Source organism: Labilibacter marinus, assembly GCF_001659685.2.
Taxonomy (GTDB): Bacteria; Bacteroidota; Bacteroidia; order Bacteroidales; family Marinilabiliaceae; genus Saccharicrinis; species Saccharicrinis marinus.
The window spans coordinates 173,014-230,684 of the sequence record NZ_LXYE02000034.1; the positions used below are offsets into that span (position 1 = coordinate 173,014).

A 57,671-nucleotide genomic window follows, 5' to 3' on the forward strand; every position below is an offset into this window, starting at 1 on the left:
TTGTAGATGAAGTTATATGCTATAAGATCAATAAAATAAAATCGATTGAAATTTTAACTATTATATGATGAAGAATTGCATTCTAATATATGTTTTTGCGCTAGTGCTATTGGCTAGTTGTCAATCAGAGAGTTCAGAAGTAAGAGTTATTGAGGACTTTAATTTTGGATGGAAGTTTAATTTAGGTGATGAAGTTGATGCCTATAAGGTTGACTTTGATGATAAAAGTTGGAGAGAGGTGCAATTGCCACATGATTGGAGTGTAGAGCATAGTTTTACGCAAGAAAAAACAGGAGGAGCAACAGCTTTTTTGCCTGGCGGAATAGGTTGGTATCGTAAAAGTTTCACAATTCCTCAAAGTGCTAAAGATAAAATAGTATGGATTGAGTTCGATGGCGTATATACTAATTCAGAAGTATGGATTAACGGCCAATATCTTGGGGAAAGACCATTTGGTTATGCACCATTTAGTTACGACCTAAGCAAACACTTAAAGTTTGGAGCTGAGAATGTAATTACGGTTAGAGCAGATCGTTCGGCTTATATTGATAGCCGCTGGTATCCAGGTTCAGGAATTTACCGTAATGTAAAACTGATCATGGCCAATAAAGTACATATTCCACAATGGGGAACTTTTGTTACAACACCTGAAGCAAGTACTGAAAAAGCTCAGGTGAATATTAAAACAACCATTCAGAATAGGGTGAGTTACGATCAAAAGGTAGTTGTAAGAAACAGTATTTTTTATCAAGGTGAAAGAATAGAAGTTGGCGAAAATGAAGTTAATATCATCAGTGGGGAACAACAAGAGTTTTCTACGGATGTTAATATTCTTAATCCAAACCTTTGGAGTCCCGAGAGCCCTTCGATGTATAAGTTGGTAACGGAGCTTTTTGTTAATGGTGTAAATATAGACAGATATGAAACTCCCTTTGGTGTTCGTTCCTTTTATTTTGATGCGGAAAAGGGATTCTTTTTAAACGGAAAAAATACCTTGATAAAAGGCGTTTGTTTACATCATGATGGTGGCTTGGTGGGGGCTGCAGTGCCTCGCGGAGTATGGGAACGTAGGTTACAGAAGCTGAAAGACGCAGGTTGTAATGCTATTCGTACTGCCCATAACCCACCATCTGCTGAGTTTTTAGATATCTGTGATGAAATGGGTTTTTTAGTTCAGGACGAGGCTTTTGATGAGTTTCAGAATGCAAAAGATAAAAGACGAAATTATAATCAAGAGTCAGTGGATGATATAACCAAAGGATACGCTGAGCACTTTGATGATTGGTCGGAGAGAGATTTAACCAATATGATATTAAGAGATCGCAATCATCCAAGTATTATTATGTGGAGTATTGGTAACGAGATAGAATGGACCTTTCCTCAGTATGGCAATGCAACTGGTTATTGGGGAGGAAACAAAGTAGGTGATGTAAATTACTATTGGGACGAACCTCCATTCTCTGTTGAAAAAGTAAAAGAATTGTTTTATTCTAATGAGCAGGAGGATATTTGTGCCAAAACAGCAAAACGACTGTCTGCAATTGTTAAAAAGTACGATACTACCAGGCCTGTAACTGCTAACCTTGTTATTCCTACGGTAAGCATGTTTTCTGGCTATGCAGATGCTTTGGATATTGTAGGCTTGAGTTACCGTCGTGCAGTATATGATTATTGCAGAAGAAATTATCCAGATAAGGTTATTCTTGGAACAGAAAATTGGGTCAGATATCAGGAATGGGAACCAGTGCTTGAGCATGATTATATGTCAGGTATTTTTATGTGGACAGGTATTCATTATATGGGCGAATCCAGAAAATGGCCAGTACGAGGCAGCGGTAGTGGAATGCTTGATTTTGCAGGATTCGAGAATCCATCTTACCATATGTTTAAAACACTTTGGAAAGAAGAACCGCATATATATATTACCACACAAGTTGAAGAGAAGTCTCCCTATAAAGCTGGTAAAAACGGAACCGTAAGAGAAAAAGAAGAAGGTTGGGCAGATCATCAGAAATGGGGATGGCAAGATGTTAATAAACATTGGAACTATGCAGAAGGTGATGTAGTGATGGTTGAAGTTTACACCAATCAGCCAGAAGTAGAATTATTCCTAAATAATCAATCCTTAGGCGTCAAAAAGTTAGCTGATGTTCATGATCATATTTTAAAATGGGCAGTGCCATATCAACAAGGAGAACTAAAGGCACTTGCGGTAAATAATAATACAACAGCAGTTATTAAAACAAGCTTAGAGCCTGTATCTTTTTCAGTAAATGTAGATAAGAAAACATTACAAGCGGATGCTTACGATGTGGCACACTTTGAAGTACAATTAAAAGATAAGGATGGTGAGCCCGTTAGAGCAATTGAGAATGAAGTTGTATTTCAAATATCAGGACCTGCTAAGTTATTAGGAGTGGATAATGGTTCGCCAAAGAGTGTGCAAGATTACCAAAATAATAGTGTGGTCACTTCTGAGGGTAAATGTTTGTTAATCATTCAATCAACGCTCGAAAAAGGAGAAATAACAGTTGAGGTTAATTTAAATGATAAATCAGAAAAAGTAATCATAAAATCAATATAGAGCTATGTTAAAAAAAATTCTTAAATGCACAGGAGCAATGGTGTTGGCAATAATACCTTTTACATCATATGCTCAACAACAAATTACAGTTGATGTTTCACCAACTATTTCTAAAAGTATAAAAGGACATAAAGAACTGGATAGAGTTAAATATTTTAATTTGGCAGCATCGTCTACTGAGCTAAAAAAAGATGTAATCGATTATGATCAAACGATGAGCGATTATTATATCGATGAATTAAAGATGAATGTGGGCAGAAGGTTAAGTATGGTAAAATCAGAAACCAACTGGACCAATGCATTAAAAGAAGATGCATCCAGAGAAGGATACACTGATATTGATTATTACATTAGTCAGAAAAATCCCAATGATGATGGTTTAGATATACTGAAGGCGGCTTACGGTGATAATCAGGATCTAGCCTGTCATGAAGGTAGTGATCCTTATCCGGATTATATGGATTTGTATACTGTGGATGGTACTAAAGGTCATAAATTTCCTTCCAATGCGGAGTCGGCAGCCGAATTAATTTCAGCTGTGTTAAAATACAATTTTACTGACTTTCAGCGCCCTGCGTTTTATGAGTTAATGAACGAGCCGCATTGGAAACATATGGACGACCAACGCTTTATTGATTTACATGTTAAAACCAAGCAAAAAGTAACTGCAGATGGGTTAAGTGTAAAAGTTGGAGGACCCTGTTCATCTGTAAGTAATTATCACAAAAATGAATATCAGAATCTGAATTCTATCACCAAGTTTATGACTAGAACCAATTATGAACTTGATTTCTATTCTTTCCACTCATATGACTATATGCGTTGGGATGCTGCAGAAAATGATTTTGTGGGAGCAATTAATTCTGGTTTACCCTTAGAAGGCGTGTTGGATGCATGTGCTACCTATGCATATAACAGACATGGTAAGGATTTTAAATATGTAACCAGTGAGCATGGTGGTTATATTTCAGATACCAATAATAGGGAAGAGGCTTTAGAATATTTGGGACAAAAATATTTTCCAGGCAGTGGTTTCGATTACGAAATGCAGAAACGTAATATCGATAATTTCATCATGGTAAATAGTGCTATTGCCAATACCATGACCTATATGAATCATCCGCATGTTGTGTTGAAATCGGTACCGTTTATTTTACTTCAAAGTGCCAATTGGGATACTAAATATTATTCTAGTTTATTGGTGAAAGAAGACTTTGACAAAACGAGTGATGTTTGGGTAGAATCGAAATTGATTGATTATTATAAGTTTTTTAAAGATGTACAAGGTAGAAGAATTGATTCGTATTGCGATGATACAGATATACAATTTCATTCGTTTGTAGATGGCAAAAAGCTAGTTATGGTTTTTCACAATCAGAGCGATGTGGATGGTGAAATTACAGTTAATGTAAATGATCTCGACACCGCAGTGGAAGATGTGATGATTAGAAGGTTAAAGAGACAAGTGGATTTTAGACCTGAATTAACCGAAGAAACGGTGGCTTCATTATCAACTATTAATATTGGATCACAAGAATCTATCGTGGTATTTGTAAATTACGAGACTGATATCGTGGAAAGTGAAACAGTGCCTGAGAATATTTATTATTCTACGGAGTCGGCTGTGCAGTTTACTGGTTCAAAAGATATCACATTAAGAGTACAAGATTATAGATATGTGGCTGATGCCGAATTAAGAGTGGGTATTAGTAGAAAAGCTGCGTATAGTAAAGAAGTGAAAATATTTTTTAATGGAACAGAATTAACGGTTCCTGTAGAGGATTGTGCGGATAGGATTACAGGTGATTTTTATGCCACAACAAAAGTAGTTAAGGTACCTAGAAATTTAGTTAAGATCTCTAACACAGTAAGGGTTACTTTTCCTGATGGTAAATCAGGAGGTGTAGGTGCTGCTGTTTTAAGAGCCAGAATGGGTGATGATGTATCTGTTAAAGATGGATTAGTGGTGAGAAAAGGAGAGTTGAAAATATTTCCTAACCCAACAAATTCTGATTTTACGGTAGCTTCTGACGCCTTAGGTATGATTGATATTATTGGTATGGATGGTAAAATTGTAAAAAGTATAGAATCATTCGGCGGTAACACAAAAGTAACCAAGAGCGGTTTAAATGAAGGAACGTATATTGTTCAGTTAGTTACAGATAAAGAGGTTTTTACCAATAAGTTATTGATTAAATAATCATTTTTATGAGAGGCATATTTTTAACTCTAGTACTTTTATGCTTAGGTATTTATAATGCAAATGCAGATGTGAAATTACCCTCTGTTTTTGCCAGTAATATGGTGCTGCAACAGCAATCCGAAGTTCCTATCTGGGGATGGGCCGATAAAAAGGAGCAAGTTACCATTAATGCCAGTTGGCTGACTGAAGATATTCAGGTAAAAGCAGATACTGATGGTAAATGGAGAGCAAAAATATCAACACCAAGTTACGGCGGTCCATACACTATAGAATTTAATGCTTCTAATAAAATTATTTTAAACAATGTACTAATTGGAGAAGTCTGGGTGTGTTCAGGCCAATCTAATATGGAGATGCCCGTAAAGGGCTTTAATTCACAACCAGTATATGGTAGTAACGATTTAATTGCTCATGCTAATAATGCCAATATTAGATTATTTAATATTCGTAATGATTATGCTGCCGAGATAAAGAGGGATTGTTCAAGCCAATGGACTGAAGCCAATCCCCAGAGTGTAGCTAACTTTAGTGCTGTAGCTTACAGTTATGCCAGGTATTTAAATGAAGTATTGCAAGTACCTATTGGTGTTATTAATGCTACCTGGGGAGGAACAAGAGTTGAAGCTTGGATGGATAAAGAAGTACTTGAAACAGAATTTAAAGAGGTTTTCTTAGGTGATATAGGAACCGAAAAGATGAAATTTCAAACACCAACAGTATTGTATAATGCTATGGTTCATCCTATACAAGGTTTTGGTATAAAGGGGGTGATTTGGTATCAGGGAGAATCAAACTCTGCACAGCCGAAACAATACGAAGAACTATTTCCTCGTATGATTACCCGTTGGAGAGAGCTATGGGGGCAAGGAGATTTTCCATTTTATTATGTGCAAATATGCCCCTTTCAAAACTATGGAAAAACCCCTGGAAGAAACACCGCCGAGTTAAGAGAAGCGCAACTTAAAGCCATGTCAAAAGTAGTTAATACTGGCATGGTTTCTACTGTAGATATTGGTCATCGTTGGAATATTCATCCGCCTGAAAAGATAACTATAGGTCATCGCCTAGCATATTGGGCTTTAAATAAAGATTACGGTTTTAATCAAGTTATTTGTGGCGGTCCAGTATATAATTCTATGAATGTGAAAGATGGAAAAGCCTACTTAAATTTTAAAAATGCCCCCCTTGGTATTGACAATAAAGGAAAGCATCTGTCTGATTTTTATATTGCTGGTACTGATAGTGTTTTTCATCCAGCGAAAGCGTTAATAAAAGGTATACAATTAGAGGTTTGGAATGATGAGGTAAAGGAGCCTGTGGCTATTCGTTACGGTTGGAGTAACTGGTTTGTAGGTAGTTTGTATAATACAGCAGGCAATCCAGCATCATCTTTTAGAACGGATAATTGGGACGATATTAAATAGAACTTTTTTATAGTTATTTGTATAAGTGTTTAGTTAAAAGGGTATCTCGCAAGGATGCCCTTTTTTAATAATTTCTCTTAGTAATACCCCTTAAAAGTAATATTCTCAGGCTATCTTTTACAGTAACAGCATTTAACGTTCTGGTGCATAGTTAAAAATGTAAAATACACCTTATTATATAATTAAAATTTCACTCAGTCTAAAAGTTCGAAATTGTAATTTGCAGCCGCTTACATAATCACAGAGGAGGAGATAAGTTGAGAGTAAACTAATCAAGTTCATAACATTCTAGGGCTAGCAGGCTGCGATTAAATAATCAAACGGAATAATTATCCAAAATGATTATAAGTAAGAAGGTTGTACATCATTGAAAATTTAAATAATAGATATATGAATTTAATTTCTACAAGGTTATTTTTAGTAACAATCATGATGCATTTGTTTGTCCTGCCATTTAGTGCAGAAAACTATGTGGTGAGTAAACAAGGGGATGATAGTAATACGGGATTGGAGGGTAGTCCATTTTTAACTATTTCTAAGGCTGCTACTGTTGCACAAGCAGGTGACGTTGTTACTATTTCAGAGGGTACTTATGAAGAAACATTAACGCCAGCCAATTCAGGTACAGTTGGAAATCCTATTGTATTTCAGGCGGCTGCAGGAGAAAAGGTGATTGTTACAGCTATGCAGGCTCTTTCCGGTTGGACTTTAGACGACGGAAATATCTATAAAACAACTGTTGATTGGGATTTAGAGCAAGAAAATTTTGTTATGAATGGAGATGTGGCTTGTGATTTAGCTCGTTGGCCAAATAATACAGATGGAGACCCATTTACATTGAATTCTTTAAGGAACTCAGGAGGAAGTGGTAAAGATGATTTAAATGCTTACTTAACAAATTCGAGTATACCAAATTATGCATGGGAAAACGGAGGTTCAATCTTCTTTTATGGAGATATGGGTGGTGGCGGATGGACTGCTTGGAAATCATGGATTACAGCAAGTTCATCTGGTCGTGTTGATTTTAGCTTAGATAAAAATCCATCTTGGATACGTACATTTCATTATCCTTCTGCTAAAGGAGATTTTTACTTAGAAGGAATAAAAGAAGCTTTAGATTATAACAATGAGTGGTATTTTGATGCCGGTAATAATACGCTATATATACAGGTTCCTGGAGGAGCACCAACGGATGAACAAGTTCAAATGCGTAAACGAAACTTAACGGTTAATTTAAATGGCCGAAATTATATCGAGATTAAAAACCTTGCTTTAATGGGCGGTGGTGTTACCATCAATGGTACAGGAAACAAGTTAAGTGGTGTGTCTAGTTTTTACGGTAGTATGGTGCGTGGAATTCAACGAGGATTTTTATCGGGAAAACAAAGTATTCGTGTTCAGGGAAATTATAATACCATTGAAAAATGTGAGGTCGCGTTTGGTGCAGGCTCGGGTATCTATTCTTCAGGCGATAATACTATTATTGAAGATTGTAGAGTTCACGATTTTAATACTAACGGCTGTTATGACGCTCCTATGTTAATAAGAGGAGGTAATAATGCTACGTTAAAAAATAACGAAATATATAGAGGAGGTCGTGATGCTATTCAAATCACTACTAAAAATAGTGAGGTGGCTTATAACGATATTCATCATAGTAACTTAATTGCTGATGATTGTGCTTTGTTATATACTTTAGGAGCAGGATTAAATATGAAGATACATCACAACTGGTTTCATGATGCAGCTGGACGTGGCGATTTGCATAAGGCAGCTGGTATTTATTTAGATAATGATGCAGGAAATGTTGATGTATATAATAATGTAGTTTGGAATACAGAGTGGACCAATGTACAAATTAATTGGAATGGAACTAATCTAAATATCTATAATAATACACTTTGGAATGGTTCTGCTACCATGGGTGCATGGCACAAAGAAGGAACTGCATTTTCTAATGTTAATGTGTGGAATAACTTATCGGATAAAAATGATTGGGAACCTCAGTCTGATAAGCAAAACAATTTAACCCTTTCTTCTGGTAATTCATTTACAGATGTTTCGGCAGGTGATTTTACCTTAAAAGCCAATACCCAGCCTATTAACTATGGTAGAGAAATATCGGGTTTTACGGATGGTTATATAGGTCATTCGCCTGATGCAGGGGCATATGAATATGGGGGTACTGCTTGGGAGCCAGGTATTAGTTGGGATCCTGAATTAGGCCCTGCTGGTGTTGGATGTTATAGTTTACCTGGAGATTACTGTTCGCTTAATCCTGATCCTTCAGAAGTAGATTCTGATAATGATGGTGTGATGGATGATGTGGATGAATGCCCCAATACTGAAACTGGAGCTGAGGTAGATGAAAAGGGTTGTAAAATTGTAGGAGTTAAAGATTTATATGCTGCAGGTATGAAATTATATCCTAACCCAGTTAAAGGCGGTCAGCTCTTTATAGAAGCTGCTGAAATAGATAATGGTTCATTGAAATATACAATTTACACTATTTCAGGAACCGTAGCTCAGTTGGGCTTATTACAAGGTAATAACTCAAAATCTACGGTGGATGTTGATGAACTACCTGCAGGAGCATATTTAATCATTATTTCAAATAACGATACAAGAGTAGGAACTCGATTTATTAAATTATAAAAACTGGTTAAGTCAATCAGTTAACTATTTCCCAAAATTTAAGCAGGGCTGCCATATAGGTGGCCCTGCTTTGTTTTCTGGCATTCTACCATGGTTACTTCAATTACTTTCTGTATTTTTCTCGTAAAATTTAAATTATGTGTTTTTCTGCGGAAGTTAGTTTTGGTGCAAGTGCTGTTATTACAGCAGTTGGAGCATTAGCCATAAAAAAGAGTACAAAAAAAGAGCAAGTATTATTTGCCATGATTCCTTTGCTGTTTGGAGTTCAACAGTTTTTTGAAGGCATATTATGGATAGCACTTGAAAATCCAGAATACGCTCATTGGACTTCGGTGGCTACATTTGGTTTCCTTATTTTTGCTCAATTAATCTGGCCAGTCTGGGTACCATTATCTACTTTTGTTTTAGAGAAGAACAAAAAGCGTAAAAGATGGATAGGTTTTTCTTTAAGTCTTGGCGTATTTCTATTTATTCTGTTAGGCTATAGGATGGCTGTTTATGAGGTAACTGCACAAATAGACCATCAGCATATTTTTTATACCGTAGGTCATTTTAAAAGTACCAATTGGTGGAGCGGTATCTTTTACCTTTTACCTGCAGCTTTTCCTTTTGTCTTTTCGAGTAACAAACACATTAATTATTTAGGTATTTTAATGCTTTTGCTGTTTGTGGTTTCAAAAGTATTTTATCTAAAATACATGATATCAGTATGGTGTATGTTTGCTGCTGTGTTGAGTATTTATATCTTTTTTATCTTGAAAAAGGAGGATACACCAATTAAGGTTTAAGGTTTTTTCTACAGATTTTTTATAAAATCTCGATTATAAAAAAAACTACATATCGGTAAGTTGGTATGAATTTAGGGGGGTATTTAAAAGTACCCCAAATTCTTATAGTATGTTTATTGAAACAGTTCTGATTCTTATTTCTTTACGGTTTAGCTATATATCATTTAGTTAAGTCGTTTTTTTACAGAAAAATAGAAATCAAATATTCAATAACATGCAAAAATCTACTTTTAAAAGAATTACCAACACGCTATTGTTGTTTTGCTTTTGTGCGACTATGCTTATGGCAGGTCCTCCAGATCCTCCCGCAGGAAAAGTATGGGTGTTAAATCATGAGATGAGTGATGAGTTTGATGCCAACAGTCCCAATACAGATAAGTGGCGCTTGTTCGATAAGGCGGACTCATGGGGGCGAACAGCTTCCTTTGATAAAAGAATTTTAGAGCCGGTAAAAGATCCCAATTCGAATAATTATTACATGAGCATGAATCCAATGTGGTATTACGAAGACGAGCGTTTTCCGCGTGGTAATGGTAAAGATTATCATTTTGCTGGCGGAGGTATGGATACCAAAGTATTACAAACGTACGGGTATTTCGAGGTTCGTGTAAAACCGTCTGATTTTCCGATGGGGTCGGGCGTTTTTATGAATTCACGAGGTACAACAACGGATGATTGTAATACTAAATATGCAACGGAACTAGATATTATTGAAAATATGGGTTATACTGGTCCGTTTAACGAGCATGGCAATGGTTCATTTAATAATATTCAGCATGTGAATTCACATACTAAGCCATTTAGTGATGCTGGTGGTTCGTGTCAGCGTTTACCTTATGAATCAACAAATAGTGGAGTGCAAGCGCCTAATCTTGCCGAGCCATTAGGATGGAATACCGTTGGTATGTGGTGGAAAGACGAAAAAACAGCTATGTTTTACAATGACAATAACTATTTCGGGACAATTACTCCTAAACGTGATTTCTTCTTACCAATGCCTGTTATCATTGTAATGGAAACATATAATTGGGGCGACGATGATGAAAAGAATGCGACCAATCCAAAACCAGAAGAGTATATGTTCGAGGATGATTTTCGTACTAAAGAACAGCGTGCTGTGATGTACGATTGGGTGAGAGTTTGGAAACTTGTTGATATCGATGAAACTGAGTTTAATAATACTAGCGATAATGTTAAGGGGCTTGAGGAAACAATAAGCGCATATCCATCGAGTGAGTTTTCTACCACTTTAATCTATTCTGCATCAAGTACACGAACGGTGCTAGCTACTTTATATGATCCATCTAACAATGTGTTGGGAGAAAAATCGTATGATGTGGAACGAGGAGTGAAATCAATATTTACCGAGTTCGATTTGGATGCTGAAATGGCCATTGCCAATGGTTACAAGGTGGTTTTTGAAATTAAAGATGGAAGTTCAGTACTTACGACTAGTACAACAACATTTGATGTGGTGGCAAAGCCTTTACAAAAGAAATTATGGGATGATCACATTCCAACTTCGTTATTACCAGGCGAAACATCTTACGCTATTGATGTGAAATATGAGGCCGATGAGGCTTGTAAAATTAACATTGAAATGAGAAAACCAGATGGAAGTTGGTTTGGAAGCGGAAATACAAATGTTGACGCAGGGAGTGGAGTAGCTAGCATCAATGTAACTACCTCTTCAGCGACAACCATTGCTCCTAATTATTTTTACAAGGTTTATATGCACCGTCAAGGATTTGATTGGAGCGATCCACAAGCGGTATCTATTCAGCCAAATATTTACTTTAATGTAGAAGATGCTATTGTGCCTGCTATAGAAATTTTAACTGTTCCGACTGAAATTGAAGGTGATGCCACCGAAGTTGATGTTGAATTTGAATATGAAACATACGAGAATGGTACCTTAAAAATTCAATTGTTAGATAAGGATGATAATGTGATGGCTAGTGAAATACGTACTGAGCGAATTGGAAAACGTACCTTAACTAGAACAATGAAAATTGATTCGGAAATTCCTGCAGCTGATGATTATAAAATAGTGATAGAGTTTACTCCTGAAAATGGAAGCTTTGAGAAGCTTACTGATATGGTAGAAAATATCACTGTTAAGGAAAGCGATACTAGTGTTAGAGAGATGAGGGCTAGAAATAAGGCACTAAAAGTGTATCCTAATCCTGTAACGGGAACAATGCAAATTGTTTTAGAGGAAAATGGTAATGATGTTCGTAAAGTAGAGGTATTAAGTATGAATGGAAAGCAGTTGAAGTCAATGCCGATGCAAAAAGGCGAAGCTGTACCTTCGGTTGAAGTATCTGATTTACCTTCTGGTATCTATTTGCTTAAACTTACTACAGGCGATAAGGTTTATACAACTCGATTTATAAAACAATAAAGCATAGATTTTTTTTAAAAAACTCACGGGGTGATTATTAGCATCTGGCCAATAGTCACCCCGTGAGTAATTATTTCGCTACGGTAGCTCCGCTAATAAAAATCCCAGAAGTCGTATTGTTCTTTGGTGTTTTTATTGCTATCTCCCAACTCAATCGCTTTTTCTTTCATCTCTTTTTGCATGGTTTTAACCAAGTCAAAATAATCTGGTAAAAAAGCCAGGTTGGTGGTTTCCCAAGGGTCGTTTTTAATGTTGAACAATAAGGTAGTTCTTGATCCTCGCGTTAATTCTCCTAATTTCCAATCCTTATCTGGGGCTTTAACAAATTCTAATAGTTTATAATCACCTTTACGATACGCACGTTGGTGCTGACGATAAGCATGGTAAGTGAAATCTCGTACTTTATCTTTCTCTCCATTAATCACAGGCACTAAACTTTTTCCTGTAACAGAAGCTGGCCTTTCAATTTTGGCTAAATCACAAACAGTAGGAAAGATATCGTGGATATAACAATAGGCATCTAAACGCAAGCCTTGCTCTTTAATGGCACCACCCGAAAGAACAAATGGTACATGAACACCATCTTCATCGTATACGTTTTGCTTGCCTAATAAACCATGATTACCTACGCCTAAGCCACTATCTCCAGCAAAAACAATAATTGTATTTTCATACTGACCAGATTCTTTTAAAGCGGCTATTACTTTACCAATTTGAGCATCTAAATGAGTGATGATGGCATAATAATCGGATAGATGTTTACGTGCTACCTCTGGTGTACGAGGCCACGGACCTAGTTCTTCATCGCGCAAGAATAAATGACCATTATCAAACGGATGTTGTGGCATGTACGATGGCAATAAGCTAATCTCGTCTTCCGGGTACATGTCTTTGTACTTTTTAGGTGCCTGACGAGGATCGTGTGGTGCATGGAATGCCAAGTACATAAAATAAGGATCTTTCTCATCGTACTCATTAATGAATTTAATGGCATTACGAGCGAAAATTTCGGAGGTGTGCGGACCGTCTTTTTCTGTTCCAGTAGGTCCTCTCTTATCGTTTTTAAGATCAACCAATCTTTTAACTTCCTTACCATTTTCGTCGTATTCCAACAACCAGCCTTCTTTCTTTTTGTAGTCGCCATCTTTTTTCCAATCCCATAATGGCATTCTCCAATGGTCAACCAGATAAACACCACGGCTCATTACACAAGCTCCATCATCAAACGAACGTGCAAGCGAAGGATTATCCTGATGCCATTTGCCCACCATATGTGTATTATAACCTGCATTACCAAAGGCTTCTCCAATGGTGGTGTGTTCTTTAGGAATGGAACGACCTACGCCATCCAATTTAAAAAGTTGACGACCAGTTAGCAACATTGCTCTACTAGGTACGCAGGTAGCGCCAGTAAAAGCACCCATTAAATAGGCATTTTCGAATACAATACCTGTATTGGCTAGTTGATCCATGTTAGGCGTACGAACAGCTTGTCCGCCTAAGGCATGAACACCAGAATATCTATGATCATCAGTATAGATAACTAGTACATTGGGCTTTTTTGCCTTTTTAGCAAAAGAGTTGAGTGATACGGTACATAATAGTACCATAAAACTCCATTTTATGAATTGATTTGTTTTCATTTTATTTTGGTTCTTCTTTATTTTTCTATGTTTTGATTCTACTTACTGATAATAGAGCTAATATTTGGTGAAAATAAGTGCCGTTTGATTTAATTTTCCTTAATGCTTTTTCATCCAAGGCGGTAAAATTACTTTATCAGGTGCCTAATAGTTCTCGTTATTTATAAAGGCTTTGGTTTTAATCTTGATTTTTTATAATGGTTCAGCAGTCGTTACTTAACTGTTTCAACATTCCAGTTTTTACTGTTTTTTTCCACGTCAATTAAAATTACATCCTCTCTTTGATCTTTATTTAAGACTTTAAAATTTAATTCATCTGTATCCAGACTTTCGATATGGCGTGCAAACATGGCTTTGGCAGGTAAAACACCGAAGAAACTGAACTCTGGATATCTGGTTTCGTCTTCAGCTACTATGTTTTTAGCTTGTGCTTTAGTGCCATGTCCGGGTAGGCTGATGTCAAAGTTGCGTAAAGTAACTTTACCAATTCGGTGATTGGGTGTGCCGGTTATTAAAACACCCGATGGAGGATTGATACGACAATCTGCTGTATCGCGAACAATTGCTGTAATATTCTCCACAACAATATTATCTATCGAACCAACCTTTTGTTTGGGTGCATTACGGTAAGTTCTTAAGCGTTCGCCTAATCGAATAAACAATGGCATCTCAACATTGGTCATTTTTAAGTTGCGAATGGTAATACTGTCGATGTTAGCGCCATCCATACTTAATATTTTAATGCCACCACCTCTGGTATCGTATATTTCGCAGTCTTCAACAAGTATGTTTTTAAAATCGCCCATCGATTCGGTACCAAACTTAATGGTTCCCCAATCACTTTTAAGTTTACAATTGCTAACGTGCACATCGCGCGTTGGTAGGGGAGAAGTACTTTTAATACAAACCGCATCATCACCACTGTTGATATTACAATTTCTGATAATAGCATCTCTACTTGAATCTAAATCGATACCATCGTTGTTTTTATGGGCGTGCGAATATATATCAATGCCATCTACTAAAATACCTTGGCATTGAAAGATGTGCAAGGTCCATGCGGCAGGATCTTTTAAATGAACACCTTCTACTCTAATGTCCTTTGATTTTACCAAGCGGATTAAGAAGGGACGATTGACAGCAAAGCTATTGAGTTCTTTTTTATCAATTCCCAACTCTTTCATTGTTTTTAATAACTCAGGGCGCTTGAATAATTGTCCGCGACCAATAATTGTTCCTTCACCAGTAATGGCAATGTTAGTAACGTTTTCAGCACCCACTAAGCATTTACCCCGTACCTGATTAACTGCATCGGTAAATGGATCTATGGTAATGTAATCCTGAGGATTTTTACTTCCGATTAGTTGTGCGTCTTTTTCAAGATGCAGCGTAACATTATCTTTTAACAGCACTGTACCAGATATAAAGTTACCAGCAGGAATTACTACTGTTCCGCCGCCTGCAGCGTTGCATTCATCAATGGCTTTTTGAATGGCAGCTGAGTTAACCGTTAAGCTATCTGCAACTGCTCCATAATCTACAATGTTGGCCACCTTTGGTCCTTGATTACATGAGATAAAGAATAAGCAAGTTGCTAATCCTAGGTAAAATAAGTTTTTCATTTTTTATGTTTCTAGTAGATTATTTTAGTTCTATTATTTATTATGACACGATTATTTTGGTAATATCTTCTTTTTTAAACCACACGAAAGATTAATGCGGTAGCAAGTGCTAATTGTTTTTGAATTGACTAGTTTCCGATGCAAATAATAAATGTAAAAGGAAAAACTTGGTGATGCATCGGTTTATAATTAATATATAGCATAACCCAGAGCTTTGCTCTGGGCTATTAGATTATGCCCTTTCAGGGCGTTATTTACATGACTTTTTTAAAGTGTTAATTATTCATTGTTAAAAACCATTCTGTTGCTAAATCTGCCCAGTCGGGTGCAGCTTCTCTGCTTTTGCCCAATCCGTAACCATGACCACCTGTAGGATAGATATGCATCGTTGCCTTTACGTTGTTTTTAAGCAAGGCTTGGTACATTCTGATTGAATTTTCAACCGGTACGGCTTTGTCGTCGCCAGAATGAAGAATAAAAGTAGGAGGTGTTTGCTCCGTTACCTGCAATTCATTTGAGAATTCGCTTACTAAGTCCTCCGAAGGATTTTTACCCAAAAGATTATTGCGCGATCCATTGTGAGTAACACCCTTTTTCATGCTGATAACAGGATAGAATAGCATCATAAAATCAGGTCGGATAATTTCGGTATCAATATCATCTTTAGCTTCATAATATGCCTCTGTAAAGTGAGTGCCCAGCGAAGAAGCTAAATGTCCTCCGGCAGAGAAGCCCATAACACCTATCTTATTCTTATCCAGATTAAACTTCTTCGCATTATGGCGGATGTATCGGATAGCGCGTTGAGCATCCTGTAAAGGCGCTTTGTGCGAAATAACCACAGATTCAGCTTGAGGCATTCTGTATTTTAGTACAAAGGCAGAAATACCTTTACTGTTTAAATATTTACCCACGTCGGTACCTTCCCAATCGTATGCAACACCACCATACCCGCCTCCTGGGCAAATAAGTACAGCCATACCATTGGCACTTTGCTTGGATGGAAGCATGACTTCTACTGTGGGCTCTTGTATGTTTTTAATAAATAGGATATCTCTGGGTGGTACTTCCTCTTTTCCTTTCGATTTCTGATAGTTTGGAATGTCTTTTTTATCCCATAGCGGAACAACTTGTGCATAGAAGTTGCATGAGATAGTAATGAATAGGGATAATAGAATAAGTTGCTTCATATTTTTTCTTTTTAGTATAAAACTAAAGTCTTTATACTTATATCTTAATACTTTATACTGAATAATTATTTCTATAAAACCACCTCCCCACTCATTCTTCGTGGTACTCCTCCTTCAAAAGGAGGAGAGCTATGCTAGAGGCTTAGTAGCTGAAATTTATTAAACTCCAGCAGTTTTACAGGGCTTATCTACAATTTTATCTTATTACCATTAATAAAGGCATTTGAAACTCTACCATTTACTACATCATTCAGAATTATAGGTTTTCTGGCGTCTTCTCCATCAATATAAATATGAAAATTATCTACATACACATTTTTCATGTGGCGTAAAAACATGCCAGATGCTGGTAAAGTACCTACTTTGCTAAATTCGGGCCACCAACCTTCAAGTACATCTAAGGTATATTCGTTATGGTCTTTTTTGTCCGCATCTTCTTTTGTTCCTCCTCCTGAAACAAAGAATTGAATGTCTTTAATGATGATGTTTTCGATATAATTATTGGGCATTCCTGTTAAAAAGAAAGCTGAGTTCTTATCTAGTTCTGTATTGTCGGCAATGATATTCTGAAAAGTGAAATTCTTCATTTCCTTCATAGGATACATTTCTTCTGGCGCATCTACACATGCTTTTTGTTGTGCAAAGGTCATAAATATTGGGCGAGGAACGTTTTTCATCACAAGATTAGAGAATACCATGTTTTTCATGCTTCCTCCCTCGTTCATTTGAATTTTTAATCCACTATCCTGTATGTTTTTAAAGGTGCAATTGGTAACCGTTACCGATTCAAAATCGCCACGCGATAGTAAACCAATTCTCATGCCTCCCCATTTTGTTTCAAATACGCAATTGCTAATAACCACATCCTTACATGGTTTATCGGGCATAGATGCTTGCAGACAAATACAATCGTCGCTATTATCAAATGAACTATTCGAAATACGCACGTTAGTACAGCCGTCAAAATCTAATCCGTCGCCATTACCGTTTGAACGACTATGAATACGAATTCCGTCCACCACAATTTCGTTACAGTATAACCAAGCCGATGTCCATGCTGCAGGGTTGATGAGCGTAATATCACGCATGTGAATCTTATCGCAGTTTTTAAAACGCATCATCATTGGTCGGCCTGTTTTTCGGTTAAAAAACTTGGTGTGACCATTACCATCAATAACCCCATGACCTTCAAAAGCAAATGACTTGGCACCTGCAGCATAAATAAAACACTTATCCATGTGAGGTTCTTTTTTATACATGTTTTTGTGTGTATCATTACCATAGTCGGCAATGTTGTTGCTTCCTTGAAGTGTGGCTCCATTTTCAACTCTTAACGTTACATAGTCTTTCATGTAAAAAGTTCCAGAAACTACAGTTTTACCTGAGGGAATTATTACTGTTCCTCCACCGTTATTGCTTGCTGCATCAATGGCAGATTGCAGGGCTTTTGTGTCAACGGTTTTGCCATCGGCTTTAGCTCCAAAATCTAATACGTTAAAATAAGTTTGCCCCGAAACACTTAAGGAAAATAATAGAAAGCACAGAATACTTCCCAATGTAGATAGTCGCATAAATTTGAATATTTATTGTTTAATCCAAATTTAAGTAAATAGTGGTTTAGTTTTGGGTAAACTGTGGGGTAAAAAGTGGGGTAAATACAATTATTCCCCTAAATTAGATAGAAATAACCGCTATAGTTTAGCACAGTCCTCAATAGTTAAGGAGAATTCTTCGTTGAGCATTTTTTTGTAAGTAGAAGCAAAGTGCGCAAGGTAATTAACGGCTTCTTGCTTTTGGTTATTCTTTAGTGATGCTCCCACTAGGTATTTAATGGCCATTTCATTTAAAGGAGCTAACTCAATCCATAACTTGCTTACATCTATTACCAAGGTGTATTTTTTTTCTTTATACAGATGCACACACAGTTGGTTTAAGTAGGTAATATGTTTCTCTTCGTATAGGTGAATAAGCTGGTCAAAAGTATCTACTCTTACCTGTTTACACAACGAAATAGAAGTGGGCAATGGTTTGTGCTTATTATTTTTAAATAATTGATTGATTGTAACTACATCAATCTGAAAAGTAGATTCAGTTTTAATAAACCATTCTTTATTAAGGTATACTAATTCCACTCCTTTAAAGTTTTCGAAGATCTTACGCAAACGATGTACGTTGGTACTGCGGTTATTTTTTTGTTGCGATGCGCTATCGTTTTCCCACAGAAAATCAGATATCTCAGAAGAAGTAATATTTCTGTTTTTGAGTATGGGAAACAATACTATTAAAGCAAGTAAACGAATTAAAGTGGGAGAGAATAATTGAGTAATATCTTCTCCTTCATGGTTAAAAGCCCTGAATATCCCAGTTAGTTGTATGCTATTTTGTTTCAGAATAAGTTTAGGTTGGTGCTTTGTTTCTTTTTTGTTTTTACCAAAGAATAGTATACTGATGATTAATATAAGGATGATACCTACAATTGTAACAATAAGCCATAGCGGTATGCCCTTGTTAAACTTAAGCGTAGCTAATTGACCATTGTAAACGTTTTTAATTTCGTTTGAATCTAAGGCTCTACTCCAAATAGCAAATTCGCTCATGGAGCCGTTAAAGCTTTGTCCCCACATGCTGCTCCCTATAGAAAGTGATTTGGACTCACCTGTTTTTCCTAATATTTCTTGCGATCCGCTTAATTCACCATTCACATAGAATTCAACCTGATGATTGTATTTTACAGAAATAGCCAGATGAACCCAATCATTCTTGTTTTCTTTCCATAAACGATCGGATTTTACCGTAAATAACATAGGAACCGAAAACCAAAGCTCTTTATTGATAGTAGTAAACCTAAAACTAAAGTCTTTATTACCAGCCAAAGGCATCATCCATTTATTATCGTGCGGATTAACCCATGCAGCTATCGTTAACTGATGGTCGTAATTAAAACCAACAAGCTCAATAAAGGCACTATCGTTACCAAAGCTTGCTACCTGGCCTTTATTTTTATCTGTAGTAAAATGAATGTGGCTACCAATTACATTTGCACTATTGACCTTTACTTTACTTTTAACATTTTTATTCAATGGCAGATAAGCCTTTATATCGTGTGAAAGTGGAGGTGTTATTTTAGATTGCTGATAAAGTAATTTGACTTTTTGTTTAGATAATGCTTGATGATAGATACTCAAGTCATCAATATACCCTTCTGCATTTAAGTTATAGCGGTCGGAGCCTAGTGTATAGTTCTTTCTTGGAGTTTTATGCCACTTAGATTCTATGGTATCGGTTAAAATACACTCACCATCGTAAAATACATTTAATAAACCTTGAGCATTAAGGGTAAAGGCAATGTGTTGCCACTGATTGTTACATAATACAGCCTTTGTATTAATATCCTTTTTGAGGAAATGATTAAACTGCAACTCTCTGTTTGATAAATATCTGAAATTAAATAAAGAATCTTCGCCAAATACAGTACCTGGGTGTAAATGAATGTTTGAAGGCTTTATCCAAAACAACACGGATAGAGCTGAGTCTTGGCCATTATTAGGAATAGTAGAGAAAAAGTTGGCATTATTAAATTGCCCAACCTGCGCTCTAACTTCATCTAAAAAATGATCAATATTAATATTATTATCTGAGATATTGGTAAACTGATTTAGGTATACAGCTCCTCTATTTGCCTTAAGTGAAGTACTTAAAAGCAAACAAACGAGTATCCATATAAAGTGTAGACGATTCAAAGAAATATAGCTCAATTGGTATTATGCAGACAAATATAATTAAACAGCTATTAAATGAAACAGGAATACCCTGTTATTAATGAATATTAAATGACTTGGCCGTGTCTGCTTACGCTTAGAGACTCCGATGAATGACTTGGCGACTCCCCTACGTACTTGTAATCCCCAGCAATGTCTTAGTGGTTAGCGTAAATGACTTGTCGATGCCGATACATGACTTGGCTTCAAAATCGAGAATAAAAAAGCAGTTACCTCAACGAGATAACTGCTTAATTTATTTTTATTAAAACAAGTATTACTGTAAAAGCAACCAGTTTAAGTTAACTGCTTTTGTACTTCCCCAATCCGATTTAAACACAACCACTAAATTGTGTGTGCCAGTAATGGGTTCTTTAACATCCGCTTCAATGGTTTTCCATGAGCTCCACCCTCCTGTATATTCAATCGGAAATTCGGCTACTAACTTGCCCTTAGGGTTATTTAATCTAACCTCAAAACTTCCTGTGCGCTGACCAGAAGCCACGCGAGCCTGAATTTTTATAGCCCCATCAAATTTAACTCTGTTGAAACGTACAAAACCCATCATTTGCGTATTACACACCATCCATCCGTTTGGTTCGTTTTCGCCTCCCACAAAAGCCGTTGAAGCCTTCGATATTTCGTTGTATCTATCCACCTGAATGGTATCTCCCAGTTGAGGCGTTCCAATACCGCGTAAAGTAGGCGTTACTCTTTTAATGGTTCCATCCTTTTTAAAGGTCATGTAATCGGCACGCATCGAACGTAGTTTATTGTACCCACTAATATCCCACGAGTGGTAAAATAAAATCCATTGACCTTGGTATTCAACAATAGAGTGGTGGTTTGTTCCATTATGAATGTTATTCATAATTTTTCCACGGTAAGTATACGGTCCCATAGGGTTTTCGCTGGTTGCATAACCAATCGTATATCCTTCATCCGGAAATACGTGCGCAAAGGTTAAGTAATAAGTGCTATCCTTTTTAATAGGGAAAGAACCCTCTTTGTATCCAGCAGGTAAGCCTTCAATTAATATAGGTTTCTGCGTTATTTCTTTCATGTTATCGGCCAAAGGAGCTACGTATAACTCATGTCCGCCGCCAAAAAACAAATAAGCTTTATTGTCGTCATCTAATAATAAACCCGGATCAATACCCGAAACACCTTCGATAAAACTCTTTTCCCATTTAAATGGTCCGGTAGGATTTTTAGAAACACCTACACCAATTCTACGAAAAGCATTGTCATTTTTCGGTTTAGCAGGATAGTAATAGTAGTACTTTCCATCTTTCTCGATACAATCAGGTGCCCACATGGCATACGTATCTTTTTCGCCCCAAGGCACATCATTTTCCTTTAAAATCCAGCCATGATCTTTCCAGGTAGATCCGTTTTCCAACGAAAAGGCATGATATCCTGGCATACAAAAGCGAGGAAACTCTTTCTCGCGACCAGCAGGCGGGTAAGTATCGCTCGAAGGGAATACATATAACTTACCGTCGAAAACACGTGCTGTTGGATCAGCAGTAAACATATGAGTAACCAAAGGATTTTGGGCATTTATACTTGGCAGACTATGACAAAGTATACCTAAAGCAAAAAGAAACTGTTTAATAGTACGCATGATTTATTTATAGTTTTATTTGATAACAAAATTAAAAGGAAAAGTAGTTTTTGGTGTAAATTAATTGAACAAAAAAGGGTGGTTAATAATTTTTGAGGCCAATTAATAACCGTTATGCACGTACTTGTAGGTTCAGTAAGTGAAATATTGTTGTAATATAAAGGGGGGTATTCTTAAATTATAGTAATCTAACCTTAATTAGGATAAAGGTATAGGGTTGTATGAGGCGCTTAAAACTAGCACGCTTTCAAATATATTATTATCAAACTATACTATTTTATACAAAGATTAAGCTGTTTTTGTTTAGTATCGGCATCACTAGTTTTTTGAGAGAAATGGGTGTAGCCGACGGACTTTTTTCTTACTTTTTTGACTGTAGAAAAAAGTAAGAGCCTCCACGGCTTGAGTGGGAGCTAATTTGGACAAGATTTATGAAAAAATACAAGTATAAAGTAAACGATATAGGATGCATATAGATCTTTATACTTTACACTAAAAAAACTACCTTTCAACAAAACCTACCCTACACATACTCCGATGGGTTAATTCCAAAATGTTCTTTAAACTTTGTTCTGAAATGGGCTGTGCTCTGAAAACCTACTTCGAGGCTTATTTGCTGTATGGTAAGTTGTTTCTTGTGTAATAATTCAGCGGCCTTGTGTAATCGTATTTTGCGAATATAGTCTGCTGCATTTTCACTACTTAAGCCTTTAAATTTACGATAAAAAGTAGAGCGACTCATATTCATTTTTTCACTCAATACCTCGGTGGTAAAATTAGGGTTACTAAAGTTTCGCTGAATGATGGTGTTGGCCTTTTTCCAAAACAGAACTTCGTTTTTGGTAAATTTAGTTTTATCAATTTGAGCTATGGTTTTGGTTTGAACAGGTTCTTGCTCCAGCTTTTCTCTATTACTAATTAAAGCATCTACACGAGCCAATAGTATTTGTTTTTCAAACGGCTTTTCAATATAATCATCAATACCAAGTTTAAAACCTTCAATACGTATTAAAGAATCTGTTTTTGCTGTGAGTAAAATAAAAGGAATCTTAGATGTATTTGTATTCTCTTTTATTTTTTTGCAAAAGGTGATGCCATCCATATGCGGCATGGTAATATCCGATATAATTAGATCAGGAATAAAATCATCTAGTTTTTTAAGTGCTTCTATTCCGTTTTCTGCAGTTATAATCGAATACTTAACAGATAAAATACGCTGCAGAAACTGGTTTAATTCCACATCATCCTCAACTAAAAGTATTTGTTTATCAGATATGGTTTGTGGAGACGCAGGAAAGTGAAGATCTTCCGTATCCTCTGCAATATAGGGTTTAAGCTTATTTGAATCAACAATCTCATGTTCGCCAAAATGATCTTTATTCTTTTTAAAGGTCACTTTAAACTCAGAACCCTTTCCTTTTTCCGAAATTACCGTGAGTGTTCCAAACTGCGATTCAACCAACCCTTTAGCTAAGGCAAGTCCTATTCCGTGACCGGACTGCTGGCTGTTTTTACTTCTGAAAAAGCGGTCGAAGATATGATTTAGCTCCTCTTCTGAAATACCTATTCCATAATCTTTCACTGTTATTGCAAAATGTTCAGCACTTTCGGCAGTAGAAACAAAAATTGGGTTACCACTAGAAGTGTATTTTATAGCATTGCTAATCAGGTTGAATAGGATCTTTTCTGTCTTGTCAATATCCAGCCAAACTGGAATTCTATTGGTGCAAGGTTCAAAACTTAAAGTAATATCTTTTTGCTGTGCCAGTTGCTGAAATGAAGATGTAATCTCCTGTACAAACTGGTTAAGTTCGAAATGCGAAACCTCAAGTTTTAATTGGTCTTGGTCAAGTTTTCGGAATTCGATAAGTTGGTTTACCAGTCTAAGCAATCGCAAAGCATTACTTTTAATAACCTTTTTTATGCCATGTGATTTGGTATCTTGCAGCTCCTCAAGGTATCCCAAAATTAATGTTAATGGTGTTCTGAATTCGTGAGATATATTGGTGAAAAAACGTAGTTTGGCTTCGTCTGCTTCATGCAGTTTTTCCGATATACTTTTAATTTCGTCACTTTTTCGGATAATATCTTTGGTTTGCTCTTCTACTTTTTGCTTCAATAATTTATTACGTTGCTGTATTCGGTATAATCTCCATCTGTATATAAATAGTAATAGAAGGAAGATGAAAAGTATAAGTGTCAGCTTGAACCATAGTTTTTGCCAAAATGGAGGTTCTATATTAATATGAATAGTTTTGGCTGATGACCAACCTACATTAGAGCTTGCTACAGATAAGTGAAAGATATAATTTCCAGGTGCTACATTAGTGAATGTCACCTTTCTATTATTTCCGTCCTGTTCTGTCCAATTGTTTTGCCAATTCTCTAATTTATACCTGAATTTATTGGAATTAGGAATGTCGAACTGTAACGTATTGACCTCAAAGGAAAAGGTGTTTTCGTTATAAGATAGTTTTATATTATCAGTTTTGTCAATGTGTTGATTTAGAATAACCCGGTTGTTTGTTTTACGATTGGGAATAACTAAATCATTATTCAAGCTAAAGCTCTCGATAAACGGAATTAAAGACGGTTCATTGGCTTTGAAATTTAGAGGGTCAAAGAATGCTACGCCAGTATAACCTCCATAATATATGTTTCCTTGCGCATCCTGAAAAGAGGCATCATCCATAAAAAAGTCACTTTTTAAATAGGAAGTAAATTGCTCTTTTGGAATAAATAGTTTGCTAATACCGCGGTTGGTGCTCATCCAAAGGTTTTTGTTCTTATCTAATTTTAAAGAGTAAACAATATTGTTGGACAAGCCATGTTCTTCGTAATAAACTTTTTCTACTTTTTCAGTTTTTGTATTAAAACGGTTTAGCCCATTGTTTGTGGCAACCCATAGCATATTGCCAAAACCAGTAACGCTATATACCTTAGAATTACTTAGGCCGATAGATTCAGAATCATATGATTTTAAAGTTTTTTTATCCGTGTTTATTTTTGCAATACCCGAATTATCCAATCCCAGCCAAATAATGGAATCTTTAACATACATGTCCCTAACATTGCTACGGATACGATTATTGGGCGTATTATAATTTAAAGACTCCTGTTTTTTATTTTTTAAATCGACTAATTTTATTTGAGTAGCTATGGCTGTTAAAACCCTTGTGGAATCATACTGAAGAATAGAATATGACCTGTTTTTCCAATAACCACTTGCGTATTTTTCTATATGTTCGAGCTGGCCGTTTTGTCTATTATAAATACAAATACCATCGTACAACCCCACCCATATCCTTTTGTCCTTATCTTCAAAAATATTTCTTACGCCTCTGACTGTTTCTCTTGTTCCATCTTTATTTATAAAAGTAGTTTTTAATGTTTGGCTTCCATCTTGGTGAATAATACCAATTCCCATTCTGTCAAAACCTAGCCAATATTCATTTTCCGTCGTAGCGCAAACAGCTCTAACTGGGTCAATTTCAATGTCGTCGTAACTATCATAGTTCCAACTTAAATGTTTAAAGGAGTTTTTGCTTTTACTGAGTATATTAATTCCGTGTTTGGATGTGCCAATCCATATATTATCACTTTTATCTTGTATAATATTACTGATTGAAAATCCACGTAGTGAGTTATAATTTCCTGGGGTATGGCTTAAGGATTGACAAGATATTTCAGAATCGGTAATGGTGTATTTAATTAATGCATTTTTATGCTGTAACCAAATATTAGACGATTCAACAAGTATGGCAGAGGAGGTCATGTTCTGCGGGCTACCTTTAATATCTTTTAAAAGATATTCGTTTGTTGGTTTTGCTAGGTTTTGAGTATAGATGGATATTTTATTGCTATGAATAGCCACCGTTTTAGAGCCGTCATTACCTAGGATGACAATAGAGTCAGTAATTCTTGAAACAGGAATGTATGTAGAATCAATGCTTAAATACATCTCGTGTAAACCTTCACTTCCATAAATGCCTACATTTCCATTAGGTAATATAGAAATCCCATTAATAGTTCCATCTATAACTGGTCTAACTATAGCACTATCACTAGGGTTAAAACCCATTAGTTTATTTGTGTTGGCGATCCAAACCCAGCCTCTTTTATCCACTTTAATAAAAGTATTGCTTTTAGGTATATTCTTATTAAAAAGTGAATCATGGTAATTGATAAATTCCTGTTTCAGGTAATCGTATTTACTTAAGCCTGCATCTTGTGCTATAGTCCAAACATTACCTTCATTATCGCAGGTTAATGAACGAAAGAAGCTTCCCTGGATACTCCCTTTTTTTCCGATGGTGGGTTTAAATATTTCAAATTCGTATCCATTATATCTATTTAAGCCATTTAAAGTACCAATCCAAATAAAACCATTGGCATCTACATCCATGCAAAAAGCACTGTTTTGCGAAAGACCATCCTTAATGTCAAAATGGTCAAAACGAATATTTTGAGCATGACTAATGACACAAAAAAGACCTAGGATAAGTATTGAAAAAGCTTGTGTTTGTTTCATGTATGGCTTTATGTTGATGCAAAAGTATAAAAAACAATTTAAATGCTTAAATGACACAAAAACATTCATTATTGACACAATAATAACTCATCTACTATTGGTCTCAAAGGTAGATTTGCAAAGTAGTATATTAAGGATAGAATTTAAAAATAAATAAATATTGAAAGTTTGAGTGAATAGAGTTTTTTTTTCACCCAATTATAAATTTAAACCTATAAAACTGGCATGGCCAGAGCAAATAAATTAGGCACATAAAAGCATAATGAAATTTGTAATGGTTATCAGGGTTTTGTTAATTTTTAAACAGATGAAAGTTACAATTGTATTGGCGCTATGCCTTGCTTTAATGAGTGGAGTTAGTGCTCAAAAATCGAAATCCTTATTTAATGGTAAAAACCTAAAGGGGTGGAAAACCTTAGTTGGAGAAGCTGAATTTAAAGTAGAGGATGGCGTTATTGTTGGTACGTCAAAATCGGGAACGCCAAGTACTTGGTTAGCGACTAAAAATGATTATACCAATTTTATTTTAGAGTATGAGTTTGTTTTAGGCGAAGGACTTAATTCTGGAGTTCAATTTCGTTCTCAGTATAACGAAGAAAAGAAACATTTCTTTGGCCCTCAGGTTGAGGCAGATGATTCAGAAAGAGCATGGACTGCTGGTATCTATGACCAAGGACGTAAAGGATGGCGTTATCCTTTGGAGTATAATCCAGCTGCAAAGAAAGCTTTAAAAAGAGGTGAGTGGAATAAGGTAAAAGTGATTGCCTATGAAAACCGTATTGTTACCTGGATGAATGGTGTTAATGTGGCCAACTTAATTGAAGAAAGTGTTGAGACTGGTTTTATTGCTTTACAAGTACATGCTGCAGGTAAAAATAAAGATGGTGTTCAAAATAAATGGCGTAATATTTCTATTACTGAATTAGATGAAGAACCTAGTTTTGCTGATACTACAGCACCTGTTGTTAGCTACCTGAAAAATCAGTTGACAGAAGAGCAAAAGAAAGATGGTTGGAAACTTCTTTGGGATGGAAAAACAGCTGAAGGTTGGAGAGGCGCTAAAAAAGATAATTTTCCTGAAAATGGTTGGACCATGGAGGATGGTATTCTAATGGTTCATGCTTCTGGTGGTGGTGAGTCGGCACATGGTGGTGATATTGTAACTACCCGACCTTACAAGAATTTTATTTTAGAAGTTGACTTCAAGTTTGCCAAAGGTGCCAACAGTGGTATCAAATATTTTGTAGATACAGATTTAAATAAAGGTAAGGGTTCTGCTATTGGTTGTGAGTTTCAAATCTTAGACGATAAAAATCATCCAGATGCTAAAAAAGGCGTTGGCAGCAAGAGAACAATTGGTTCATTATACGACCTTATTAAAGCTGATTCAAGACTCTTTGTACATGGCCTAAAACCACTTAAGTATGTAAATAACGGTCAGTGGAATCGTGCCAGAATTGAGGTGACAGGTTCTAAAGTTAAACATGTTTTAAATGGATGTACTGTAGTTGAATACGAAAGAGGTACGCAGCAATGGAAAGCTTTAGTGGCTTATAGTAAATATGCTAAATGGCCAAATTTTGGTGAAGCGGAAGAGGGGTTGATTTTATTGCAAGATCATGGCGATGATGTAGAGTTTAAGAATATCAAAATTAAAGAATTGTAGAAGTATTTTTTTAAGGGTTCAGACATAATAGTATAGATGGCTTATTTCATTGAGTCGATATCTTAGTTATGTCTGAATTCTTTTAACTAAAAAATTAAAATAGTAAGTTATCAAAATCTACAGAAATGGATAAAATGAATCAACGTCGTGCTTTTCTTAAAAAAAGTCTAGTGGCTGCAGGAGGCTTAAGTATTCTTCCTAGTAGTACTATTTTTGCTGGTAAAAAGGTTTGGGATGAGGAATCACATTCAATGAAAAACTCATCATACGTGCCAAGTGAGAAAGTAAATTTGGCTTGTATAGGAATAGGTCATCGTGGAGGTGGTGTTGTAAAAGAATTACATGCGACTGGAATGGCTAATATTGTTGCCTTATGTGATGTTGATTTGGAGGGAAAACATACACAGGAAGTTCAGAATATGTTTCCTGATGTACCTCGATTTACCGATTTTAGAAAGTTGTTTGATAAGATGGGTGATAAGATTGATGCAGTTAGTGTTGGTACACCAGATTTCTCACACTTTCCTATCACGATGCTAGCCATGTCTATGGGAATTCACGTATACGTTGAAAAGCCTATGGCCAGAACCTTTAATGAGGTTGAATTGATGATGGCGGCTGCAAAAAAGTATAATGTTCATACTCAAATGGGTAATCAAGGGCATTCAGGAGCAAACTATTTTCAGTTTAAAGCTTGGAGAGAAGCAGGCATTATTAAGGATGTAACTGCCATAACTGCTCATATGAATAAGTCTCGACGTTGGCATAAATTTGACCCACGTTTAACCGCTTTCCCCGCAAAAGAGAAAATGCCAAGAAAAATGAACTGGGAGGCATGGCTTACGACTTCGCAATATCACGATTATAATAAAGATTACCATCATGGCCAATGGAGATGTTGGTACGACTTTGGAATGGGTGCATTAGGCGATTGGGGGGCACATCTATTAGATACGGCACATGAATTTCTAGATTTGGGATTGCCGACTGAGGTTAATCCAACATTGTTGCAAGGACATAATTCATTCTTTTTCCCATTCTCATCTACCATTAAATTCAAATTTCCAAAGAGGGGTGATATGCCAGCGTGCGATATAGATTGGTACGATGGGTTAGACAATATTCCACCGGTACCTGCTGGTTATGGAGTTACTGAGGTAGATCCAAATATCCCTCCTGCAAGCAATGGCGATGTACAGCCTGCCAAATTAAATCCTGGAAAAATTATATATGGTAAAGATTTAACTTTTAAGGGAGGTTCGCATAGTAGTATATTAAAAATTATTCCTAAAAGTAAAGCTGCGGATATTAAGTCAAGGCTACCTGAAGTACCTAAAAGTCCCTCTAATCATGCGGAAAACTTTCTTTTGGCCTGTAAAGGAGAAGAGAAATGTCGCTCATCGTTTGATGTTGCAGGTCCGTTAAGTCAGGTATTTACTTTGGGAGTATTAGCGCAGCGCTTAAGTACCAGAATAGAGTTTGATAGAGAAACTAAACAAATTACAAATAATAAAATAGCTAATGAGATGCTTGTAGGAACTCCTCCTCGTAAAGGCTGGGAAGAATTTTATAAGTTATAAAATAGGCATATAGTTAAGAGATTTGTATACCATTCATTGGTGTATATTAATTTCTGCTATAAATCTGATAATCTAAATGATATGGAATCTAGAAGAAGTTTTATAAGAAAAGCTGCTATAGGAGCTGCTGGAATTACAATATTAAGTTCAACCAATGCTATGGCTGGTGTGTTAGGAGCAAATGATAAAGTTCGTTTTGCTGTGCTTGGTTGTGGAGGTAGAGCACATGGTTTGGCCAAGGCAGTTGGTTTTGTTGAAAATGCTAGTATTACTTACATCTGCGATGTGGATGCTAAGCGAATGAATAAGTTTGAAGGTTACTGCCTGGAAACGTTAGGTTATAAACCTAAAATGGAAAAGGATTTTAGAAAAGTATTGGAGCAAAAGGATGTGGATGCTATTATAGTGGCTACTCCGGAACACTGGCATGCGCCGATGGCTATTATGGGTATGCAAGCAGGCAAACACGTTTATGTTGAGAAACCATGTAGTCATAATCCATATGAAACAGAATTACTCATTGCAGTTCAAAAGAAAACAGGAATGCAATGTCAAATGGGTAATCAGCAACGCTCATCCTTTACTTCTGCTATGGCAGTAAGAGATATTCAGGATGGTGTTATTGGAGATGTGTATGCAGGGAAGGCGTTTTATGCTAATACTCGTAAGCCTATAGGTATTGGAAAAGAAGTGGCTGTGCCTTCAACACTAGATTGGGATTTATGGCAAGGTCCAGCTCCTCGCGAGTCTTATAGAGATAATGTTCATCCATATAATTGGCATTGGTTTCGTACATGGGGTACTGGCGAAATTCATAATAATGGTACACATGAAATTGACATTTGTCGATGGGCTTTGGGTGTAGACTATCCTACTCGTGTTGTATCAACAGGAGGTCGTTTACATCATAAAGGAGACGATTGGCAGTGGTTTGATACACAACTAGCAAGTTATGAGTTTGAAGGTGGTAAAACATTGGCTTGGGAAGGTCATAGTTGTAATGGATATAAACCTTCAGGTGGTAGAGGTGCACAAATTTTTGGGTCTAAAGGAACTATTCACTTGGATAGGGGGCAATATGTACTTTACGATTTAAAAGGAACTCAGCTTAAAAAGGAATTTGAGGGTAAACATAAGGCCGCTAATGATACAAACGATACGGTTGGGTTTGATATGCTTACCGTTAATCATATGCGTAATTTTTGTGATGGTATCAGAAAAGGTGAAAAATTAAATGCTCCAATTTTTGATGGAGGAATCTCCACTCAACTTTGTCACTTGGGTAATATTGCTCAGGATTTGGAGGAAAGCTTAAATGTAGACCCTAAAACCGGACGCGTGCTTAAAAACAAGGCTGCTGCAAAAATGTGGAAGCGTGAGTACGAAAAAGGTTGGGAGCCAAAACTGTAATTAAAACAGTATATAAAGAATGAACTCAGTAAACCTCTTTCACGATACGATGGCAGCCATGAATTCAAGGATGGATGTGGTTTTATGGAGCAAGTGCCCAAATGCTCCACTAAAATCAGTTTTTGAAGCAATGGATAAGAAAGTGAAAGAGGTTGAGTTGATTTATAGCAAGTTCAATAAAAATGCTGAAGTATTTAAGCTGAATAAAAAAGCATGTGAGCATCCGGTTAAAGTAAGTTTAGAATTATTCAATACCATTGAAAAATGTGTAGAGTTTTATAAGCAAACCCAAGGATATTTTAATATTGCTTACAAAGCAAGTTCTATTTCAGGAATGAGTATAGAAGAGCAGTTGGTTCTGAATAAAGAAGAGCGAACTATTACTTATACCAACAAAGATGTAGAAATAGACTTTGGTGGATTGGGTAAAGGGATTGCTTTGGCTCATGTGGCAGAGCTTTTAAAGGAGGCCAGTCAGGAGAATGCTTTTGTAAGCTTTGGAGGCAGTTCGATTATTACCAGAGGTCGTCATCCTTATGGAGATTTTTGGCCATTGGCTTTGGAGGATGAAAAAAATACAAGTTTAACATTGAATGATGATGCCGTTTCAGTAAGTGGTTTTCATCAAAAAGATGAGAAGGCTAAAGCGCATATTGTTGACCCTTACAAGGGGAAATTAAAGCATCAATATAGGTTGGTTGAAATACAGACTAAGTGCCCCATAGAGGCAGAAGTGCTGTCAACCGCTTTGTCTATTGCTTCGGATGATATAGGTCAGGAGATTATAAAAATATTTAATCCAGAAATTTGTATTCGAATACCTAGCTAATAGATAGTGATGGGTAGTTCGAATTTTTGCATTTAATTATATGGGAGAAAATAGGAGGGAGTTTTTAAAAAAGATGGCCATTGCAGGTGCAGGAATGGCGGCCATGTCAAGTCCTTTGTTTCATAGTGTATCGGCGGCAGGAAATGGTAAAGCCATACGTTTGGGTATAATAGGAACGGGCGGACGTGGAAGATACTTGCAAGAACATCTTTATCGAATAAAAGACGAAGGAAGTAAGGAGTTTGAAATTGTTGCCTTGTGCGACAATTATAAACCTAGTTTAGATATTTCGTTGGAACTTGCGGCTAAATATAAAAATGCACCCAAAGGTTTTAGTGACTATAAAAAACTAATGAAAGATGGAGGCGTAGATGCAGTTATTGTTGCTACTCCTTTATTTCAGCATGCGCATATTACAATTGATTGCTTAAATGCAGGTATTCATGTTTTATGCGAAAAGTCAATGGCACGTACTTTGGATGATACCAAAGCGATGTATGATGCACATATCAATTCAGGAAGTATTCTTTTAATTGGCCATCAGCGTTTATTTAGCGATAAATATAATGATGCGATAGAACGTATCCGTCAAGGCGAGTTGGGTATTATTGGACAAATGCATGCACATTGGCACAGAGGAAATGACTGGCGCCGTGCAGTGCCTGCAGCAAAACCACATTTGGAAAGACAAATTAACTGGAGGTTGTATAAAGAATACTCGGCAGGTTTGTTAACTGAGTTGATGTCGCACCAATTGCAGGTGGCTAACTGGGCTAAGCAAGATATTCCAGTATCCGTAATGGGAACTGGAAGCATTAGGTATTGGAAAGATGGTAGAGAAGTGCCAGATAATATTGCGGCTATCTTTGAGTATGCTGATGGAACACAATTTACCTATGATTCGCAAACTATCAATAAAAGATACGGTTGCGAGGAAGAAATTATTGGCGATAAAGGAACGTTTGAGTTGGAAACCAACAGGTATTATAATGTGATTCCACCCAAACCTAAACCTGCTCCAGGAATTGCTCAATTAATAGGAGATATTCAAAAGGGTATTTTTGAAGAGGCACCAATTGGAGGACCAAGTTGGGCTCCTGAAACTCAGAAAAGGCAAAAAGCAGAGCCTATATATGTAGGTCAAAAAGGAGATGGAACAAAAGAGGAACTTATCAATTTTGTTCGCTTTGTTAAGCAAGGTAAATATCCTGAATGGCTTGTGAAAGAGGGGTATTATGCAAGTATTTGGACTTTGCTAACAGAACAAGCAATTGATTCGGGTGCGAAAATAAGTATGCCAGAAAAATTCAGAATTTAAAAGAATTAATAAAATAAAAGCTTTTGTTATGCAAGATATCATATTAAAAGGGACTTCTGTAAAAAGGGAGATAATCACTTTTTTAATCTCATTTATAGTAGCTTTTGGTATTAACCTATATGCGATAATTGAGTATAAAACACCTTGGGCTGAATTAATTACTTCACTTGGGTTTGTAGCTATTTTAGCAGTTTGTTTTTACTTAATTGTTGCCATAGTCAGGCTAATTACTATTTGGATTAAAATGGGAGTGAAATCTTTTAAGTAAGATTTAATTTATAAATACTAAAGAAAAAGGCGGCCTTGGCTGCCTTTTTTAGTTGGTAATAGTGTCATCATCGTCATAATCTTCTAAAATAATGGTATTACCTATAACAGGTTCATGTTCGAAGGTATTTTGCAATGGACTTTTTCTTTTCCAAATTACTTTATAGAAGTAGATAGGAGTGAAGAAGACTCCTAATAGAAATAGTTTCAGACCAGCACTACTGTAACGGTCATATTTAAAATAGAAATATATACAATAGAACCATAGAATTGCAAATAAGAGTCCAATTATTTGAATTAATAGTAATAAGCTAGTAGCAGAGAAGTTTGGGTGTTTTATTGTCATGAATGCAATTGGAAAAGCAATGATTAATCCAAAGTATAAAAGTGTACAATAGAAACATATTTTCAGAAACTTAAATAGGGTTGAGTTTATTTCAGGGATCTTAATTTGTTCAGTTTCGCTGTCCATGTCTATACTTTCTATATGAGATTGCAATATAAAAGTTAGTATTTAAAATAGTAGTTCCAAAACAACTTTATTTTGATGTACAATATTTGCTTTTCATAATGAGGGTGATATTGATTTGTAACCGTTATAAGTACCGTTAAAGTTGTGTTAAGCTTATCTGTAAAGCAAAAATATACTTCATTTGTATGTAGTTATAATGATTTGAATATTTAACTTGAATAATTAAAGACTAGGAACGAGTAGTGTGTTCTATCTTTATTTAGAAAAATAAAAATTTACATGAAAAACTTAAAATCTACACTTGTAATTCTACTCGCTGTTTTATGCAATGTTGCGTACGCGCAGGAGATAAAGCCTCAGGAAGTAAAACAGCATATGAAACGTGTTGCCGATTGGCAAATTGAACATTTTAATGAATGCTATAGTGGAAGGAAGAACCCACATCATATAGCAGCTTGGACCAATGGTGCTTTATATGTAGGAATGGTAAAATGGGCTGCCATGGCCAATGATGACACCTACAACGATTGGTTAATGAATATTTGTAAAGAACAGGATTGGAAACTTCACCATCGTCAATATCATGCAGATGACCATACAATAGGCCAGCTTTACTGTGATTTATACAGAATACACAAGGATGAAAAAATGATTGAGCCGACTATCAAACAGTTCAACTTTATTATGTATCACCCGTCTCAAAGTAAATTAGATTGGAAAACACCATATCATCAGGATCGTTGGAATTGGTGCGATGCTTTGTTTATGTCCCCACCAGTTTGGGCTAAACTTTATAACATTACAGGAGAAAAGAAGTACCTTGATTTTATGGTAAATGAATTCAAGGCTACTACCGATTTCTTGTTTGATAAAAAGGAAAACCTTTATTATCGCGACCAAAGTTTTATGGGTAAGTTAGATAATGGTACTAAGATATTTTGGTCAAGAGGAAATGGTTGGGTATTTGCTGGTTTGGCTAACATCTTATCTGAGTTAGAACCTAAAACAAAGGAATACAAATACTTTTTAGGTATTTATAAAAAGATGGCTAAAAAGCTGATTGAGATTCAAACGCCAGAAGGACATTGGGCTATGAGTTTGTTAGGGCAAAAATATTATCCAACTCCAGAAACAAGTGGTTCTTCATTTTATACTTTTGGTTTAGCATGGGGAATTAATCAAGGAATTTTGGATAAAGAGACTTACGAGCCAGCTGTTAATAAAGGATGGAATGCCATGGTGAGTCACATTACGAAAGATGGAATGTTAGGATATGTACAGCCAATTGGTGCTGCCCCAGGAAAAGCATGGCCAGATAAAACAGAAGTATATGGTTCTGGTGCATTTTTAGCTGCAGGAAGCGAAGTGTATAAATTGTATAAGTAGAAAAAAAGTAAGTGGGATAAAGGGTGTAAGGTGCGAGTTATAACAACACTTTACACCTTTTTACCTTTATTTCTTTTCACCACTCCTTGATCTTTCCATTTACCGCTGAGGTAATAAATTAGAGAGCCCAGCATACCAGCAGTCCAACCAGCAGGTATAGCCCACCAAATGCCATTTACGCCAAAGTGTTTTGAAAAAACAACGGCTAAGGGAATCCTGATAATCCAAAGCGACATGAGTGTAATAAACATGGGTATTAAGGTTGCTCCAGCGCCACGCATTACGCCGTGTATAACAAACATGGTGGAGAAAATCAGGTAAAATGCACTAACTATCTTTAAATAATTAGTTCCGTGCTCAACTACTTCAGGGTTATCTGAAAATAAATACATGAGTTGCTCGCCAAAAAAGTAGGCGGATAACAATACGACTAAACTAATACTCCAAGCCATGAATAGGGTTGCACGCAGACCTTTTTTAATACGATCTATTTTATTAGCACCTAGGTTTTGACCTACAAAAGCAGATAAAGCTGAGCCTAAGTTCAACGCAGGTAAGGCTGCTAATGAATCTATTTGACCCGCCACGGTATAGGCTGCTAATACGGAGGAGTCAAAATTATTAACAATGCGAATTAGTGCCATTAATCCCAAGGCTACAAAGGTCTGCTGAAACCCAGTTGGTAAACCAATACGCAAACTCTGTTTAAACAATTGCCAATCGAATACCCATTGTTTTAGTTTAAACGATATGATATGTTGTTTCTTTTCTAAGTACCATATGGCTCGTCCAAAAGCGGCAAACTGTGATATTACCGTGGCAAGGGCAGCTGCTTTAATTCCCCATCCGAATACAACCACAAACAGAATATCTAAAATGATATTTAAAACTGTAGAAAAAATAAGGAAACGTAACGGTGTTTTGGAATCGCCTAAACCACGCAGAATAGATGAGGTTCCGTTGAAACCAAAGAAGGCCACCATTCCAGTCATATATACTGTAAAATATTCAATAGACTGCGGTAGTACATCTCCACCAACATTCAGCAGTTCAAAGATATCCCTGCTAAAATAAATGCCAATAAACATGATAACCAAACTGGCAAAAAACATGAAGGTATAAATGGTGGTTATGGTGCGTTTCACCTTTTCCATATCCTTAGCACCAAAATACTGCGAAATAACAATGGTAGCACCACTTCCAATACCAATCATAAAGGAGATGAGCATATAAAAAATAGGAAAGGATGCACCTACTGCAGCTAAGGCAGTGTCATCGATAAAACGCCCCACAATAATCCTGTCAACAACGCTATATAGCTGCTGAAACAAGTTACCGAGTACCATGGGTATCGCAAACTTAAAAATTAGTTTTGCTTCGTTTCCTACTGTTAGGTCTTTCATTCAATAATTTCCACGACTGGTCAAGTAAACTAAAGCAAAAGCAATAGTTGAGCAAAAAGTTCACTTCATTTTTGAGAAGCTACAAAGCAACATAAATAATAAGGATTAATCAAGCGAATAGCCGTATCTACAGTTAAAAAAATAAAACTGTTTTAGTTAAATTTAAAGGAAGGTAGGATGTAAGAAAATAAACCTGTGTTTTTTCTAAAAGCACTAGATTGCACTAAAAGTGATGTAGTAATTTGCTAGAAAATTCCAACCTGTAGTTAGCATGATAGCGATGAATTTAGCCATATAAAAATTCATCTTTTTTTCAAGTAACGATAAGAATAAGTTGTTTATGGCTAGGCCAATAAGAGAAATGATAAAGAAGCTACTATACTCGGTTAAAATATCTTCATTTTGACTTTGAAAGGTGAACCATCTATTTAAATAGTAATTAGAACTTGCTGCCGCAATAAACCCAATAGAGTTTGCCACGAATCGATTAACTTTTAGTTTTTCTTTAAGAAGAAAGGTTAAACCAAAATCGACAGCCAAACCAGAAAAACCTACTATGATGAATTTTATAAGCTTAAGTAGCATTTTAAGATTCTCTTTTTTTTGAGGAAGCAATATAACAAAAAACGCTCCGAAATAACTCGGAGCGTTTTAAAATTTATGATAAATTTCTTTCTACATGAATACAAATTTCATGGCAAATAGAATAGCCAAAATAATGGTTACAATAGAAAGATCTTTGTATTTACCTGTAAATAATTTAAGTACCACATATGCTAACATTCCAAATACAATACCTTCTGCAATAGAAAATGTCAAAGGCATCATAATTAAAGTAAAGAATGCAGGAATAGATTCTGTGTAGTCATCCAAATCAAGTTTTTGAATCGGAGACATCATCATAACACCTACTAATACTAAAGCAGGTGCTGTTGCAGCTGCAGGAATCATTAAGAATAATGGCGATAAAAATAAAGCCAAAATAAATAGTATTGCAGTTGTTAAAGAAGTTAATCCTGTTCTACCTCCTTCGGCAACACCTGCTGCTGACTCTACGTAAGTGGTTACCGTTGATGTACCTAATGCAGCACCGATAGTTGTACCAACAGAATCGGCCATTAGGGCTTGTTTTACGTTAGGAATACGTCCGTCTTCGTTTAACATGTTGGCTTTGGTAGAAACTCCAATTAGCGTTCCTACAGTATCAAACATATCAACAAATAAGAAAGTAAACAATACGGTAATCATGGTAAATATGCCTTCACCAGTTTTAACCCATTCCCAGTCAAATTTCCAAGCAATTGAAGAAATAGAAGGAACAGAGAAATCAAAGCTGGGAAGTTGAGTAATGCCTACTGGGATTCCAACCACTGTTGTTACAATCATACCAATTAATAGTGCACCTCTAACTTTTAAGGCTAATAAAATACCAGTAAGTGAAATGCCAAATAACGCAAGTAGCACACCAGCTGACTTCATATCACCAAGGTGTACAAATGTAGCGTCGTTGGCTACAATAATACCTGAATTTTTCATTCCGATAAAGGCAATAAATAAACCAATACCTACCGAAATAGCATTTTTAATGCTATTTGGAATTGCATTAATAACAACCTCTCGAATATTAAAGATCGTCATCAAAATAAATAAGATACCTTCAAGGAATACAGCTGTTAAAGCAAACTGCCACGACATTCCCATTCCTATACAAACACCAAAGGCAAAAAAGGCATTTAATCCCATTCCTGGAGCTAATGCAAAAGGGAGTTTAGCCCATAAGGCCATCACTAAAGTACCCACCGCAGCTGATAATGCTGTGGCAGTAAAAATTGCACCTTTATCCATTCCTGTTGCAGAAAGAATATCAGGATTAACAGCCAAAATATAGGCCATTGTCATAAACGTAGTAATACCCGCAATTACCTCGGTACGTACGTTTGTTTTATTTTTAGATAATTGAAAAAACTTCTCTAGCATAATTTATATAATTAGAAAGTCCATTTAGCACCTAAGGTTGGGTTTACCATACTTCCTTTGTTACCACCGAAATTGCTACTGATCTCTACTTCACCACCAACAGAAAAAGTTTTATTGATATTATACCAAAGCTGTGGCTCTGTTAAAAATACAAAATCAGTTGTCTCATTCATGAAAATATTTTCTTCTTTCCAGAAATCTGCAAAACCCATAAAAGATAGTTTTCTATCAAAGAAGTGTAATCCCCAGACTCCTGTTATTTGAAAACCAGCATCTTTGTCTCTAATGGTTTTGTAGTTGGCTTGTAGAGTAAACACTTTCGAGAAGTCTTGATTGTTCCATGTGTATTGAGCACCTATTAACCATGCATCGTTAATAGCAAAGGATGCATCAGCAAAATAGCTATCATCGGCAAATCTAAAAAAACCACCATTGTATTCAACTCTTGGCTCCAGCTTTTGAGTTTCATTCCATTTAAAACTACGCGCAATTTCCCAGTAAGAAAGATTAATTCCATCAACCCCACTTCCTTCACTTCCGTAATCCATATCAGCAAAGAAGAATGTGCTACCGTATTTGTCAGGCTTAAACATTTCAAGAGTGGTAGTAACCATTTTTCGTTCTTTACCAAAATCGTAATGTACTTGTAAGTTCTGTGCTTTAGCAATAGAAGCAAAAGCAACAATAAAAGCAATAAATAATACTTTTTTCATGTGTAATAAAAGTTTTTCTAAACAGTAACTTGTCTTTGCAGCAAGGGGATTGGTTTTATGCCTTTAAGCTGAGTTACATGTAGATAAGTGTAATAAATTGAGTATTGAAAATGCAAAAATAAATTAAAATCATCTACTTCAAAAATATATGCAACAAATTACCTAATTAAGAAAGAGTATAATTAAATAATTAACATTAATGGAGTTAAGGAAGGGGAAACAAAATTTGGTTTTCATATATACAAAGAGCTTTTATTCTGTAAGTTTTACAGAAAGTAATTTTTTGGTTTAAATTTTGTGAGGCATTGCGCGTTAAATAGAAAAAACTAGAGCTTGCTCTCGAAACAATTTTTTTATCTTTGCCCACGATGAGTAAAAAATGGATATACTTAGTATTATTAGTGCTTATTTCTGCCAATGCTATGGCACAAAGAGGTCTTGGACCCGAGCAGGAAGGTGGCGAAAGCGAACCAACAACAACTGCTGTTCATCCTAAGGATAGGTTGAGATCTTGGAAACTGGAGGATGACTTTACGTTCGCGGATTCACTTGCGATTGATACGATTACTTCTGGATTTCAACAATATAACCCTATTTTTAAGGAAAGTTTTTCGGCTATACATCTGGGTAATAGTGGTGCCGCTTATCACTCTAACTTATTATCCGCTAAAAAAACATTTAACGAATTTATTTTCATCAATTCTCTGCATACTTATTTTATTAAGCCTGCAGATATTACTTTTTATAACAGTAGAGTACCTTATACTAACCTTAGTTATTATTATACGGCTCCTAAAAGACGCTCAGAAGAAAATGTTTCTGCTTTTTTTACACAAAATATTACTCCTAATTGGAATTTTGGCTTAAAATACCACTTGTTATCATCTATTGGGGCTTACGAAGGGCAGACAGCAGATAATAGGAACTTTAACTTTTTTATGAGTTATAATGGACCTAAGTATTCTATACATGGTGTGTTCGCCTATAATAAGATAACACATCAGCAAAGTGGTGGTATTTATAAGGATAGTACCATATTTATTACGAACCCAGGAGATCAATATGGTAATGCGGAGGATGTTCCCGTAAAATATTCAGATGCCGTAAATACAGTTGAGAATTATAATTTCTTTTTTACACAATCTTTAGGTATTGGTAAAATAAAGTTAGCACCTAAACACAATGTTATTCCTGATAGCTCTACTGTTTCAGATTCTACTTTAATAGGTAGGGAAGAATTAATTTTTGAAGAAGAGGAGGTCGAGCTGCCTGTAAGTACTATATTTCATACTTTTGATTTAAGTACATATAAACGTAAGTATGAAATTCCTAATTTATCAACCTACATGAGTGATGATGATGAACCAGAGCTACCTTTGTATGGAACTAATTATATAAACCCTATCACTACAGAGGACAGTATTAGGTATACTAATATTATAAATACTTTCCAGATAAAGTTTAATGAGGAAGCCAACTCTATATTTAAGTTTGGTGTTAGGGCCTATATAACCAATGAAATAAAACATTATAAATTTCAATCGGATACATTAATAACACCCAATGAAGATGAGGATGAGGATGATTTAATATCTTTTGTTAGAAGTGATACAACTTTGGTAAGTACGCATATTGGAGGTCAGATTTTTAAGAATATAGGAGATAACTTTTGGTGGAATGTAGGGGCGAAATTATACGTGCAAGGATATAAAGCTGGAGATATTCAAGTTGATGGAAATATAAATACGCTATATAAGGTTTTTAAAGATACGGCGGGTATATATGCCAGAGGAAAGATTGATTTAAGAACCGCTGAGTTTCTGGAGGAAAATTATTTCTCTAACCATTTTCAGTGGAGTAAAAACTTTAAACAAGAAAAGATCATCAATATTGAGGGAGGTGTAAATATTCCAAGTAGAAGCATGAAGCTTTCGTTCGAGTCTAAATCTTTTACCGATTATATATATTGGGATTATGATGCATTACCTGCGCAATCCACAGATTTAATTAGTGCATTTCAGATTTCGTTATATAAGAATTTTAAGGTGGGAGCTTTTCATAGTGATAATAAGTTGGCTTATCAGGTTACCTCAGATAAAGAATTGTATCCATTGCCCGACTTTGCAGGATTATCATCTAATTATTTTAATTTTTATTTGGCAAAAAGAGTGTTGAATGTACAAATTGGTATGGATGTAAAATACCATACAGAGTATTATACACCTGCTTACATGCCAGCTACAGGTCAGTTTTATTTACAAGATAAGCAGCTAGTGGGTAATTATCCATTTATGGATGCTTTTATGAACCTTCAATTAAAGCGTGCGCGTATTTTCCTTAAGTTCGATCATTTTAATAAGAGCTTTATGGATAATAATTACTTTTTAACATTGGGTTATCCTAATGCTCCAATGCGTTTTCAATTCGGCCTTTCATGGAATTTCTATGATTAACCAAAAGGTATAAAAATTGTCACTCGTCAAATCATGTTTGTGGCAGTTAATAATTCATTTATCTTTGTTGCTTCAAAGTAAAGTGTTGTGTATGAGATTAATTGTTAAGTTTGGTTTGTTGGTAGCATGCGTAATGGTATCGTGTACTACAAAAACATCAAAAACAGAGCAAGAGGAAGTAAAGCAGGAAATAACTTTTGATTTAGAAGAAATTCAACAGCGTGGTAAACTTAAAGTTATCACCGACTATAATTCCACTAACTATTTTATTTATAAAGGTCGCCCTATGGGTTATCAGCTGGAATTACTGGAGGAACTGTGTAATAACTTGAATATTAAATTAGAGGTTATTGTAAGTAATGATGTGGATGAAAATATTGCCGATCTTCAGTCGGGAAGGATTGATTTAATAGCACAGAATCTTACGGTTACCCGAGAACGAAGCAAGATCATTCAGTTTACAGAACCGCATACTTTCTCACGTCAAGTATTAGTTCAGCGTAAGCATGAAAATAAGAAAGATAAGCGAGATAAGGAACGTTTTAATGAGCTGATTCGTAATCAGCTAGATTTAGCGGGAAAAACTATATATGTACAAAAAGGTTCTTCGTATGTAACGCGCTTGCGTCATTTATCAGATGAAATTGGGGATAGCATTAATGTGGTAGAAATACCCGATTATGAAGCTGAGCAATTAATAGATTTAGTTGCAGAAGGCGAGATTGAATTTACGATATGTGATGAAAATTTAGCCAAGGTAAATTTAAATTATTACGATAATATAGATATAGAAACGGCGATTAGTTTTCCACAGAAAATAGCCTGGGGGTTAAGAAAGACTTCACCAGACTTATTACATGTTATAAATAATTGGTTAGTTCGTTTTCGTAAAACAACCAAGTACCGTTTGATTTATAAAAAATACTTCGAGAATAGAAGATCAACGCATATTGTTGATGCTGGCTTTAATTCATTAAAAGGAGGTTTAGTTTCTAAATTTGATGAGATCATTAAAAAGGAAAGTGAAACCATTGATTGGGACTGGAGATTAGTGGCCGCTTTAATTTATCAGGAATCCCGTTTTTTACCAGAGGTGAAAAGTTGGGCAGGAGCGCAAGGGCTAATGCAGTTGATGCCAGAAACGGCTCAAACATTTGGTGTAAGTGATGTAACTTCTCCAGAGCAGAATATTAGGGGTGGCATTAAATTTATTAAGTGGTTAGATTCTAGATTAACACTGAGGATTGATGATCCTGAAGAGCGTTTGAAATTTATACTGGCCTCATATAATGTTGGTTTAGGGCATGTGTTAGACGCTATGCGACTTGCCGAGAAGAATGGTAAGAATCCTAAGATATGGGAAGATAACGTAGATTATTACCTACTAAATAAGTCGCAACCGGTTTATTTTAACGATCCAGTTGTGCAATTTGGTTATTGCCGAGGGGCAGAACCTTACGCTTACGTTATAGAGATACTTGATCGTTATGAGCATTACAAGAATCTAATGGATTAGAATCGAGTAAGGTGTTGATGATTTCTTTTAGCTCACTAATGATCATGGCTGTGGCACCCCATATTTGATGATTATCAACATTAAAATAAGGCGCTTTAATGTTGTGTCCATTAATTGTTCTAATAAAGATATCTAAGGCTTTAGGAGATATTAAATCATTTAATGGAGCTTCTATAATCTTTTCTACTTCGTAACTGTCTGGTATAAATGTAGGCAGTTCTTTAGTATAGGCAATATACGGGGTTACATTAAAATTACTGTTGGGAATATAGGTTGGCGTTAAACTTCCCAGAATTTGTAGGTTTTCTGAGGTCACGCCTATTTCTTCATGCGTTTCTCGCAAAGCAGTTTCCAATAAATTTTTGTCCTGAGGTTCTACTTTTCCGCCAGGTAAACTAATTTGTCCGCTATGCGCTCCGTTGTATTTGGGGCGCTGAGTAAAAGGAATGTGCAACTGATTATCCTTCATATACAATAATATCAATACGCTACTTTCCCGAATTTCATCACGATTAGGAATAATTTTACCTGTAAAGCGAACATTAGGCGACATTTTATTTTGTGCCTTTTTACCTGGTAATTCTCCTTCGAGTAATTCTTTTAGCTGATTGATAAAATGGTCGTGCATATATACATTGTTTGATTCTATCATTAAGATAGTAAAAAAATGAAATATTAAGAATAGTAGGGTGAAAGTTTTAATAGAATCGAATAATTCAGTTGGGGTAGGAGCAAAAAAAAATGCTGAACGTTTCCAGCATTTTTTCTCATTGTCTTGTCTTTAATTTAAACCTTTTGTATAAATACGTTATATGTAATATAAAAAGCGTGCCATAAATTGTAAGTGATTTGTGCTTCTGTTTTGTGTGGGTTGTAGGTTGCAGATAATGAATGGTTTATAGTGTAATAAAAAATACAGAGTTGTTGTTGTTAGCGCATTTTGTTATTTTTTGTAATTGCCCATTATCGTACAGCTGGTGTTCGTAGTAGAACAAAATTACACAAGAGAGGAATATTCTGTATAATTATACAGTTTTTAGCCTAATTCATTGTTGTAAGCACAAAGAGAGTATCAATCAAATCGAATGGCTTCTACTGGAGTTATTTTAGTGGCTAAATAAGAAGGTGCTATCATCATTAAATACGAAACCAGTATCGTACCAATATTAAGGTATATTAGATGTAATGGGTTTAAATAAATAGGCACTGTGCTTAAATAATAGTTCTCTGGGTCAAGAGATATAATTCCAAAATGCTGTTGCAGTAGACAAATAGAGATGCCAATTATATTTCCTATAATAACGCCCTTGGCAATAATAAACGTAGCTAAATACATAAATACACGCCTGATGTCATGATTCTGCTTACCCAGAGCTTTCAGAATCCCAATCATTGCTGTACGCTCAAGGATTATAATTAATAAGCCTGAAATCATATTAAAACCAGCAACAAGTACAACTAGGGTAAGAATGATGGCTACATTCATATCTAATAAACCAAGCCATCCGAACATTTGCGGCTGTTGTTGCAAAATGGTAGTGGTGCGCAGCAATCCTCCATCGGGCGATATTTTCGAAGCTGCCATTATATCAACTTGATGAGCCAACTCGTTAGTCTGTTCAAACTTATCTAGGGTAATTTCATATCCTGTAATCTGATTATCTTCCCAGTTATTGAGTTTAATAATATGGCGTATATCAGCAAAAATAAAAACCTTATCAAATTCGGGTAAGCTAGAATCGTAAATAGCAGAAATTTTAAAGTTTCGAGCTCTAATTTTATCTTTAAAAAAGTAGGTAGGAACTTTGTCTCCAACTTTTAATCCTAGCAACTGAGAAAGAGTTCTGGATATAATAATATCGTTAGATGTCTTTTTCTGTGTGACATCTGGGTTTTCACCTTCAATAATAATCTGATTAAAAAAGTCCCAGTCAAAGTCGTGGCCAATGCCTTTAATAACTACTCCTTGAATATTGTTCTCGGTTTTTAATAAACCTGGTTTAACTGCAAACTCTTGAATCTTTTTTATGCCAGGAATAGCCTGTAACTGCTCAACAAAGTCCGCATCTCGTTCAATAGGGTTGGTTTCCAGAGAAGAATTGTAATCGTAATTAACGACTTGAATATGAGCCCCAAATCCAATTATTTTGTTTCTGATTTCTCGTTTAAATCCTGTTCCAATAGCCAAAGACAAAATCATAACTGTTACCCCTAAAGCAATGCCAATGGTAGCAACAGTTATAATAGGGCCAGATAATTTTTTACCTGTTATTTCTCCCTTACGTATTTTATTGGCTATATATAAATTTAAATTCAAGGCTCAATGTCGTTAAAGCGTTTATATCGGCCTAAAGATAATGATTCCTCTGAAACCCCATAAGAACCCACAAGGTATAATGCTGCATTGTTTGAATCGACCTTTAACTATCGACTTTCTTACTTTACAAACTTAATACTAGCCTAATAAATTTTATTTTCTTCCAGGATAAACCTCCAAAGCCTTTTCTAATACAACAAGTGCCTTTTTTAAATCCTCCACATTTAACACATAGGCAATACGTACTTCGTCTTTACCTAAATACCTGCTAAAATAAAAGCCAGATCCAGGTGCCATCATAACGGTTTGTCCTTCGTATTCAAAATCACGAAGAATCCATTCGCAAAAATCATCAGAATCTTTTACAGGAAGCTTAGCCATGGTATAAAACGCTCCTTTAGGAAGTAAGGATTTTACACCAGGTATTTTATTCAGACCCTCAACCAACACATTCCTGCGTTCTATGTATTCATCATAAACGCCCTGTGTATAGTCAGGAGCAGCATCTAATGAAGCACATGCAGCAATTTGGCCCAATAAAGGCGGACTTAATCGAGCTTGAGCAAATTTCATAGCAGACGCAATTACCGTTTTGTTTTTGCTCACTAAAGCGCCAATTCTAATACCGCACTCGCTGTAACGCTTACTTACAGAATCAATCAGTACTACGTTTTCTTCAAGCCCTTTCAGGTTTAAAGCTGAAAAATGCTCATAACCATCGTAACAGAATTCCCGATAAACTTCATCCGACAATAAGAATAAATCGTTTTCTAAAACAATACTTCGTAAAGTTTCTAATTCATCTTCAGAGTATAGATAGCCTGTTGGATTATTCGGATTGCAAATAAAAATGCCTTTGGTTTTTGCCGTAATTAGTTTTTGAAACTCCTTAATAGGAGGTAAGGAATAATCGTCACAGTACTTTGATGTAATAGGTTTTATGTTGATACCCATAGCTTCTCCAAAACTACTGTAGTTAGCGTAGAATGGTTCAGGAATAATAATTTCATCACCAGGATTAAAGCAGCAAAAAAAGGCAAATATAAATGCCTCCGAACCTCCTGTGGTAACCAAAATATCTTCCTTGTCAACATCAATGTCAAATCGTCCATAGTATTTGGTAAGCTTTTCGCGATACTCAGGTAAACCAGCCGAATGAGTATATTCTAATACTTCTCTGTCAATATTTTTAATGGCCTGTATAGCTTCCACAGGTGTGTTAATATCTGGTTGACCTATATTTAAATAAAAAACTTCTGTCCCTTTTTCTTTAGCTGCATCTGCAAAAGGTACTAATTTACGTATTGGAGAAGAGGGCATATCATAACCTCTTTTTGAAATAGACGGCATAATTTTTGTTTATGTTGGCAAGCAAAAGTACCTAAAAAGCTGTCATTTGTCATATATTTGAAGATTATTTTTCAAAAAATGATTTCTTTAGTTAATCTTGTGTTAAATAAACCTGTATTTTTATAAGTATATAAATCAACAATTATATTTGTTGTATGTCTGTTATATACAGAGGTAATTTATAACTATAAATGGTTATCATACCAAGTTTACTTTTAAATTAGTTTTATAGAATTAAAATATAAAACTCATTTGAGTGTAATTTTGAATTGTACCATAACCTGGAACTAAAACCTTAAGTAATGTCAAAAACGGAATCGTCAGTAGGTTCATTAACGCTCAATTTTCATCCCAACTTTAAATGGGGTTTAAGCATGGTAATGCTTTTTGTTATACATGCTTCTATTTTTTCTCAATCTATTTCTGGTATAGTTAGGTCCTCCGATGGAGAAACGATACCATTTGCATCAATATATATTCAGGAACTAACCGCTGGTACAACAACTAATTTAGAGGGAGAATACAGTCTGGAGTTACCCAAAGGAATATCGCACATATCTTTTCAGGCTTTAGGTTATACTAAGGTTGAACTTAAGGTAGATATGAAATCGAATGATATTGTTAAGGATATTACTCTGCAACCGCACGACTATCGAATTAAAGAAGTTCGTGTTTTTTCGGGTGATGAAGATCCTGCTTATGCCATTATGCGAAAATCCATTAGTATGGCTCCATATTTTCAACGACAAATAAAGCATTATAAGGCCAATGTGTATATGAAAGGTGGCTTTGATATGAAAAAAGTGCCACGCCTGTTTCGTAAACAAATGAAAGAAGAAGGTATTGAAGAAGGAAAAAGTTATGTAGCGGAAAGTATTAATGAAATTACTTTTGACTCACCCAATAAATATATTCATAAGCAAATTTCAAAGCGTTCTACTATTCCAAACGATAGTGAGGATGATATTATGGGCTTTTTAAATTATAGCTTCTACGATTCGGATAGTGAGTTGGCCATTTCGCCAGTGAGTAGAAAGGCTTTTTCGTTTTATAAGTTCAGATACGAAGGTTTTTTTAAGCAAGGAGATTTTTATGTGAACAAGATTAAAGTAACGCCTAAACGTAAAAATCAAAAGTTATTTGAAGGCTATATATATATTGTTGATAAGCTGTGGAATATTCATTCGGTGGATTTAGTCAATGAGCAGTTTTTTGGAAAGGTAAGAGTAAAGCAGGTGCAAGAGCCCGTTAAAGGCAAAGCATGGTTACCCGTCAGTCATCAGTTTGATGTTGACGTACAGATGATGGGATTTAAGGCCGTGGCGAATTATGGTGGCTCGGTAAAATATGAAAAGGTTGAATTAGATGCTGGCCTACCTGTGCCTACTTCTTTAAAGAAAGCTTACGCGGAAATAGAGGAGGAGCAAGCCTTTTTAGAAGAGTTAGAAAAACAGCAGCAACCTGTATTAAATAAGTCGCAACAAAAAATTGAAGAACTACTGGCTAAGGATGATTTAAATAATCGCGAGATGATGAAGCTTTCGCGTTTGATGGAAAAAGAAAATAAAGCCAAGGAGCAAGGCGATAGAGGTTTGGAATTAGAAAGTAGAGATAGTTTGTATCAAATTGTAAAAGATACAGTGAGTAAAGACTCTATTGACTGGAATAAAATTAGGCCTATCCCTTTAAGTAAAAAAGAGATTGAGAGTTTTGGAATAAAAGATTCCTTAACCTTAGCTATGTCGGGAGTGGAGGTAGATAGTGTAAAGCAAGAAAAGGAGAAATCAAAATTTAGTAAAGGACTGGATACTGCTTTAGGCGGAGGGAAAAAGTATTGGAATCCGACTGAGGAAAGACAAATTAGGTTTAAATATTATGGGCTGCTTGACCCTAATAACTTTGGTTTTAACTCAGTGGATGGCTTTACCTTTTCGCAAGGTTTTGATATTAAAACGCGTTATAAAAAAAGAGATAAGTTAAGTATTTGGGGAGGCTTGAAGTATGCTTTTGGAAGAGAAGATTTAATGTGGCGTATGAAAAGTGATTATAGGTTAGAATTTATTAATCATACCAAATTTTTCTTTGACGCTGGGCAATGGAGCCAAGATTTTAACCCCAATGGTATTTCTCCTTTCGTTAATATGGTTTCGTCCTTATTCTTGAAGGAAAACTATATGAAACTTTATAAGGATAACTATGCTTCTGTTGGTGCGCAGAGGTTTCTTGCCAATGGTTTAATGTTAACTATAGGAGCTAAGTATCAGCACATGAATCGTCTGGAAAATAGTACTTCTTATTCGTGGGGATACCCAAATAGAAAGTATTGGGATAATAACGAAATAAACACACATCCTGATATGGGGCAGTTTGATGACAGTAAGGCCTTTAGTTTAAGTGCTAAACTAGAATATACACCCAAGTATTACTATCGAATTGATAAAGGCTTTAAACGTATGATTAAATCAGATTATCCAACATTTATTTTAAGTTATAAAGGAGGTTTTGATGGAATTATGGAGTCCGATTCTCGTTTTGATATGATGGAATTACGTATCAAACAAAAGCTGGAATGGAGTTATATGTACAACATCAATTACGATGTTCGAGGAGGTTATTATTTTAATAATCAGAATATGCATTTCTCTAATTACACGCATTTTAATACCAGCCAAATTCCTATTTCGTTTAAAGATTGGAAAAATAACTTTAACCTACTGAATGATTATGAGTACAGCACCAATGATTGGTATTTAGAAGGTCATTTTAGTTATTCAACACCGTACCTTTTAATTAAGAATATTCCATTTTTACAAGATAAATTGTGGAATGAAAACTTGTATTACAGTCATTTAACACAAGCCAGCTTTAAAAATTATAATGAAGTAGGGTATGGAATTACGCAAATATTCCTGTTTGCTAATGTAGGTGTTTTTGCAGGATTTGAGGAAATGGAGTTTTCGAGATGGGGTGTAAGGTTAAGCTTAAATTTAGGTGATTTGGATTAAATGATAATGAGTTCAGAAAGTAATATAGTCGAAAGTTAAAAGTCAGGACACACCAAACAATACTAGAAAGAAAATCCTGTAGGACGTAATGTTCTACGGGATTTTTATTTTCTTGGTCATACTGTAAATTGGACTGCTGACAAAAAGTACTAATTGGTTGTTGTGGGCAGTCCGATTATGCTTTAAGTTTGTAGTATGATTTTAATTCAGCTAGATAAAAGCAAGAAAAAACTGTATCAGCAAATTTACAATCAAATTGTAGAACTGATTAAAAGTGGTAGTCTTCATGTAGGAGAAACGCTGCCGTCAACCCGAAAGTTGGCGGAATTAACAGGAGTTAATCGTACTACTGTTTATAGAGCTTATCAGGAATTATGGGCAGCTGGTTATATAGAATCTACAGAAGGGGGATACTCTAAAGTTAGACAAGCGGTAGAAAGAACTGAAGGTATAAAGGAAGAGAGTTCGGAAATACTGAATTGGAATAATCAATTTTCAGATTTAGCGAGTTCTTTACTTGAGGACAGCGATTTTTCTTCTGAGGCTAAACTTAATTTTAGATTGTTAAGTCCAGACCATATGTTGATGCCTGTTCAGGCTTTTAGACAGAGTATAAACCGTGTATTACAGGAAAAAGGAAGCGAAGTGTTGGATTATAATCAGTCCGAAGGTTATTATCCACTGCGTGAGTATATCGCTAGACAGATGCAGCAGCATGGTATTCATTGCGAATCGGAGCAGATAATGATGACCAATGGAATGCAAAATGGCTTAGAGTTATTAACCAGAACTTTGGCCAACCCTAGAGATATTATTCTTTGTGAAAATCCAACCTATGGAATAATGCTTCAATTGGCAAAGCATTTAGGTATTCGTGTTCATGGTGTGAGCATGATAAGAGAAGGCATGGATTTATCCGAATTAGAAAGCAAGATTATTGAGTATAAACCTAAATTTATTTATACCATACCTACTTTTCATAATCCTACAGGAATCACCACTTCTTATAGTCATCGAGAAAAGTTTTACGCCATTTGTAAAAAATACAAAGTTCCCATTTTAGAAGATGGTTTTGAAGAGGATATGAAATATTTTGGAAAAGCGATTGTTCCCATAAAATCTATGGATAAAAACAACTTGGTCATTTATCTGGGCACCTTTTCAAAGGTTCTATTTCCTGGAATTAGAGTAGGGTGGTTTGTGGCTCCAAAGGAAGTGGTGGCAAAAGCAGCCAACCTAAAACGAATATTTGAATTATCATCCGTCACTTTAACGCAAGCAGCCATATTGGATTTTTGCAAAAATGGAAACTATGATTTGCACAAAAAACGATTGCACAGGTCATATAAAAAAAGAATGCAAGTTGCTTTACAGGCGTGCCGTAAATACTTGCCATTAGATAAGGTAAGCTATACTAAACCCAATGGCGGATACTTAATTTGGTTTTCGCTGAAAATAGAAAGTTGTAACGAAGAAGGTTTCATCGGGATTCTTCTAAAAAATGGTGTAGCAGTATCACCAGGAAGAAGGTTTTTCGTTTCCGATACAAATCAGGTATGCTTCCGATTATCTATCTCCAGTAGAAGTGAGGAAGAAATTGAAGAAGGTATTAAAGTCATCGGCAACACAGTAAATAGTTTATAAACCTTTTTTAGAATGATAAAATTGAATCCTAGCGCTTATAGTGCGATTGAAAACCTCCTAAAGAGCGTAAATATAAATCACCTATTTGCCTTAGCTGTTGTTGAAAATAAAGTGAAAGGAGAGGTGTTTATAGATGATGTAAAGAATCCTCAAAGCTTTTATTTCAGGCATCCGTATGGAATGTCTCTGTTATTTGGGTCTACCAAAAATGAATCTTTTAATAAGTGCTTAAAGTCCTATTTACTTAATGCAGATAAACAGAGGTCACAGCCAGAATGGTTACAGGTTTACCCTATGTTATGGAATGAGAAATTGGCAGATTTACTACAAGCTGAGCTCACAACTGAGATAAGTGACGATAAAAAGGTTGTACTGGATTCACGAATTAACTTTAAGTTTAAAAAGGTTGATTTTATATCGCTGATAAAAGTTGAAGAGCCAAGCATTGTTATTAAACGTACGACAGAAGAAAATTATAATTTAATAACGGGACAAGTTGTTCCGCAGTATTTTTATAATAATTCAGCACATTTTATAAAGGACGGAGTTGGGTTTTCTGTCATGTATAATGGAATGCCCGTAGCTACTGCATTTGCCGCTTTTATTATCAAAAATAAGCTAGAAATAGGAATTGAAACTCTTTCTGGCTACAGAGGCAAGGGACTAGCTAAAAGAGTTTGTTCCGCATTAATTGAGTATTGTTCACAAAATAATTTAGAACCAGTCTGGTCGTGCAAGGGAAGCAATGTAGCTTCCATTAAGCTAGCAGAGAGTTTAGGGTTCAAACAAATATTAACCTTCCCATATTATAAATTACCATGCAATTAAACAATCAATTAACTATCTCATGTAGTAAGGAAAAACTGGATATCCCTATGATATACGATTTCTTGAGTAATAGATCGTATTGGGGAAAAGGTAGGACGCTGGAGCAAGTGGAATCTTCTATTTCTAACTCCATTTGTTTCGGCATTTATTTAAAAGATAAACAAGTTGCTTTTGCCAGAGTTGTAAGCGATAAAGTGGTTTTTGCCTGGGTAATGGATGTTTTTGTACTGGAGGAATACAGAGGGCAAGGTATCGGAAAGACTCTTATGAAATCGATTATAGAATACCCTGAATTAAAACAAGTAAGAAAAATTGGACTGGCAACAGATGATGCCCATGGCTTATATCAACAGTATGGTTTTACATCATTAATAAAACCGGAAAACTTAATGGAGAGGGTAATGAGTTAGCAATTCATTTTAAAGAAAGTGTAGTTTTTAGAATTACAGATTTTAAAATTGAAGATGATCAATATAAAGTCGAGAATTATTAAAACAAGGGTAATTTGTTAATTCTGATTTAATAGGTATAAATGAATTGTTATCCCTTGGTCCTCGCTCCTTAGGTTCAATGTTTAACTCGCTATGCTAACCAGAGTGTTGCTCTGGGCTAATGATTTAAATCCGTAGGACTTTTGATTCGAGAAATGGTCATTATCTCAATTATATGAACGACAGACTTAAGATAAATGCCCCATTGGGGCAAAAGCGAAAGCATTGGGCAACGCCCAATGAAAACAATTAACCTGCAGCTAGCTCTAAAAGAGCTAAAGCCAAACCTGTCCATCATCATTCATTTTGGGAGTCTTTTCTATGCTTTGGGTAATCTTAAAAGGATTATTCATAGTATTTGTCTTGAAAACCTCTCCATCTATATACCTAAGTCTTTCTAATTTTTATATTTTTGCAGCTTAATTCAAAAAGTAAATAAAACTAGGTGATAAGTTAATTGATTAAAAGATGAATAACCTTAAATGAAGTTCATCGTCTTTTGTCTTTTGTCTTTTGTCTATAATCTATAAATAAACATGGAATTAGCAAGTACGTACAATCCCGCCGAAACGGAGGACAAGTGGTATAAGTATTGGATGGATCAAAAATATTTTCATTCAGAACCGGATGAAAGAGAGCCATACACCGTCGTCATTCCACCGCCAAACGTAACGGGAATGCTACATATGGGGCACATGTTAAACAATACCATTCAGGATATTTTGGTGCGACGTGCTCGTATGATGGGCAAAAATGCTTGTTGGGTTCCAGGTACCGACCATGCTTCTATTGCTACGGAAGCTAAGGTGGTAAATAAATTAAAAGGAGAAGGTATTGATAAAGCTGACCTTTCGCGTGATGAATTTTTAGGTCATGCTTGGGATTGGACTGAGAAACACGGTGGAATCATTCTGGAGCAATTAAAGAAACTTGGTGCTTCATGCGATTGGGACAGAACTTGTTTTACTTTAGATGAAACCAGAAGCGAAGCTGTACTAGATACTTTTGTTGAGTTATATAACAAAGGATTAATTTACCGTGGTGTTCGTATGGTAAACTGGGATCCTGCTGCTTTAACTGCTGTTTCTGATGAGGAAGTGGTTTATAAAGAAGTTCATTCAAAATTATATTATCTACTATATAAAATTGAGGGTGAAGATGGCCATGTAACCATTGCAACTACGCGTCCAGAAACCATTTTAGGAGATACCGCAGTTTGTATCAATCCTAACGATGAGCGTTTTAAACATCTTAAAGGAAAAAGAGTGATCGTGCCTTTGATCAATCGTTCTATTCCAATTATTGAGGATGATTATGTAGATATGGAGTTTGGTACAGGGTGTTTGAAAATTACCCCTGCGCACGACTTAAATGACTACGAAATGGGAATGCGTCATAACTTAGAGAGCATCGATATTTTAAACGACGATGGTACTTTAAGTGAGGCAGCTCAGCTGTTTGTGGGTAAAGATCGTTTTGTGGTTCGCGAGGAAATTATCCCAGAATTACAAAAAGAAGGAAACGTACTAAAAATTGAAGATTACGATAATAAAGTAGGTTGTTCAGAGAGAACTGGAGCTGTTATTGAGCCTAAGCTTAGTACGCAGTGGTTCTTAAAAATGACTGAAATGGCTAAGGTGGCTTTGGACGCTGTAGAGACTGATGAGGTTCAGTTTCACCCTGCCAAGTTTAAAAACGTTTACCGTCACTGGATGGAAAACGTAAAAGACTGGTGTATCTCGCGTCAGTTGTATTGGGGACACAGAATACCGGTTTATTATTTAGATAACGGTGATTTTGTTGTAGCTAAAAATGATGAAGAAGCCCTTAAGTTAGCACAAGAGAAGAGTGGTAATGCTGCTTTAACTATTGCTGATTTAAAGCAAGAAGATGATGTGTTAGATACTTGGGCATCGTCGTGGTTATGGCCTATTTCTGTGTTTGATGGATTTAATCCGGATAAAAGAGAGATTGATTATTACTACCCAACCAGCGATTTGGTAACGGGTCACGATATCATCTTTTTCTGGGTGGCGCGTATGATTATGGCGGGGTACCAGTTTAAAGGAACCTTCCCATTTAAAAATGTGTATTTTACCGGTATGGTGCGCGATCAACAAGGTCGTAAAATGAGTAAGCAGTTGGGTAACTCGCCCGATCCATTGGATTTAATTGCCAAGTATGGTGCCGATGGGGTTCGTGTGGGTATGTTACTTTGTTCTCCTGCTGGTGGCGACTTGTTATTCGATGATAGCTTAACGGAGCAAGGACGTAACTTCTCCAACAAAATATGGAACGCCTTCCGATTAGTTAAAGGGTGGGAAGTAGATGAGGCCTTAGCTCAGCCAGAGAGTGCTGCTAAAGGTATTGAGTGGTTTAGTCATAAGCTTGATCAGACGATTAACTTAGTGGATGATCACTTTAGCAAGTTCCGTATTTCGGATGCATTGATGTCGGTTTATACTTTATTCCGTGATGATTTTTCGTCGTGGTATTTAGAGATTGTGAAGCCAGGATATCAGCAACCTATTGATGGAGCTACTTACAAAGCGACTATCGAAAATTTTGATAAGTTATTAAGATTACTGCACCCATTTATGCCATTTATCTCTGAGGAAATTTGGCAAATACTAGGCGACAGAAAAGAAGGCGAGAGCATCATGGTTTCGGATATGCCTGTGCCTAGCGAAGTGGATGAAAAGTTATTAGCAAGCTTTAGCTTAACGCAAGAAGCCATTGCTGGTGTACGTAACATTCGTAAGCAAAAAAATATTCCTAATAAGGATAGCATTGCTTTAAGTATATTAGATAATTCAGGATACGATAAAAGTTTTGATGCTGTATTGGTTAAGTTGGCTAATGCCGAGGAATTAAATTTTGTGACCGAAAAAGTAAACGGTGCTTTATCGTTTATGGTTAAGGCCAACGAGTACTTTATTCCTTTAGGAGATTTAATTGATGTAGATGCAGAAATTAAACGTTTAGAAGAGGAATTAAAATACAATAAAGGATTCCTTATTTCGGTGAGTAAAAAGCTAAGCAACGAACGTTTTGTAAACAACGCACCAGAAAAGGTAGTTGCCATTGAAAAACAAAAACAAGCTGATGCCGAAGCTAAAATTAAAGCTTTGGAAGAAAGCATCGCTAATATGAAAGGGTAGTTTTGTGATTGGTTGTTAGTCATTGGTCATTAGTTGATGTACAAGCCATTTAAATCATACAGAGTAAATAATAACAAGCGCCGCAATTTGCGGCGTTTGTTGCTTCAAGCTCAGAGTACCTTCCCGTCAGTAGGTGACCAAAGGTCATACAGCAACAGTCCAGTGTGTAACGCTGGGTATAAAGTATAATCATTATAAGGAGCCTGAAGGACGCACAGCCTTAATCTTTTAAATCCTGTCTTTTAGATACAATTTCATCATGTAATTTCCGTTTTAATATTGCCTATACGAGGTGAAATATGCACCTTTAAGCTTGTGACTTATTGCAAACACTTCTCATTAATAAAATAGTAGCACAAATGTCAAATATCAATTTTTCTATTTTCCAACCTAGACCATTAAAGATATTAATGGTGCTTTTAGTTATCTGTAATACCCTTTTTAGTCAAGATAAAGTAGAAAAGGAAACCGTTGAAATTCCAGAACCACTCATGTTTGACTTGGTTAGAGGTCTAGGTGCCAAGCAAGGAGAATTAGAAATAAATGCCTTAGCAGATTTACCCTTAAATGACGGTCCTGTAAGAGGTGTAGAGTGGGCTCCTGAAATAGAATATGCCTTGTTTGATGGTTTTGCCGTGGAATTGGAATTTCCGATGCATGATTTCGAATTAGAAGCTTATAAACTGGCTTTTCAATGGACAATGGGTGCATCTAAGAATAACAAATTCATTCATGGTATTCAGGTGATAGGCGAACAATATATACACGATGATATTTTAGAACTCAACTTTTTATATGTTCCGGCTTACAGGTTTAATGAGGTTTGGAGTACAATTGGATTATTTGGTGTAATGTTAGAATCGGGCGCGGATAGTCCTGAGAAAGATTATACTATTTTATTGAACGCTTCTGTTTTTGCCAACCTTAATAAGCATATGGTAGTAGGATTAGAAATGAATAATACCGACCCTACCTTTCAAAAAGTAGATAGCAACGAAATGGAATTACTTATTCTTCCTCAAATGCATTACGAATGGGAAAATGGGTTTTCATTTCAATTTGGAGCAGGTTCTTCTTTTTATAAAGGGAATGCCGATTTTTCGGCTGTTATGAGAGTCATTAAAACATTTTAAACCTTTCTCGAAAAGAATAATGAATGTTAACTATAATTAGAATAAAAGTAACTCATCATTATAAATGCAAATAACTATTTCGGAAACTAAGTTTATTAAAACAGAACAGATTATAGCGCTCTATGCTGCTAATGAATAGAGTTCTGCAGATAAACCTATTGCTTTGGAAGGTAAAAATATTAAATTTATAGCCAAACTATATAAGCTTTGGTTTAGTGCAAATATGATAGTCCGTTGCCTTTAAACCGTTTGCTTTATATATGCAATAAGTTTTATTTAATTTTAATAGAGTTTTATAGCCTATATTTTTGTCAGAATTAAAA

35 protein-coding genes are annotated in these 57,671 nt (G+C 35.7%); 21 read left to right on the forward strand and 14 right to left on the reverse strand.

Annotation, left to right across the window (positions count from 1 at the left end; genetic code table 11):
• Positions 1 to 67 precede the first annotated feature (67 nt).
• The 6 genes from A8L32_RS14305 to A8L32_RS14330 all read left to right on the forward strand — a co-directional run bounded on the left by A8L32_RS14305 (position 68) and on the right by A8L32_RS14330 (position 12,058).
• Entirely contained in the window at positions 68 to 2,584 is a 2,517-nt protein-coding gene (locus A8L32_RS14305; RefSeq protein WP_066631501.1) for a glycoside hydrolase family 2 TIM barrel-domain containing protein, read from the forward strand.
• Positions 2,585 to 2,588: 4 nt separating this feature from the next.
• Positions 2,589 to 4,784, forward strand: a complete 2,196-nt coding sequence (locus A8L32_RS14310) for a T9SS type A sorting domain-containing protein (protein WP_075590806.1) — start codon at positions 2,589 to 2,591, stop codon at positions 4,782 to 4,784.
• 8 nt (positions 4,785 to 4,792) lie between these two features.
• Entirely contained in the window at positions 4,793 to 6,211 is a 1,419-nt protein-coding gene (locus tag A8L32_RS14315; protein WP_066631504.1) for a sialate O-acetylesterase, read from the forward strand.
• 390 nt (positions 6,212 to 6,601) lie between these two features.
• Positions 6,602 to 8,866, forward strand: coding sequence for a right-handed parallel beta-helix repeat-containing protein (locus A8L32_RS14320; protein WP_075590807.1), 2,265 nt, complete (start codon positions 6,602 to 6,604; stop codon positions 8,864 to 8,866).
• Between the two features lie 137 nt (positions 8,867 to 9,003).
• Entirely contained in the window at positions 9,004 to 9,654 is a 651-nt protein-coding gene (locus tag A8L32_RS14325; RefSeq protein ID WP_066631506.1) for a DUF6629 family protein, read from the forward strand.
• A gap of 214 nt (positions 9,655 to 9,868) precedes the next feature.
• Positions 9,869 to 12,058 (forward strand): T9SS type A sorting domain-containing protein, encoded by a 2,190-nt coding sequence (locus tag A8L32_RS14330; protein WP_075590808.1) that lies wholly within the window; start codon positions 9,869 to 9,871, stop codon positions 12,056 to 12,058.
• Positions 12,059 to 12,150: 92 nt separating this feature from the next.
• Here A8L32_RS14330 and A8L32_RS14335 read toward each other — a convergent pair whose 3' ends face one another.
• From A8L32_RS14335 to A8L32_RS14365, 7 genes are all read right to left on the reverse strand, one after another.
• Positions 12,151 to 13,668: a sulfatase-like hydrolase/transferase gene (locus tag A8L32_RS14335; protein ID WP_198931786.1), complete on the reverse strand. Its 1,518-nt coding sequence runs from the start codon at positions 13,666 to 13,668 to the stop codon at positions 12,151 to 12,153.
• A 245-nt stretch (positions 13,669 to 13,913) separates the two neighbouring features.
• The gene (locus A8L32_RS14340; RefSeq protein ID WP_066631509.1) at positions 13,914 to 15,323 is read right to left on the reverse strand and encodes a glycoside hydrolase family 28 protein; all 1,410 of its coding nucleotides are present in this window, start codon (positions 15,321 to 15,323) and stop codon (positions 13,914 to 13,916) included.
• 275 nt (positions 15,324 to 15,598) lie between these two features.
• Positions 15,599 to 16,513, reverse strand: a complete 915-nt coding sequence (locus A8L32_RS14345; protein WP_066631511.1) for an alpha/beta hydrolase — start codon at positions 16,511 to 16,513, stop codon at positions 15,599 to 15,601.
• Between the two features lie 188 nt (positions 16,514 to 16,701).
• Positions 16,702 to 18,084 carry a glycoside hydrolase family 28 protein gene (locus A8L32_RS14350; RefSeq protein WP_066631512.1) on the reverse strand — a complete coding sequence of 461 codons (1,383 nt, stop codon included), beginning with the start codon at positions 18,082 to 18,084 and terminating at the stop codon, positions 16,702 to 16,704.
• Between the two features lie 120 nt (positions 18,085 to 18,204).
• The gene (locus A8L32_RS14355; protein ID WP_158027248.1) at positions 18,205 to 20,253 is read right to left on the reverse strand and encodes a LamG domain-containing protein; all 2,049 of its coding nucleotides are present in this window, start codon (positions 20,251 to 20,253) and stop codon (positions 18,205 to 18,207) included.
• A gap of 295 nt (positions 20,254 to 20,548) precedes the next feature.
• Positions 20,549 to 21,898 carry a family 43 glycosylhydrolase gene (locus A8L32_RS14360; protein ID WP_066631515.1) on the reverse strand — a complete coding sequence of 450 codons (1,350 nt, stop codon included), beginning with the start codon at positions 21,896 to 21,898 and terminating at the stop codon, positions 20,549 to 20,551.
• A 523-nt stretch (positions 21,899 to 22,421) separates the two neighbouring features.
• Complete coding sequence (locus A8L32_RS14365; protein WP_158027249.1) at positions 22,422 to 26,429, reverse strand: hybrid sensor histidine kinase/response regulator transcription factor; 4,008 nt, start codon at positions 26,427 to 26,429, stop codon at positions 22,422 to 22,424.
• A 307-nt stretch (positions 26,430 to 26,736) separates the two neighbouring features.
• On the opposite strand from A8L32_RS14365, the gene A8L32_RS14370 reads away from it, so the two are divergent.
• From A8L32_RS14370 to A8L32_RS14405, 7 genes are all read left to right on the forward strand, one after another.
• On the forward strand, positions 26,737 to 28,095 hold the full coding sequence (locus A8L32_RS14370) for a 3-keto-disaccharide hydrolase (RefSeq protein WP_066631517.1): 1,359 nt from the start codon (positions 26,737 to 26,739) through the stop codon (positions 28,093 to 28,095).
• Positions 28,096 to 28,220: 125 nt separating this feature from the next.
• The gene (locus A8L32_RS14375) at positions 28,221 to 29,675 is read left to right on the forward strand and encodes a Gfo/Idh/MocA family protein (RefSeq protein ID WP_066631519.1); all 1,455 of its coding nucleotides are present in this window, start codon (positions 28,221 to 28,223) and stop codon (positions 29,673 to 29,675) included.
• 81 nt (positions 29,676 to 29,756) lie between these two features.
• Entirely contained in the window at positions 29,757 to 31,085 is a 1,329-nt protein-coding gene (locus A8L32_RS14380; protein WP_066631584.1) for a Gfo/Idh/MocA family protein, read from the forward strand.
• 19 nt (positions 31,086 to 31,104) lie between these two features.
• Entirely contained in the window at positions 31,105 to 31,914 is an 810-nt protein-coding gene (locus A8L32_RS14385; RefSeq protein ID WP_066631521.1) for an FAD:protein FMN transferase, read from the forward strand.
• Between the two features lie 40 nt (positions 31,915 to 31,954).
• Positions 31,955 to 33,232 carry a Gfo/Idh/MocA family protein gene (locus tag A8L32_RS14390; protein ID WP_066631523.1) on the forward strand — a complete coding sequence of 426 codons (1,278 nt, stop codon included), beginning with the start codon at positions 31,955 to 31,957 and terminating at the stop codon, positions 33,230 to 33,232.
• A gap of 28 nt (positions 33,233 to 33,260) precedes the next feature.
• Positions 33,261 to 33,500 (forward strand): hypothetical protein, encoded by a 240-nt coding sequence (locus A8L32_RS14395; protein WP_066631525.1) that lies wholly within the window; start codon positions 33,261 to 33,263, stop codon positions 33,498 to 33,500.
• Positions 33,501 to 34,250: 750 nt separating this feature from the next.
• Entirely contained in the window at positions 34,251 to 35,357 is a 1,107-nt protein-coding gene (locus A8L32_RS14405; protein ID WP_066631529.1) for a glycoside hydrolase family 88/105 protein, read from the forward strand.
• 50 nt (positions 35,358 to 35,407) lie between these two features.
• Here the strand turns inward: A8L32_RS14405 and A8L32_RS14410 are convergent, their stop codons facing one another.
• From A8L32_RS14410 to A8L32_RS14425, 4 genes are all read right to left on the reverse strand, one after another.
• The gene (locus A8L32_RS14410) at positions 35,408 to 36,760 is read right to left on the reverse strand and encodes an MATE family efflux transporter (RefSeq protein ID WP_066631531.1); all 1,353 of its coding nucleotides are present in this window, start codon (positions 36,758 to 36,760) and stop codon (positions 35,408 to 35,410) included.
• Between the two features lie 213 nt (positions 36,761 to 36,973).
• The gene (locus A8L32_RS14415; RefSeq protein ID WP_066631586.1) at positions 36,974 to 37,345 is read right to left on the reverse strand and encodes a GtrA family protein; all 372 of its coding nucleotides are present in this window, start codon (positions 37,343 to 37,345) and stop codon (positions 36,974 to 36,976) included.
• 90 nt (positions 37,346 to 37,435) lie between these two features.
• Positions 37,436 to 38,737 (reverse strand): NCS2 family permease, encoded by a 1,302-nt coding sequence (locus A8L32_RS14420; protein ID WP_066631533.1) that lies wholly within the window; start codon positions 38,735 to 38,737, stop codon positions 37,436 to 37,438.
• Between the two features lie 11 nt (positions 38,738 to 38,748).
• Positions 38,749 to 39,450, reverse strand: a complete 702-nt coding sequence (locus A8L32_RS14425; protein ID WP_066631535.1) for a DUF5020 family protein — start codon at positions 39,448 to 39,450, stop codon at positions 38,749 to 38,751.
• Positions 39,451 to 39,818: 368 nt separating this feature from the next.
• Here A8L32_RS14425 and A8L32_RS14430 point away from each other — a divergent pair, with 368 nt between their 5' ends.
• Positions 39,819 to 41,903, forward strand: coding sequence for a putative porin (locus A8L32_RS14430; RefSeq protein ID WP_066631537.1), 2,085 nt, complete (start codon positions 39,819 to 39,821; stop codon positions 41,901 to 41,903).
• A gap of 91 nt (positions 41,904 to 41,994) precedes the next feature.
• Positions 41,995 to 43,419 carry an MltF family protein gene (locus tag A8L32_RS14435; protein ID WP_066631539.1) on the forward strand — a complete coding sequence of 475 codons (1,425 nt, stop codon included), beginning with the start codon at positions 41,995 to 41,997 and terminating at the stop codon, positions 43,417 to 43,419.
• Here A8L32_RS14435 and A8L32_RS14440 read toward each other — a convergent pair.
• From A8L32_RS14440 to A8L32_RS14450, 3 genes are all read right to left on the reverse strand, one after another.
• Positions 43,370 to 44,071: an NUDIX hydrolase gene (locus A8L32_RS14440; protein WP_066631541.1), complete on the reverse strand. Its 702-nt coding sequence runs from the start codon at positions 44,069 to 44,071 to the stop codon at positions 43,370 to 43,372. The genes A8L32_RS14435 and A8L32_RS14440 overlap by 50 nt on opposite strands.
• 420 nt (positions 44,072 to 44,491) lie before the next feature.
• A complete protein-coding gene (locus tag A8L32_RS14445; protein ID WP_066631543.1) occupies positions 44,492 to 45,736 on the reverse strand; it encodes an ABC transporter permease in 1,245 nt (414 codons plus the stop codon).
• Between the two features lie 153 nt (positions 45,737 to 45,889).
• A complete protein-coding gene (locus A8L32_RS14450; protein WP_066631546.1) occupies positions 45,890 to 47,086 on the reverse strand; it encodes a pyridoxal phosphate-dependent aminotransferase in 1,197 nt (398 codons plus the stop codon).
• 302 nt (positions 47,087 to 47,388) lie between these two features.
• Here A8L32_RS14450 and A8L32_RS14455 point away from each other — a divergent pair, with 302 nt between their 5' ends.
• The 6 genes from A8L32_RS14455 (at position 47,389) to A8L32_RS14480 (ending at position 57,348) form a co-directional block, all read left to right on the forward strand.
• Positions 47,389 to 50,091 carry a DUF5686 and carboxypeptidase regulatory-like domain-containing protein gene (locus A8L32_RS14455; protein ID WP_066631548.1) on the forward strand — a complete coding sequence of 901 codons (2,703 nt, stop codon included), beginning with the start codon at positions 47,389 to 47,391 and terminating at the stop codon, positions 50,089 to 50,091.
• Between the two features lie 195 nt (positions 50,092 to 50,286).
• Positions 50,287 to 51,735, forward strand: coding sequence for a MocR-like pyridoxine biosynthesis transcription factor PdxR (gene pdxR / locus A8L32_RS14460; protein WP_066631550.1), 1,449 nt, complete (start codon positions 50,287 to 50,289; stop codon positions 51,733 to 51,735).
• A 12-nt stretch (positions 51,736 to 51,747) separates the two neighbouring features.
• Entirely contained in the window at positions 51,748 to 52,563 is an 816-nt protein-coding gene (locus A8L32_RS14465; RefSeq protein WP_066631552.1) for a GNAT family N-acetyltransferase, read from the forward strand.
• Positions 52,554 to 52,973: a GNAT family N-acetyltransferase gene (locus A8L32_RS14470; RefSeq protein ID WP_066631554.1), complete on the forward strand. Its 420-nt coding sequence runs from the start codon at positions 52,554 to 52,556 to the stop codon at positions 52,971 to 52,973. Before A8L32_RS14465 ends, A8L32_RS14470 begins: the two co-directional genes overlap by 10 nt.
• Before the next feature lie 617 nt (positions 52,974 to 53,590).
• Positions 53,591 to 56,215, forward strand: coding sequence for a valine--tRNA ligase (locus tag A8L32_RS14475; RefSeq protein ID WP_066631556.1), 2,625 nt, complete (start codon positions 53,591 to 53,593; stop codon positions 56,213 to 56,215).
• Positions 56,216 to 56,574: 359 nt separating this feature from the next.
• The gene (locus tag A8L32_RS14480) at positions 56,575 to 57,348 is read left to right on the forward strand and encodes a hypothetical protein (protein ID WP_066631558.1); all 774 of its coding nucleotides are present in this window, start codon (positions 56,575 to 56,577) and stop codon (positions 57,346 to 57,348) included.
• Positions 57,349 to 57,671 lie beyond the last annotated feature (323 nt).

Coding starts and splice junctions, on each gene's coding strand:
- A8L32_RS14370 (WP_066631517.1), top strand. CDS start 26,737: ATGAAAGTTACAATTGTATTGGCGCTATGCCTTGCTTTAATGAGTGGA.
- A8L32_RS14480 (WP_066631558.1), top strand. CDS start 56,575: ATGTCAAATATCAATTTTTCTATTTTCCAACCTAGACCATTAAAGATA.
- A8L32_RS14470 (WP_066631554.1), top strand. CDS start 52,554: ATGCAATTAAACAATCAATTAACTATCTCATGTAGTAAGGAAAAACTG.
- A8L32_RS14305 (WP_066631501.1), top strand. CDS start 68: ATGAAGAATTGCATTCTAATATATGTTTTTGCGCTAGTGCTATTGGCT.
- A8L32_RS14320 (WP_075590807.1), top strand. CDS start 6,602: ATGAATTTAATTTCTACAAGGTTATTTTTAGTAACAATCATGATGCAT.
- A8L32_RS14335 (WP_198931786.1), bottom strand. CDS start 13,668: ATGGTACTATTATGTACCGTATCACTCAACTCTTTTGCTAAAAAGGCA.
- A8L32_RS14365 (WP_158027249.1), bottom strand. CDS start 26,429: ATGAAACAAACACAAGCTTTTTCAATACTTATCCTAGGTCTTTTTTGT.
- A8L32_RS14360 (WP_066631515.1), bottom strand. CDS start 21,898: ATGCGTACTATTAAACAGTTTCTTTTTGCTTTAGGTATACTTTGTCAT.
- pdxR (WP_066631550.1), top strand. CDS start 50,287: ATGATTTTAATTCAGCTAGATAAAAGCAAGAAAAAACTGTATCAGCAA.
- A8L32_RS14380 (WP_066631584.1), top strand. CDS start 29,757: ATGGAATCTAGAAGAAGTTTTATAAGAAAAGCTGCTATAGGAGCTGCT.
- A8L32_RS14375 (WP_066631519.1), top strand. CDS start 28,221: ATGGATAAAATGAATCAACGTCGTGCTTTTCTTAAAAAAAGTCTAGTG.
- A8L32_RS14415 (WP_066631586.1), bottom strand. CDS start 37,345: ATGCTACTTAAGCTTATAAAATTCATCATAGTAGGTTTTTCTGGTTTG.
- A8L32_RS14430 (WP_066631537.1), top strand. CDS start 39,819: ATGAGTAAAAAATGGATATACTTAGTATTATTAGTGCTTATTTCTGCC.
- A8L32_RS14325 (WP_066631506.1), top strand. CDS start 9,004: ATGTGTTTTTCTGCGGAAGTTAGTTTTGGTGCAAGTGCTGTTATTACA.
- A8L32_RS14330 (WP_075590808.1), top strand. CDS start 9,869: ATGCAAAAATCTACTTTTAAAAGAATTACCAACACGCTATTGTTGTTT.
- A8L32_RS14440 (WP_066631541.1), bottom strand. CDS start 44,071: ATGATAGAATCAAACAATGTATATATGCACGACCATTTTATCAATCAG.
- A8L32_RS14410 (WP_066631531.1), bottom strand. CDS start 36,760: ATGAAAGACCTAACAGTAGGAAACGAAGCAAAACTAATTTTTAAGTTT.
- A8L32_RS14405 (WP_066631529.1), top strand. CDS start 34,251: ATGAAAAACTTAAAATCTACACTTGTAATTCTACTCGCTGTTTTATGC.
- A8L32_RS14390 (WP_066631523.1), top strand. CDS start 31,955: ATGGGAGAAAATAGGAGGGAGTTTTTAAAAAAGATGGCCATTGCAGGT.
- A8L32_RS14315 (WP_066631504.1), top strand. CDS start 4,793: ATGAGAGGCATATTTTTAACTCTAGTACTTTTATGCTTAGGTATTTAT.
- A8L32_RS14455 (WP_066631548.1), top strand. CDS start 47,389: ATGTCAAAAACGGAATCGTCAGTAGGTTCATTAACGCTCAATTTTCAT.
- A8L32_RS14310 (WP_075590806.1), top strand. CDS start 2,589: ATGTTAAAAAAAATTCTTAAATGCACAGGAGCAATGGTGTTGGCAATA.
- A8L32_RS14395 (WP_066631525.1), top strand. CDS start 33,261: ATGCAAGATATCATATTAAAAGGGACTTCTGTAAAAAGGGAGATAATC.
- A8L32_RS14385 (WP_066631521.1), top strand. CDS start 31,105: ATGAACTCAGTAAACCTCTTTCACGATACGATGGCAGCCATGAATTCA.
- A8L32_RS14345 (WP_066631511.1), bottom strand. CDS start 16,513: ATGAAGCAACTTATTCTATTATCCCTATTCATTACTATCTCATGCAAC.
- A8L32_RS14425 (WP_066631535.1), bottom strand. CDS start 39,450: ATGAAAAAAGTATTATTTATTGCTTTTATTGTTGCTTTTGCTTCTATT.
- A8L32_RS14435 (WP_066631539.1), top strand. CDS start 41,995: ATGAGATTAATTGTTAAGTTTGGTTTGTTGGTAGCATGCGTAATGGTA.
- A8L32_RS14450 (WP_066631546.1), bottom strand. CDS start 47,086: ATGCCGTCTATTTCAAAAAGAGGTTATGATATGCCCTCTTCTCCAATA.
- A8L32_RS14340 (WP_066631509.1), bottom strand. CDS start 15,323: ATGAAAAACTTATTTTACCTAGGATTAGCAACTTGCTTATTCTTTATC.
- A8L32_RS14465 (WP_066631552.1), top strand. CDS start 51,748: ATGATAAAATTGAATCCTAGCGCTTATAGTGCGATTGAAAACCTCCTA.
- A8L32_RS14350 (WP_066631512.1), bottom strand. CDS start 18,084: ATGCGACTATCTACATTGGGAAGTATTCTGTGCTTTCTATTATTTTCC.
- A8L32_RS14475 (WP_066631556.1), top strand. CDS start 53,591: ATGGAATTAGCAAGTACGTACAATCCCGCCGAAACGGAGGACAAGTGG.
- A8L32_RS14420 (WP_066631533.1), bottom strand. CDS start 38,737: ATGCTAGAGAAGTTTTTTCAATTATCTAAAAATAAAACAAACGTACGT.